Genomic DNA, 57671 nt, shown 5'->3' with positions numbered 1-57671 from the left:
CGCCGCTTTCCGCCATCAACGGCCGGAGACGATTTCTCGGTTTTCGCAGGTGAGGCGCCGGGGTGCTACATCTGGCTTGGCAACGGTCCGGCGGTCGACGGCGCGCTCCATCACAACACCGGCTATGATTTCAACGATGACGCCATTGCCACAGGGGCGGCCTACTGGAGCGCGCTGGTGGAAGGCGAGCTGGCGGCCGATCAGCCGGGCTGACCGGAGAGAACGGGGCTTTCCATGAGGCGGCCGGCGCCGATGTCGGCAATGCCCCGATCAGTCTGGTGGGGGCCGGCGTTGCAGGCAAGCGTTGCGCCGAAACAGGCCTTGAAGACGCGCAAGGGCGGCGCCCAGTCGGCAATTGCGTCCACCGCCGTGCGGATCGCGCGGAACCCTTCGGCCACACCGGCGAGCGGCTGGTCGGAGACGAGACCGCACAAGGGAAGCGGCAGCACCGCCGTCACCTTGCCATCTGATGCGACAGCCATGCCGCCGCCGGCGGCAATCACCGCGTTGGCGGCGGCGGCAAGGTCCGCGGCACTCCCGCCAAAAATCGTAAGGTTGTGGCTGTCGTGGGAGACGGTGGTGGCGAACGCGCCGCGCCATGTGCCCCAGCCTTCCAGAAAGCCGACGCGGGGGCGGCCATCTGCCCGTCCATGGCGGTGAACGACGGCAATCAGTGCCGTTCCCGCAGGCGGAACGATGCAGCCGTCCACCACGTCCGCATCAAGCTTGCCCCATTGCGTGAAGCGCGGCTGGGCGATGGTGGCGATCCGCGCCCGGTCGCCATCGGCCTTCACCTCGAAATCGGCGGGGGTGAACGGAGCAAGCTTCATTGTGTCCAGAAGCGGCGCCGGATCGTGCTCCGGCAACGCGGCGGTGATGCGGCCGTCTGCTGCGACGGGCACGCCGTCCGCCAGCACGTGCGCAGCGCTGAACGCCTCCAGGTCGCGGAAGACCGCAATGTCGGCGCGGCGGCCGGGCGCGATGAGGCCGAGATCAGGGCGGTTGATGGCAACGGCCGCATTGTAGGTGGCAGCACGCAGCGCCCATTCGGCCCGCATGCCGTGGCGCGTCAGATGACGCAGCACGTTGTCGAGCCCACCGTGCGCGGCCAGATCGTCCGGAAAGGTATCGTCGGTGCACAGGGTCAGCGTCGGCGGGAGGTGGCCAAGGGCGATCAGAGCCTGCGCAAACTCGGCCAGCAGGTGCGGATGCGAGCCGCGCAGTTCGATAGTGAGGCCCGCCGTCAGCTTTTCCAGGAGATCGTCGGCAGAGGTCAGCTCGTGGTCGGAGCTGATGCCGGCGGCCATGAAGGCGTTGAGATCGGCGCCGGTGAGGCCGCGCGCATGGCCGCGCACCAGCTTGCCGGACGCCAGCGCCGCATTGACGATGGCGGTCATGCGCGGGTCCCCGTCGATCACCGGGCGCATGGTCATCACCTCGGCAAGGCCGGCGATCTCCGGCCACGCCAGAAGCTCGGCGATTGTGGCGGCGTCAAAATCCGCGCCGGCGCATTCGAGGCCCGGCGCGGAAGGGACGCACGACGGGGCAAGGGTGAGGAAGCGCAGCGGCAGGTTCTTTGCAGCCTCCACCGCCCACCGCACGCCCGCAACGCCGCACACGTTGCCGAACTCGTGCGGGTCCCACACCGCGGTGGTCACGCCGCGGGGCAGGACAGCCCCGGCATAGGCTGCGGGAGTCACCATCGAGCTTTCCACATGCATGTGCGTGTCGATGAGGCCGGGCGACACGAAGTGGCGTGCTGCGTCGATGGTCCGGTGCGCGTCCTGCCTTGTGCCGCGCGGGTGAACGCTGGCGATGAGCGGGCCGACGAGGCCGACGTCGGCGTCCCTATGCGCGCCGGTCACCATGTCGATCAATGTGCCGCCCGCAATGAGGATATCGAACGGCGCATCGCCGCGTGCAGCCTTTACCGCGCGGGCGCGCAGGTCAGGCGCGTCGAGGTCGCTGGCGGGGCGGGGCGGGGTCATCGGGCGGCAGCTTCGAGGGCGGCGAGCACCAGCGCGCGGGCGGCCGGAGCGTCGATGGCGGTGGCAACTTCGGCGTTGGCGTTCGCGGGGGTGCGCCGGTCCACCACGGTGCGGCCGCGGGTGTGGGTGCCGGCAAGCTCCATTGCAATGTGCGCCGGCGTGAAGGTGACGAGATCCGGCCGCACCACGGCAATGGCGGCAGCGGCATCGTAAAGGGCCATCTCGTGCCGGCCGCGGGAGATGGCAATGTCGATGAAGGCGCCGAACATGCCCGCCAGCGCCTCCGCGTTGGGGCCGCCGGCGCCGAGCACCGGCGCCACGTCGGCGGGGGTGGCGGTGACCTGTCGGCAAAGGTCGAGGTCGACCATTTTGAGGGGGAGGCGGTGACCGAGGACGATGGCAACGGCCTCCGGGTCGGCGAACGCATTGAACTCGGCCGAGGCGGTGTGGTTGCCTGCGGTGACGCCGCCGCCCATCCACACCAGCGATGTGATGCGCGCGGCAAGGTCCGGCCGTGCCAGCGCCAGCGCGGCGATGTTGGTGAGCGGCCCCAGCGCCAGAACCGTGTGCGGCCCCGGGCCGGAGAGCCAGTCACAAAGCGCGGAAAACGCATCGCCGGTGGGGTGCGGACCGGGCGGCAGCGGCGGCCCGCTGGACAAGATGCCGCTGTCGCCAAGCACCCGCTGTGCGGTTTCGGCCGTGCCGAGCACCGAGGCCGCACGGCCGATATAGACCGGAGCGCCAAGCCCGAAGGCGGCCACGGCGCTGGCGGCGTTCTCGGCCACATGGTCGATGGTGCTGTTGCCGAACACCAGCGAGATGCCGTCCACCGGCGTTCCGGTGTGCGCCACGATGAGGAGCGCCAGCAGGTCGTCGAACCCGGCGTCGGTGTCGATCCACAGGTCCATCAGGTGCGCGCCAGGGGAGCCGCGCGGTCGACCGGCAGGTCGAAGGCGACGGTGGCGCCGGGCGCGTGGGCCGGCAGCGCGGCATCGGCCTCGGCCTTGATGGTGCCGAGCGGCGAGGCGATGAGATATTCGCGGCTGCGGCCTGCGAACGAACCGCCCATCACCTGCCCCTCGAACGGGCCTTCGCCGAGCGTCACCATGCCCGGACGCCAGGCAAGGCCCGCAGCGCCCGGCGGCACGGGGCCGGATACCGGCACGGCGCCCGCATCGGTGACGAGCTCGCCATCGCGCACCGCAAACACGTTCTCGAAGCCCACAAAGTCGGCGACGAAGGCGGAGGCGGGGCGGTTGTAGAGGTCTTCGGGCGTGCCGATCTGCTCGATGGCGCCATTCAGCATCACGATGATCCGGTCCGCCAGCGCCAGCGCCTCGGCCTGGTCGTGGGTGACGAAGATCATGGTGGTGCCGGTCTCGCGCTGGACGCGCTGGAGCTCGGTGCGCATTTCGAGGCGGAGGCGCGCGTCGAGGTTGGAGAGGGGCTCGTCGAGGAGGAGCACTTTGGGCTGCATCACCATCGCTCTGGCAAGGGCGACGCGCTGCTGCTGGCCGCCGGAGAGTTCGGCCGGGCGCCGCGCCGCGTATTCGGACAGGCCGACGGACGCAAGACCCTCGGCCACGCGGCGCTCCAGGTCAGCCGAGGGCGTGCGCTTGAGCTTGAGGCCGAACGCCACGTTCTCGAACACGTTGAGGTGCGGGAATAGGGCGTAGGACTGGAACACCAGCCCCACCGCGCGCCGGTTGGCGGCAACCCGCGTGATGTCCGCGCCATCGAGCCGGATGCGCCCGCCGGCAGGCTTCAGCAGGCCCGCGATGGCGCGCATGGTCGTGGTCTTGCCGCAGCCGGAGGGGCCAAGAAGGGTGACGAGCTCGCCATTGTCGATGGCAAGGTCGAGGTCCTTCACGGCGACCGTGTCGCCATAGGCAAGGGTGAGCTTTTCCAGCGAAAGGTACGCATCAGACATAGCGGGAGAACCCCAGAAAACGCTCGGCGAGAAAGACGATGCCAACAGACATGAACGCCAGCAGCGAGGAAAGCGCCGCGATGGACGGGTCGTAGGTGATTTCCATGTAGCCCAGCATGTCGATGGGGAGGGTGCGCACGCCGGGCCCGGTGAGGAACAGTGAGACCGGCACCTGGTTGAAGCTGGTCACGAAGCCCAGAATGAAGGCCGCGAGAATGCCGCCGCGGATGTTGGGAAGCACCACGCGGATGAAGGCCCCCACCGGCGAGCAGCCGAGCAGCACGGCCGCTTCCTCGATGTCGACGCGCAGATTGTTGAGGCTCGCCGACACCACCCGCACCGCATAGGGGAGCACCAGCGCGGTGTGCGCGAGGAACAGCGCCGGCAGCACCTCCACGCCGAGCGGCACGACGAAGTAGCGCAGCAGCGCAAGGCCGACGATCAGCCCCGGCACGATGATCGGCGAGGAGACGATGAGCCGTGCCGTCTCCGCGCCCGGCAGCTTGTAGCGCGACAGCGCATAGGCGGCCGGCACGCCGAGGATCAGCGCCAGCAGCGTGCCGAACACGGCGAGGATGATGGAGATCGCGAAACTGTCGCGAAAGCTCTCGATCTCGAAGACCTTGATGATCCAGCGCAGCGAGAACCCTTGCGGCGGGAACGCCAGCGTCTCCCCGGCGGAGAACGACGCGGCGACGATGACGATGAACGGCCCGATCAGGAACGCCAGCACCAGAGCCAGGATGATGGGGTTGGCAAGGCGCAGGTTCATCGCTTGTTTCTCGCGGTGGCAAGGCGGCGCAGGAGAAGGTTGGCGGCAAAGCTCATCACGACGAGGATCAGCGCGATGACGCTGGCCGAGATCAGGTCGTTGGCGATGGTGACACGCTGGTAGAGGAGCGTTTCCAGCATCAAGACCTTGGAGCCGCCGAGGATGGCGGGGGTGATGTAGGCCGTCAGCGAACCGGTGAAGACGAGCGTGCCGCCGATCACCAGCCCCTCGCGCGTGAGCGGCAGGATCACCTTCCAGAACACCTGGAACCAGTTGGCGCCAAGGACGCGAGCGGCCTGCACGGTGTCTTCGGGCAGGTTTTCCAGCGCGCTGATGAGGGAGATGATCATGAGCGGCAGGAAGAGTTGCAGGAGGCCGATGAAGACGGCGGTTTCGGTGAAGAGGAAGCGGATCGGCTCGTCGCTGATGCCGAGCGCCACCAGCGCCTTGTTGAAGATGCCGGTGCGGCCGAGGATCACGATCCACGCATAGGTGCGCGCAACGGGCGAGATCATCAGCGGCAAAACGACGAGGCCGACCATGCGGCCCTTGGCCGTGGGCGGCAGGCTGACGATGGCGAACGCCGCCGCATAGCCGATGATGGCAGCCGTGAGCGTGACCAGCGCGCCGAGCTTCAACGTGCGCAGAAAGACGGTGCGGTTGATGGATTTGGAGAAAAAGTCGACGTAGTTGGCGAAAAACCAGCCGTCGCCGGTCTTGAACCCCTCCGCCAGCAGGATGGCGACGGGGACGAGAAACACCGCCCCCGCGAAAACCACCGCTGGCAGGACGAGGGCGTAGCCCGCGGTGCGGTTCTGGAACATGAAAAGCCGGACGCTTGTGGGGAAACGAAATGCGCCGGGCGGATGAGGCCCGGCGCGGGTGTTACTGGCCGACCGTCTCGTTCCACTCGGCGAGCCACTCTTCGCGGTGGTCGAGTGCAACGTCGGACGGGATCAGCTTGAGGCTGTCTGCGGTTTCTGCGCCATAGGTGAGATTGGCCGCAACCTCGTCGGACACCACCACGTCCTTGTTGGCGGGGCTGTCGATCAGCGCTTCGGCAAGGGCCGTCTGGATCTCGGTGGACAGCCAGAAGTCCATGAACTCCATGGCGAGATCCTGATTTTCGCTGCCCTTGGTCATCACCATCACGTTGAGGCCGCCGGTCTGCCCTTCTTTCGGCTCGGCCCATTCAATGGGCAGGCCCATTTTCGTGAACCGCTCCCAGGCGAAGCGGCCGATGGGGGCGGCCCAGATTTCTTCCTGCTGCATCAGCGTCGCCAGCTGCGAGGAGCGGACATAGAAGGTGACGATCTCGTCCCGGTGCTCGCCGATGGCGGCGATGGGGGCCTCCAGCGTCGGCGAATCCTCGCCCATGGCAAGGCCGAGCATGTAGAGCGCCGGCGGGCCCTGGTTGGTGGTCACGTTGGGGAACGCGACGCGGCCGGCCAGGTCATCGCCCAGAAGGTCGGCCCAGCTTTCGATGCTCACCTTGTCGGAGCGGTAGGCGATGGAGGTGGCATAAAGGGTGTAGCCGACGCTCATGCCATCGCCGTTGGGGTCTTTGGCGATGTCATAGAGCTTGTCGTAATTTTCGAGGTCATCGAATTCGATGGGCGCGAGCAGGCCCTTGCGGGCGCCGGCCAGCGCATCGGCCATGGACATGACCGCCATGTCGATGACGGGCTTGTCCTGATTGGCTTCCATCTTGGCCAGCCGCTCCACGCTGTTGCCGGTCTCGACGACAATCTCGCAGCCGCATTTTGCCTCGAACGGGTCGTAGACCAGTTTCTTGAAGGCGTCCTGCGCGAAGGCATAGACGGAGATGGTGAGGGTCCGGTCCTGTGCGCTGGCTGGGGCAATGCCGATGATTGCGGCAATGCACGAGGCCAAAATCATTCTCTTCATGTCGGCCGATCCTGTTTTGATAGGGGCAACGTGTTCGGCCATGCGGCCACGATGCGGCGCACGATAGCGCGCCGTGTCCGCCGCGAAAAGGCATGGTTCGTGCCATCCCACAAGGCGCGCGAGGGTTGCCGCCGTGCAAGCTACATCCAAGCTACGGGTGTTTTGTTGTGCCTTCCTAATGGGGAGTACATTGCGATGAACCTCGATTCGCACATCGGCCGTTTCGAATCATCGTGGGATCCGTTCCGCATTCCGGAAGAGCTTTGCCCGCGTCTGACGACGCTGTTCGGCATTCTCGCGATCGTTCTCGGCGTTGCCAACCTCGTTCTCGGCTGGGGCCTTGGCATGGACGCATTCAAGCGCGGGCTGGGTGGCCTTTCGGCGATGGTGCCGTGCACGGGCATCATCCTGATCGCCGCTGCGACAGCGCTCCTTGCGGTCCCCCAATCCGCCGCGTGGGCGAAGCGTTGCGCACGGGTCTTGGCCGCCTTGGTTGCGGCAATTGCGGCGGCCAACCTTGTCGTGCGCCTTGTCCTCGACAGCCAGGGTATCGACCATTTCATCATGCCCGAGGTGATCGGGGCCGATGGGTTTTCCTATTCGACGTCGTTCAACGCGATGGTCGTCACCGGCTGCCTCCTGCTCATCCAGCAGACTGAGGAGCGCTCGATTCTTGTCTTCAACACCATCGCAACGTTCGGCCTGCTTCTGAACGGCGTGATCCTGTTCGCCTATGTCTGCGATCCGCAGTCTGTTTATCAGATCTGGTTCTTCTCTACCGCGTCGGTCTTCACGTCGGTCGGCTTTGCGGTGATCTTTCTGGCATTTCTGGTCTATCGGCCCCACACCAGCTGGGTCCGGCATTTCAGCGACAGTGGGATCGGCAGCATCGGCGCCCGCCGGCTGTTTCCGCTGGTGGTGCTGATGCCGCTTCTCATCTGTTACGGCCTTGTCAGCCTGCAGCTCAGCGGGTCGATCACCGCTACGTTCGGCTATTGCGTGGTTGCGATCGTGATGATCACGGTGGCGGGCTTTGCCATTTTCCGAAATGCAGCGCTTGAGAACGAAGACCAGCAGCGTATCAACGAATACATCGCGGAGCTGCAACGCTCCAACGAGGACAAGGGCGTCCTGATTGCCGAGGTCTACCACCGGGTCAAGAACAACCTCCAGCAGGTTGCCGCCATCATCGACTTCGAGCGCCGCGGTCTGGAAGATGAATACAGCCGCGAGCGCCTTGCCGGCATTCTTGGCCGGGTGAAAACCATTGCATTCGTGCACCAGCTGCTGATCGGCGCGGGCACACCCTCCCACGTCGACATGGAAGATTTTCTGTCCCAGGTGACAGAAGGCCTTTCAAGCGGCTTCGACCTGGAAAAGCGCGGAATCGCGCTGACGCTGGAAGCGGCGCCGGTCGAGCTTTCCATTGATGCGGCCGTGCCGGTCGGCCTCCTCGTCAACGAGCTTGTCACCAACTCCATCAAGCACGCCTTCCCTGACAAGGGCGGCGAGATTGCCGTCACCTACCGCGACGACGGCGACAGGGTTATCTTGCGGGTGACAGACAGCGGTGACGGCTACGAGGAAAAACAGCAGAACCAGGGCATCGGCAGCATGATAATCCAGGGTTTTGTCCGCCAGCTGCGCGGCCAGATGAAAGCAAGCACAGCAGACGGCTCCGACATCACTATCGAATTCAAACCGAAATTCCGCGCAAAGAAGGTCTGAACAATGGCAGATGCTGCAAACCTTTCTGTCATCATTGTGGATGACGAGTTTCTTATCGCGCGCATGATGCAATATGCCTGCGAAGACATTGGAATGAACGTGTTGTGTCTCTGCCATGGTGCGCAGGAAGCGATCGACGCGCTGACCGAGCACAAGCCAGATGTCGTGCTGCTCGACGTGCGGCTCGACGATACGCTCGATGGCGTCGACGTTGCGCAGCGGATCGTGGCGGCGCAGCTTGGCACGAAGATAATCTTCGCCACCGGTTCCACCGAACCGCAGACCACGGCGCGGATGCGCGCGGTTGGCCCGCACGCCATCCTCAACAAGCCGATTTATGGCGAGATGGTCTGTGAGGCGGTGCTCCACGGCAAGAGCAGCTATCTTGCCATGCACGAAAACACGGCAAGGCCCGGCAACGAAAGCGACATGACAATTTAAGGGGAGTGCTCAAGCGGCAGACCATCCAGCGTCCGCCTTGGTGGCGAAATTGGCATGGAGTGGTCGGAGTGGGAGGATTCGAACCTCCGACCCCCTCGTCCCGAACGAGGTGCGCTACCAGGCTGCGCTACACTCCGCCGCTTGCGTCGCGGTGATGTAACCGCTGACGCCGCGGACCACAAGGGGTTAAACGCGCTCGATCTTGAGTGGCTGCGCACCTTCCCACAGGGTTTTGGTGCCGAGGGCATAAAGGTTCTCAAGGCCGCCGGTGATCGTGAGGAAGTGATTGCCCGCCAGCTGCCCCATTTTGCAGGCAAACTGCACGCCGCTGTAGGCCAGCAGGATCTCGGTTTCGGAGATGCCGCCGGGGTAGAGGATCATGTGGCCGGGCGCGGGATAGCTGGTATGATTCTCATAACCGACGCCAAAGTCGCGCTCGCCGAGCGGCACCCACACGCCTTCGCCGGACCAGCGCACATGCACCACCTGGCTCTCGAACGGCATCGCCTTGAGAAACGCCTCGACGGTCTTGGGCGCAAGCTCGTCCTCGAGCTGGGCATCGAACGTGAACGGGCCTGCGGTGACTTTGACGGGAATGGGCATTGGGACGCTCCGGATTGGTGGGTCCGCCCCCTCTAGCGCGCTTTGCCGGCGGAGGAAATCTACGCGGGCGGGAGGCCGTGCTGCGCCGCGTGGGCGGCCAGCACGATGCCGCTGGTTGTCGCCACGTTGAGGCTGTCGAACCCCGGCGCGATGGCGATGGAGAGCGGGGTTGCAGCCGCAATCAGCGTATCCGGCAACCCCGGCCCCTCGGTGCCCAGCAGGAAGGCCGCGCGGGGGGCAAGCGCCGTCTCGTGCAGCGCGGCGGGGGCGGCGGGGGTCAGCGCGTACGGGGTGATGCCGGCGGCGGCGAGGGCGGCCAGCAGCGCCGCGACATCGGCGGTGCGCAGCGTCGGCACGATCAGCGGGGCGCCGACGCCGACGCGGATCGCCTTGCGGTAGAACGGGTTGGCGGTGGTCGCGTCGATCGCCACGGCAGAGGCGCCGAACGCGGCGGCGTTGCGGTAGATGCCGCCCACATTGTCGTGGTTGGAAAGGCCGACCAGCACCGGCAGCCGCAGCGGCCCGGCGGGGAGGGCGGCAACGTCAACGGCCGGGGGAATGCGCCCGGCCGCCAGAATGCCGCGGTGAAGGTGGTAGCCCGCAATCCGGTCCAGCACCCCTTGCGGCGCCACGTAGAGCGGTGCGTTGCCGCGGGATGCCAGCACCGGCAGCCGGGGCACGCGGCCTTCCTCGATGAGGATCGCATCGGTGACGAGCGCCGAGTTGAGGAGGACGGTGAGCACCGTCGCCCCTTCCGCGATGAACACACCGTCGCGGCCGATCCTGTCGCGCTCCTGCAGCGCGGTGAAGACGGCGATCCGCGGGTCGTCTGCGTCGGAGATGAGGATTGGATCGAGAGGCGGCACGGGTCAGCCGCCTTCCATCTCTTCGCGCTTCATCTCCACCTCCAGCCAGCGCTCCTCGGCGGCGGCCTTCTCGGCCTCGAGCTTCGCGATGTCGGCGGTCAGCTTGTCGAACCGCTTCGGGTTCTTCGCGTAGAGCTTGGGGTCGGCGAGCTCGTTGCCGAGCTTTGCGACCTCGCGCTCGATCTCCTGCACCCGGCCCGGCAGGGTTTCGAGGTCGTGCTTTTCGCGAAAGGAGAGCTTGCCCTTGTTTTTGGACGGCTTGGCGGGTTCGGCCCTCGTCTTCTTGCTTCGGGAGCTTGGCGCGGGGCCGTCGCCCACCGGCGGCAGGCCGCGCTGGGTCACCATGTCGGAATAGCCGCCGGGGTACTCGCCCCACTGGCCGTCGCCCTCGGCCACCAGCGTGGTGGTGACGGTGCGGTCCAGAAAGTCTCGATCATGGCTGACGAGAATCAGCGTGCCGTCATAGTCGGCGATGATCTCGGCGAGGAGATCCAGCGTTTCGAGGTCGAGGTCGTTGGTGGGCTCATCCAGCACCAGAACGTTGGCCGGCATCGCGAAGGCACGGCCGAGGAGCACGCGCGCCCGCTCGCCGCCCGACAGCGCACCCACGGGGGTGTTGAACTGCTCGGGCGAGAACAGGAAGTCCTTGAGGTAGCCCGCAACGTGCTTGGTTGAATTGCCGATTGTGATCTGGTCACCGCCGGACGGGCTGATTGCCTGGCGCAGCGGCATTTCGGGGTCGAGGCCCTCGCGGGTCTGGTCGATGTAGTTGGCCTCGATGTCGGTGCCGAACTTGATCGAGCCCGAATCAGGCGCCAGACGGCCCAGCAGCAGGTTGACCAGCGTCGTCTTGCCGGCGCCGTTGGGGCCGACGAGGCCGATCTTGTCGCCGCGCATCACCGTCATCGAGAGGTCCGCGACAATGGGCCGGCCGTCATAGGCCTTGGCGATGTTCTTGGCCACGAACAGGCGCTGGCCGGAGCGGGTGGCGCCGGTGAGGCTCATGTCGGCAAGCCCGGTGGCCTGGCGCTGGTCGCGCCGCTCCTGCCGCAGCGACTGGAGCTTCCTGAGCCGCCCCATGTTGCGCTTGCGCCGGGCGGTGACGCCGTAGCGCACCCAGTCCTGCTCGGCTGCAATCTTCTTGTCGAGCTTGCGGCGCTCCTCGTCCTCGGCGTTGAGGATCTCGTCGCGCCAGTCCTCGAACTCGGTGAACCCCTTGTCCATGCGGTGGGTCTGGCCGCGGTCCAGCCACACGGTGGCAGTGGAAAGCTCCTCCAGAAAGCGCCTGTCGTGGCTGATGAGGACGAGCGCCTTGCGCCGCTCGCGCAAGGTCGCCTCCAGCCAGGCGATGGCCGCAATGTCGAGGTGGTTGGTGGGCTCGTCGAGGAGCAGCACGTCGGGGTCTGGCGCAAGGGCGTGGGCGAGCGCGGCGCGCCTCTTCTCGCCGCCGGACATGGGGGCGGGCGAGGCGTCCGGGTCGAGCTTCAGTGCCTCCAGCGCCATGATGCCGGCATAGGGGTCGTCCCCCTCGGCAAGGCCGGTGGCGACATATTCTCCGACCGTGGCAAACGCGGAAAGGTCCGGCTCCTGCGCCAGATAGCGGATCGTCGCATCCGGCGAGGCGAATCGATCGCCCGAATCAGCGTCGATCAGCCCTGCTGCAATTTTCAGGAGGGTGGATTTGCCCGAGCCGTTGCGGCCGACCAGCGCGATCCTGTCGCCGGCGGAGACCATGAGGGTCGCCTCCGACAGGAGCGGCGTGCCGCCGAAGGTGAGGGCGATGTCTTGGAGCGTGAGTAGGGGAGGTCTGGCCATGATCCGGCAAGTGGTGTGAACGGGAAGAAATGGAAGGACATTAGTCTGCGGTTAACCACGCCCGTTCACCTTTGTCCCATCGGGCAAGGGAAAACGAACATGGCGATTCATTGCGTCTTTATCAGCTCCACGACCAGAGACGGCTCTTCCATCGATGCGACGCTCCGTCAGCGCTTCTCGGAGGTCTACCGCGTGGGCGTCGAGTTCTGGCTGGTGGATACCGCGCACGATGCGGACTACGTGGCAACCTCCATGCGGTCGATCATTTCGGGCCGGGACAAGCTTTTCGTTGCCGCAATGACCCGTGACTTCGTTCCGGTCCTGTCGGCTGCGGCGCAGTTGTGGCTGACCGCGCCGAACCGGTCATGGCGTCTCCACGGTGATGGGTGCGGGCAGGGCGAGACCACCGATTCTCCCTTCCGCGCGGCGGCTTGAGACTTTGACTCTCGGATAATTCCTCTTGCAGGGGTGAAAAGAACCGGGGCATATCCGGTCTTCGGCCAGCCTTCAGAGCTGGCACCCAAATATTTGTCTGGGAGGACCACTATGGCTTCGATCACCACCTTCAAGCGGACGGCTGCCGCGTTCCTGATTGCAGGGACCACGGCCGTTGCAGGCCCTGCCATGGCGCAGGACGTTACGCTCCGCGTAACGCTTCAGCTGCCGCTGAAGGCGCACCTCGGGCAGAACATCGTTCTGTTCAAGGAAGAGGTGGAAAAACTCTCTGACGGCGAGATCGCCGTCGAGATCTACGACTCCGCCCAGCTTTACAAAGACAGCGAAGTGCCCGAGGCAGTCGGCTCCGGCCAGATCGAGATGGGCGTTGCCTCGCTCACCCGCTACGTGGGCGAGATCCCCGCGGTGGACGTTTTTTATCTGCCCTTCGTGTTCAACACCGAAGAAAAGGTCCGCGCCGCTGTCGCACCTGACAGCCCGGTCCGCCGCCTGATCGACGAGGCCATTGCGGAAACCGGCTCCAAGGTGCTGTGGTGGCAGGCCTATGGCTCGGTCGTGCTCCTGTCCAACGGCGAGCCGCTGGCAACGCCGGACCTGATGAAGGGCAAGAAGGCCCGCGTGTTCGGCAAGACGCTGGGCCAGTGGGTGCAGACCGTCGGCGGCGTGCCGACGCTGATTTCCGGCTCCGAGCAGTTCCTCGCCTACCAGCGCGGCACGGTCGATATCGGCATGACCGGCATCTCCGGCGTCCAGAGCCGCTCGCTCTGGGACGTGATGGACACTGTCACCAAGGTGGACGTGGCCGACATCGAGTTCATCGTCGTGATCAACCAGAATTTCTGGGAAGGCCTCACCGAACAGCAGCAGCTGTGGATCAACGAGGCGGCCGTGCGCGCCGAGGACGACGTGCGCAACCGGATGTCCGAGATCGAAGCCAAGGCCTATGCCGACTCGGTTGAAAACGGCATGACCGTTTACGAACTGTCCGACAGCGATCTCGAAGCCTGGAAGACCGCGTCTCAGCCCGTCATCGACGAATGGCTGAAGGGCGCCGGCGACCTCGGCCAGCAGGTGTACGACGCCGCGACGCAGAACTAGCGCCGCCATGCTCGGACTTCTGGGGCGGTTCACCACCGCCCTTTCCCTCCTTGCCGCATGGCTCCTGTTCGCAACAGGGGCCATGCTCACCTATGAGGTGGTGGCGCGCTATTTCTTCAACGCGCCCACCATCTGGGCAGAGGAGCTTTCGCGCCTGTGCATGATCTGGGCTGTCTTCATCGGCAGCGCCGGCTTGCTGTACGGGCGCGACCATATCCGCGTCACCGTGCTGGTGGATCAGTTCCCCGTCATCGTGCAGCGGATCTGCGAGGTGGTCAGCCTCGTCTTCGTTGCGGTGATCTCGGGCTTCGTGGCCTGGTTCGGCGCACCCGCTGCAATTAACAGCTTCGAGGTGGGCCGCACCACCGGCTCCATGCTCGACATGCCGTCATGGTGGATGCAGGCAGCCGTGCCCATCGGCTTCGCGCTGCTTTGCGTGCAGGCGCTGGCGCTGGCGGTTGCGGTCATCGCAGGGGCCGAGCGGCCCGCGGCACCGGTCTCCCATGAGGCCTGAGGTCGTCGTGGCGCGCCTTCGTTTCGTCCGCCCTCTTCAAACCACAGGGGTCTGACGTGGACACCGTTCTCATTCTGGCCAGTCTGTTCGGCCTGCTGCTTCTGGGCGTTCCCGTGGCCTTCGCCCTTGGCGGGCTCGGGGTGATCCTGCTCGCCATCGGGGGCTTCTCGCCGCTGATGGCGCCGGCGGGCCTCCTGTCGGCCATGGACAGCTTCGTTCTCATTGCGGTGCCGCTGTTCCTCCTCATGGCCAACGTCATGCTGAAGGGCGGGGTGGGCAAGGACCTGTTTGCCGCGGTGCAGGCCTTCGTCGGCCACTGGCCGGGCGGGCTTGCCGTGGCCACCATCATTTCGTGCGGCGTGTTCGCGGCAATTTCCGGGTCCTCTGTCGCCACTGCCGCCACCATCGGCACCGTGGCGATCCCCGAGATGACCTCGCGCGGCTACCCGAAGAGCTTCACCTACGGCGTGCTTGCCGCGGGCGGGACCCTGGGCATCCTCATCCCGCCATCGCTGATCATGATCATCTACGGCGTGATCACCGAGGAATCGGTGCTGGCCCTGTTCATGGCCGGTGTCGGGCCCGGCCTTCTGATGATCGGCTTCTTCATCGCGTTTTCGATCTTCTACGCCCGGCGGCTGCCCGAATTGGAGAAGATCCCGCGGGCCGGGTGGGGCGAACGCTGGACCACGGGCGTGCGCGCCCTGCCGACCATCGCGCTGGCGCTCACCGTCATCACCGGCATCTACCGCGGCTGGTATACGCCCACCGAGGCTGCGGCCATCGGCTTTGCCGGCGCGCTGTTCGTGACCGTTGTCGTCCTGCGCACGCTGACGTGGAAGGGCCTCACCGAAGCGGTGGTCGATTCGATGCGCACCACGGTGGTGATCTTGCTCATCGTCGCGGGCGCCAAGGTGTTCGGCAAGGCGATCGCGCTCTACCGCATCCCGCAGGACGTTTCGGTGTTCATCTCCACCAACATCGACACCGCGGGGCTGTTCATCCTTGTGGTGGCCATCGTGCTTCTCATCATGGGCCTCTTCATGGAGGCGCTGTCGATGCTCCTCATCATGGTGCCGGTGCTGGCAGGCTCGCTCACCGTGCTGGGGATCGACCCCATCTGGTTCGGCATCTTCTTCGTCATCATGGTGGAGTGTGCGCTGATCACCCCGCCGGTGGGGCTCAACCTTTATGTGATCCAGGCGGTCAGCGGCGGCTCGCTCACCGAGATCTCCAAGGGCGTGCTGCCGTTCCTCGCTCTGATGCTGCTCACCGCGCTGGTGATCTCGCTGCTGCCGCAGATCGTCCTCTGGCTGCCGTTCAACCTCTGACCGGCGGCCGCGCGGCAATTGCCGCAATGAGCGCCTTAAGTGGCATGCCGTCCTTTGCGCCAAGGGTGCGCGCGGCCTGATTGGCCGCGCTGATGACGCCCCGGTCGTAGGTGGATTGACCAACGCCGATTTCGGCACTCCGGCAATCCACCGTCACCGCCGCAATGCCGCGCTCCTGCAAGACCGGAAGGCGGGAGACGCCCGCCCTGTCGCAGCCGATCCCGGCGTCGTTGTAGGCAAACAGCGCTGCGTCTGCCCGGCCTGCGGTGGCCGGATTGCCGCCCACAAGTCCGCCGTGCGACGCGGTGACCACCAGCGCCCCCCGGTCGCGCGCAAAATCCACCAGCGAAGCGCTGTCGATGATGGTGAGCCGCCAGCCGCCAAGATCGTGCTCGATCCGGTGCTCCTCGTCCACCACGGGCGTGCCGGTCGGCTCCGGCGCGCCGGCCAGAAGGCCGGCCGCTTCCACCGCGCCGATGCCGGCCACAATGCCAAGGCCTGCCGCAATGGCGTTGGCAGCGGAGACCACGCCGCGCCTGCCACAATCGGCAGCGTCGCCAATCCGGCAGCTGTCGTGGCCGACGGCGGCAGCGGCCATGCCGTGGGTCTGGCACACGCCAAGCCCGGCAATGCCGGCATTGTTGAGGCCGACCCCCGCGTCGTTGAGAAGGATGCCGCGCACCCCGGCAGATGCGGCCAGAAGCCCGGCATAGACGCCGCCATGGGAGCCGCAGATGACGACCTTTCCGCGAGCGGCGCTGAGCTTTGTTGCGGTATCGGCAAGCACGTATCCGTCCATCTGATCTCCTTGGGCGCTGGCTTGACGGGGGGTTGCCGCCCGGTAGCCTGTCCGGCCCGCAAACCGCAACAAGGTCCGCTGCCGACCATGCGCCCGAACATAGATGCCGACCGTCTTCGCGAACACTACCGCCTGATGCTGCGCATTCGCGCCTTCGAAGAGTGCGCCATCGAAGGGGCGGTGGAAAAGCGTGTTCTCGGCGCGATCCACCCCTCCATCGGACAGGAAGCGGTGGCGGCGGGCGTGGTGTCCAACCTCCGGCGGGACGACCGGCTCTTGTCCACCCACCGCGGCCACGGCCACACGCTGGCCAAGGGCGCCGACCCGCGCGCGATGATGTGCGAGCTGTTCGGACGCGCCGGCGGCTCCTGCGGCGGCAAGGGCGGCTCCATGCATATCGCAGATTTTTCGGTGGGAATGCTGGGCGCCAACGGCGTCGTGTCGGCCAACATCACCATTGCCGCCGGCGCAGCGCACGCCATCAAGCTTGCCGGTGACGACCGGATCGTCGCCTGCCTGTTCGGCGATGGCGCCATCAACCGCGGGCCGTTTCTGGAAGGGCTGAACTGGGCGCAGGTCTTCCAGCTCCCCGTCCTGTTCGTGTGCGAGGACAATGGCTGGGCCGCGACAACGCGCACGTCCACCATGACCGGCGGGGACGGTGCCGCCGCCCGCGCAAGGTCCATCGGCCTTCCCGCCGAAACGGTGAACGGCAACGATGTCGGCGCCGTGGAAGAAGTTTCGCGCGCTGCCATCGCCCGTGTCCGTGCAGGGGAGGGGCCGATGCTCATTCACGCCATCACCTTCCGCCACACGGGCCACACCTCCGCCGACCCCGGCGCCTACCGTCCTGCCGAGGAGGTCGCCCGGCGGATTGCCGAGGAAGATCCCGTCGCCGCCACCAGGGAGGCGCTCCGCCTTGCTGGGGTCGATCCCGCCGCGCTGGACGCCGACCTTGCAGCCGCCCGTGCCGAAATGGGCGGGCACGCCGCCTTTGCGGCAGCCCAGCCCTATCCGGATGCCGATGGCGCCTTCGACGATGTGCAGGACACCGGCTCCCCCCGCGAAATGGCCTACTGATGACAATCACCACCTACATCGAAGCGGGGCGCCAGGCAGTCCGCGTTGCCATGCAGGCCGACCCGTCGGTCTGGTGCCTTGGCGAGGATCTTGGCCGCGGCGGCGTGTTCGGCCAGTACAAGGGGCTGGTGGACGAGTTCGGCGCTGCCCGCATCTGCGATGCGCCCATCTCGGAAGCGGCGATCATGGGCGTTGCCGTGGGTGCGGCCATGACCGGCACGCGCCCCGTCGTGGAAATGCGCTTTTCCGATTTCGCGCTCTGCGCCATCGACGAGCTGGTCAACCAGGCGGCCAAGGCGCGCTTCATGTTCGGCGGGCAGTCCAAGGTGCCGATCACGGTGCGCGAGCCGATGGGCATGTGGCGCTCGTCGGCCGCCCAGCACTCCCAGTCGCTGGAGGCCTGGTATACGCACATTCCGGGGCTGGTGGTGGTGTGTCCCTCCACCCCGCAGGACAATTTCGGCCTGCTTCTCTCGGCCATCCGGTGCGATGATCCGGTGGTCTACCTGGAACACAAGGGTCTGTGGCCGCTGGAAGGCGAGGTCGACATCGACGCTGCGCCTCTCCCCATCGGCAAGGCGGCGATCCGCCGGGAGGGGGCGGACCTGACGCTGGTGTCATGGTCGGCTTGCGTCCACGAAGCACTGGCCGCCGCCACCCTTCTGGCGGACGAGGGGGTTGATGCCGAGGTGATCGACCTGCGTTCGCTCTGGCCGTGGGACAGGGACGCGGTGTTTGCCTCGGTGAAAAAGACCGGCCGCCTGCTGGTGGCCCACGAGGCGGTGCAGGTGGGCGGCTTCGGCGCCGAAATTGCGGCGAGCGTTGCAGAGAACCTGCCGCTGCGTGCGCCGATTGCCCGCGTCGGTGCTCCGCGCGCACCGATATCCTACGCGCCCACAATGGAAAACGCAGTGCGCGTGACCGCTGCGCACATTGCCGAGCGTGCGCGCAAAATGGTGGCACAAGCGGCCTGACGGCAAGAAATCCCGCGCGGCGTTTTGCACGCTCCTGCACTATGCTTTAGACAAAACCGTAAGCCCGGAAACAAAAAGCGGGCGCTTGAGGGAGGACTTCCGTTGCTGAAGAAAACGTTGGCGGCTGCGGCCGCGATCACCATGCTTTCGGGCGCCGCGCAGGCCGAAACACTCATCATGCAGTCGATCTATGCCGGAACGTTGCCGCTGCTGGGCGACACCGGGCGCGAGCTGGGCGAGCGCGTCTCGCGGCTCACCGGCGGCGACCTCGAGATCGAGTTCAACGATCCGGGCGCCATCGTCGCGTCCAACGAGATCTGGGACGCTGTGTCCACCGGCGCGGTGGATGCGGGCTGGTACTCGCCGGGCTTTGCGCAAGGCATCATTCCGGCCGCCGGCCTCTTCACGGCAGTTCCTTTCGGACCGGACGTGCGCGAGTACACCGCGTGGTGGTATTTCGGCGGCGGCGAGGAAGAGTGGAACAAGATCGGCGAGCGCTTCGACATCCATTCGGAGCTGTGCGCCGTGCTGGTGCCGGAAGCTTCGGGCTGGTTCCGCGAGCCGATCGAGAGCGTTGAGGACCTGCAGGGCCTGAAGATGCGCATCTTCGGCCTCGGCGCCCGCGTCCTTCAGAAACTCGGCGTGCAGGCACAGTCGCTGCCGCCCGCAGACACGATGACGGCGCTGCGGCTCGGCACCATCGATTCGGCGGAAATCTCGTTCCCCGCCATCGACCTGAACCTTGAAATGAACACCTACGCCAACAATTACTACTTCCCCGGCTGGCATCAGCAGACCTCACTGATCACCTTCATCGTCAACAAGGCGGTGTGGGATGGCCTCAGCGACCAGAAGCGCGCGGTGATCGAGGAAGTGTGTGCAGCCAACGTCACGCGGACGATGGCGCGCGGCGAGTCGATGCAGCTGGAGCCCATGGCCAAGCTCAAGGACGCCGGCGTGAACTTCCAGACCTGGAGCCCCGAGATGCTGGACGCCTTCCGCGGCGCCTGGGACGAGGTGGCCGTCGAAATGAGCGCCGAGGACGAAGAGTTCGCCCGCGTTTGGAAGAATTTCCAGGATTTCCGCGAGAACTACAAGGAATGGGGTAACCTCGGTTACCTGCAGTAAATTTCCTTTGCGGGGCTGGCTCGGCGCCAGCCCCGCGATCCTTGTTCGGCATCCATCAGCCGCAATTGCCAGTACACCCATGAAAATCATCGACCCGTGCCCGAGTGCATTGCCCGACAGCGGCGGTCAGCGGCAATGACCAACGCACTTCGCCTCGCTGCGTTGCTTGCCTGGCCGTGCCGCATCTTTGCCGTGTTCTGCGGTATCCTCCTGTTTGTCCTGACGGGGGTCATCGTCTACGACGTGATCGGCCGGCGCTTCTTCGCCACCGGGTCGTTTTTTCTGCAGGAGCTGGAGTGGCATCTCCACGGGGCTATCGCCGTGCTCGCCTTCGGCTATGCCTACATCAAGAATGCCCATGTGCGGATCGACGTTCTGGCGCTCAGGCTCAGCAACCGCATGCGGCTGCGCATCGAGGTCGCGGCCATCGTCCTGTTTCTCGTCCCCTGCATGATCTTCATTGCCATCTACGGCTACGAATTCGCCGAACGCGCTTTTGTGCGCAGCGAAGGTTCTCTCGGCGGCATTGGCGTGCCCCACCGCTGGATCATCAAGTCCGCTGTGCCGCTCTCGGCGGTGCTCACGCTCTTTGGCGGCATCTCGGTGGCGCTGCGCGCCATCGTCGCGCTGCGCCGGCCCGACCTTCTGGCCGACCCGTTCGCCGACCCGGCGCCTGACGCCGACATGCAGCCCTATGCTTGAACTCCTGATTGATATCCTGCCGGGCCTCATGTTCCTGGCGCTCGTCGTGTGCCTGTTTTCCGGCGCGCCCGTCGCGGTGATGCTGATGGGGGTTTCGCTGGTGTTCGGCACCATTGCCATCCTCCTTGGCGAAATGCGGCTGGTGCAGGCAACCCTCATCCCCAACCGCATTTTCGGCGGCACCATCGAAAATCCGGTGCTGGTGGCAGCGCCGATGTTCATCTTCATGGGCCTCATCATGGAGCGGACCCGCATTGCGGAGGATCTGCTCGTCACCCTCCAGCGGCTCATGCGCGTGGTGCCGGGGGGGCTCGGCCTCGCGGTGGTGCTGATGGGGACCATCCTGGCCGCGGCCACCGGCATCATCGGTGCCTCGGTGGTGATGCTGACCGTGCTGGCGCTCCCCACCATGGTCGGCAGCGGCTACCGGCCTTCGCTGGCGGCGGGCACCGTGGCCGCGTCCGGCACGCTCGGCATTCTCATCCCGCCATCCATCATGCTGGTTTTCATGGGGGATCTCCTGTCGGTCTCCATCGGGCGGCTGTTCGTGGCGGCCTTGATGCCAGGGCTGGTGCTCTCGCTCCTTTATGTGGCGTATATCGTTCTTTACAGCTGGCTCCGGCCCTCGATTGCGCCGCGGGCGCCCCGCACCGCGGCAACGCAGGAAGACCGCAAGGGCCTGTGGCTCGACACGCTGGTGGCGCTGATCGTCCCCTTTGCGCTGATCGTCATCGTTCTCGGGTCCATTCTGGGCGGCTTTGCAACGCCGACCGAGGCCGCCGGCATCGGCGCTGCCGGCGCGCTCCTTCTGGGTCTCCTGCGCGGGCGCCTTTCGCTGAGCGCACTGGCGGACAGCGCGGACGGGACCATCCGCACCGTCGCCATGCTGTTCTTCATCTTCGTCGGCGCGACGGCGTTTTCCTACATTTTCCGCATGATCGGCGGCGACGCGTTTCTGGTGGAAACGGCCCAGTCCCTCAACCTTGGCGACTGGGGTCTGCTGTTTGCGATGATGGGGATGATCTTCGTCATGGGCTTCTTCTTCGACTGGATCGAGATCACGCTCATCGTCCTGCCGATCTTCGCGCCCATCGTCGCCCTGATGGATCTTGGCGACCATGTTGCAAGCCAGAACCTCGTCTACTGGTTCGCCGTGCTGGTTGCGATCAACCTGCAAACCTCGTTTCTGACGCCGCCATTCGGCTTCGCGCTGTTTTACCTGAAGGGGGCGGCGGGAACGCTGGTGTCCATGGAAGATGTCTACAAGGGGATCATCCCGTTCGTGCTCCTTCAGCTCTCGGTGCTGGCCCTCGCCATTGCATTTCCTGATCTGATCCTGTGGCTTCCCACGGCGCTGTCGCAATGAGCGGACGGGTCGAAGGCAAGGTTGCCATCGTCTTTGGCGCGGGCTCCATCGGCCCGGGCTGGGGCAACGGCAAGGCCGCCGCCGTTCTCTACGCCCGCGAGGGGGCAAAGGTGCTGTGCGTCGACGTTAACGGCGACGCGGCGGAGGAGACCGCCGCCATCATCCGCGGCGAAGGCGGCATCGCGCGCGCCGAAACCGCAGACGTGACCGACGGCGAGAGCGGCCCCCGCGCGCTTGCCCGCTGCGGCGCCATCTATGACGGGCTCGACATTGTCCACTACAATGTGGGGATCAGCAGCCCCGGCGGCATCGAGGACACCACGGACGAGGACTGGGCACGGGTTTTCGCAGTCAACCTTGGCGGGGCGTTCAGCGTGTCCCGTGCCGCGATCCCCTACATGCGCAAGACGGGCGGGGCGTTCGTGTTCATCTCGTCGATCGCCTCCGTTGCGGCCGGCGGCTATGCCTATGCGGCCTACGAGGCGTCCAAGGCTGCACTCAACCGGATGTCGCAAACCATTGCGGTGGCACATGCCGCCGAGGGCATCCGCTCCAACGTGGTGATGCCGGGCCTGATTGACACGCCGCACGTGACGCACATGATTGCAGGCAAGATGACGGATGCCGACGACATCGGTGCCCGCCGCGCCAAAGCCCCGCCCATGCGCCGCCAAGGATCGGCCTGGGATGTTGCGGAAGCTTCGGTTTTCCTTGCCTCCGACGCGGCCGGCTACATCACCGGTGTCGCCCTTCCCGTCGATGGCGGCCTCACACTCACGGTTCCCCCAGCATGATTTCAAGCCAGTTGCCCGCGACCCACGCCAAGCGCGTTCCCCGTACCGTTCTCGTCACGGGTGGTGCGGGGGCTCTGGGGTTTGCCATTGCGCAGCGGCTCGGCACCGACCGGACGGTGGCGTTGGTGGACATTGGCGACAACGTCGCCGAGCGGGCTGCCGCACTGCCCGATGCTATCGGCCTGTCGTGCGACCTTGCAGACAGCGCGTCCCTCAACACCGCCTACCGCGAGGTGGTGCGCCAGCTCGGTCCGGTGGGCGTGGTTGTTCATGCGGCCGGGGCAGCCCGCGTCGACCCGTTTCTGGATTGCGACCGCGCCAACTTCGAGGAAGCGCTTGCCATCAACGTGACCGCGGCGTTCGAGATCTTCCGCCTGGCCGGGATCGATCTGGTCGCTGATGGCAGTGCGGGGCGGTTCATCTCCATCGCCTCGGTCTCGGGCGCGCGCGCCGGGTTCGGGCGGACCGCCTATGGCACCTCCAAGGCGGCGCTGATCCACCTCATGGGCCAGATCTCGCTGGAGCTGGGGCCGTACGGGATCACCGCCAACGCGGTGGCGCCGGGGCCGGTGGACACGGCGTTCAGCCGTGCCAACCACACCGCCGAGCAGCGCGCCGACTATCAGCGCACCATTCCGCTGGCGCGCTTTGGCGAGGCTGAAGAAGTCGCCCATGCAACGGCTTTCCTCGCCGAGGATCAGGCCGGCTACATCACCGGCCAGACGCTGTTTGTGGACGGCGGCTACATGTCGGCCGGGATGGGCGTCACCATTGCACAGAGCGCGGCTGCCATCCGCCGCGGAACCCCTGCGGAGACCCGCCATGACGAATGAGATGACCGGCGGCGAAGCCCTTGCGCGGATGCTCCTCGCCGCAAACGCCGGCCCCATGTTCGGCATGGGGGGCTTTCAGCTTCTGCCGTTCTACGATGCGGCGCGGCGCCTGGGGCTCGACCATCATCTGATCAACGACGAGCGCTGTGCGGTCTTCATCGCAGATGCCTACGCCAAGGTGTCGGGCCGGGTCGGCCTTGCAGACGCGACACTGGGGCCGGGGGCGACCAACCTTGTCACGGGGCTGGTGGAAGCGCTGAACGCCGGTTCGCCGCTGGTGGTCATCATCGGCGATGCCAACCGCGATCATGCTGGCAAGAACATGACGCAGGAGACCGACCAGGCCGCAATCCTGCGGCCCGCCTGCAAGGCCTTCCTGACGGTGAACACCGTTGCCCGCATTCCGGAGATGATGCGCCGCGCCTTCGAGATCGCCACATCCGGCCGCCCCGGCCCGGTGGTGGTGAACGTGGCCGAAGACGTGTCCCACGGCACCCACGGGTTCGAGGATGACGCGTTCTTCGTCGATGCAGCGTTCCAGGCAGCGCCCGCGCTGCGGTGCCGGCCCGCGCGCGATGCGGTGGCCGAGGCGGCACGCCGGCTGGCGGCGGCGAAGCGGCCCATCATTCTGGCCGGCGGGGGCGTCCACATTTCGGGCGCGGCCCGGACACTGACGCGCTTTGCCGAGGCCAACGGCATTCCCGTTGCCCACACCCTCACCGGCAAGGGGGCAATCGCCTGCACGCATCCGCTTTCCGTCGGCCTTTTCGGAAGGTACGACCGGATTGCCAATGCGCTGATCGAAGCCTCCGATGCGATTTTGGTGGTGGGCTGCAAGCTCGGCGAAATTGCCACCAAGCGCTACACCGTGCCGCCCCCCGGCGCGCCTGTCATCCACCTCGACAGTGTCGCCGAGGAAATGGGCCGGACGCTGAACCCCGACGTCCGCCTGTGGGGCGATGCCAGGGCGGGCCTCGAAGACCTTGAAGACGCGCTGGCCTCCAGCGCCGGCACGAGTGCATCGGGCCGCGCGGCGTACCACAGCGAGATTGCCGCCAAGATGGACGCGTGGCGCGAACAGGCCGCCCCGCGCTACACGTCGGACGAGGTGCCCATCGCCATGGGCCGGCTTCTGCACGAAGTGCGGCAGGCCCTGCCGGATGACGGCATTCTTGTGGCGGACGGCGGTTTTGCGGCGCACTGGGGCGGGCTTTTGTTCGACACGCGTGAGCCGGGCCGGACCTTTGTGCCGGACCGCGGCTTTGCATCCATCGGCTACGGCCTGCCCGGCGCGATGGGCGCCAAGCTGGCAGCGCCGTCGCGCAAGGTTGTGGCGCTGACCGGAGACGGAGGCTTCAACATGACGCTGGGCGAGCTGGAGACCGCAGTGCGGGCCAACCTCGCCGTCACCATCATTGTGGTGAACAATGCCGCGTCTGGCTACGTGAAGGCGCTTCAGCACCTGATGTACGGCGAAGGCAACTACCAGTCCTCCGACCTCAACGACACCAACTACGCGGCGGCCGCCACGGCGCTGGGTGCAAAGGGCATCCGCGTCGAAGCGCCGGACGACCTTGCGGCGGCGCTCGGCAAAGCCTTTGCCCACGAAGGCGGCCCCACGGTGCTCGACGTTGTGGTGACGCGCGATGCGGCCAAGATGCTGCCCGCCGCCGACAGCCGCGCGGTAAAAGTGAAGAAGGGCGACCGGGTCGCCTGACCCTTGCGCCGTGGTTCGGACGGCGCTGCGCACCGGCTTATTACTTGAAAGACGAGGGATTTCCTCCCTCGTGCTCCCTCCCGTTCGCCACGTGGCAGGGGTTCAGGGCAGATGGCCGCTTCGCGTCCTTCTTTCCTGAACCCCTGATGCGAGCGTGTGCCGGGCTCGGGCCGCGTCAAGGGTGAAGGCTTCGCCCGCCTTCGGCGCCCTTGACCCGGCCCGATCCCTTGACCCTTGCCGCAGCCTTAGAGCGAGTGGATCTTCTGTCTGCCGATGAGGTGGAGCTGCGGGCGCAACGGCTTTGGCCAGAGGCCGGCAAAGGCAGCATCGGTGTGTGGCAGGCCGCCGGTGAGGACGCCGAACGCTGGCATGACCATGCGTCGCGCACAGCCGATGAAGGCGCGGCGCTTGATGCGGCGGTTCCTGAGGATCACCACCCCGGCCGGGTGCAGATGGCCGGCCACCTCCATGCCATCGACCGGGCCTTCGGTCGGGATGTGGCGGAAGGTGATTCCGGCAATCGTCGCGCTCTCGGCTGCCGTGCCGCCGAAGGATGCGGCAGAAGCATGGTCGTGGTTGCCGGTGATCCAGACGGTTTCGATCTGCTGGCACAGGTCCGCCAGCCAGTTGCGGTGGGTGGGCGACAGGCGCTCGGGGCCGTAGGGGTCGTGAAAGCTGTCGCCCAGCGAGATCAGGCGGCGCGGGCGGTGATGGGCGATGGCATCTGCCAGGCGGGCAAGGGTGAGCCCCGTGTCGTAGGGCGGGAGCATCTGGCCGCTGCGCGCGTAGGACGACCCGGTCTCGAGGTGAAGGTCCGACACGACGAGCGTTTCCTCGGCCGCCCAGTAGAGCGCGCCGGAAGTGTCGAGCGTGGCCTCCATGCCCGCAAGCCTCGCAGGCGCGGTCGGGGGCCGCTCGTCTGCCTTGACGGGGCCGGGCTTTTTCGGGCCGGGGAGGGAGAAGGCCGCCATGGCCGCCATGCCGTACCCGGTGTGGCAGGAACTCAACGCATCGCCTCCGCAACCAGCTCGTCCGCCGCTTCTGCCAGCAGCGATTCACTGGCCTCACCATGGACGATCTCACGTCCGATTTCGAGCATGATGGGGACGGCAAGCGGGGATATCCGCTCAAGCCGCTGGTGCACGATGTCGCGCTTGACGCGGGCAAGCATCGCGCCGAGGCGGCGGATGTCGAGAAGGCCTGTGGCCGCATCCGCCCAGGTGGCGCGCAGAAGAATGTGGTCGGCCTCGTGAGAGCGCAACACATCGTAAATCAGGTCGGTCGAGACGGTGACCTGCCGGCCGGTCTTTTCCGTGCCGGGGTGGCGGCGCTCGATCAGCTGCGCAATTTCGGCGCAGGCCCGGAAGGTGCGCTTCATCAGGACCGACTGGGCAAGCCATTCGTCGAGATCGTCGCCGAGGAGATCCTCGGAAAAGAGGTCGCCCATGGCGGGGCCGCGGCCGGAGAAGGCGGCGGAATAATCCTCAAGGCCCCAGATGGCCAGCGCATAGTCCGACGCGACGAAGCCGATGGGCTTGAGGCGCATCCGTTCCAGCCGCCGGGTGAGGAGCATCCCCAGCGTCTGGTGGGCAAGGCGCCCCTCGAACGGGTAGGCGACAATGTAATGCCGTTTGCCGCGGGGAAAGGTCTCGATCAGAAGCTCGTCCCGCCGCGGCAGGTGCGAGCGGACGCCCTGCAGGTCGACCCATTCGCGCACCTGATCGGGCAGGTCCGCGCGGCGCTCCGGCTCGGCGAGCATCCCGCGCACGACACTGGCAAGGTAGGTGGTGAGGGGAAATTTGGACCCGCCATAATAGGGGATCTTAGGCTCGTTCATCTGTGACTTGGTGACCAGCGCCTCGCTGTCGCGCACCCCTTCCAGCCGCAGGCACTGGCCGGCGAACAGGAACGTGTCGCCCGGCGCCAGCTGGTTGACGAAATATTCCTCGATCTGCCCCAGCATCCGGCCGCCGCGCCCCAGCCGTCCGCCCCGCTTGGAGACGAGCCGCACCGAAAGGTTGGGAATTTCGACGATGGTGCCGACGTTGAGGCGGTATTGCTGCGCAATCTTCGGGTTGGCAACGCGCCAGAGGCCGTCCTTGCGGCGGCGGATCTTGGCGTAGCGCTCATAGGCGCGCAGCGCGTAGCCGCCTGTGGCGACGAAATCCACCACGCGCTCGAAGGTCTCCCAGTCGAGCGTGCGGTAGGGGTAGGCCGAGCACAGTTCATCGTAAAGGGCAAGGGCATCGAACGGGGCGGCGACGGCGGCACCCAGAACGTGCTGGGCAAGAACGTCGAGGCTGCCCTCGCGCACGGGCGGCGTGTCCTGATGGCCGAGATATGACGCGTCCAGCGCAGCCTGGCATTCCAGCACCTCGAACCGGTTGGAGGGGACGAGGATGGCTTTGGACGGCTCGTCCATCCGGTGGTTGGCGCGGCCGATGCGCTGGGCAAGGCGCGAAGCCCCCTTGGGGGCGCCGACATTGACGACCAGATCCACATCGCCCCAGTCGATCCCGAGGTCCAGCGTTGAGGTGCAGACCACGGCGCGCAGGCGGTTTTCCGCCATGGCGGCCTCTACCTTGCGCCGCTGGCCGCGGTCCAGCGAGCCGTGGTGGAGGGCGATCGGCAGCGTATCTTCGTTGATCCGCCAAAGCTCGTGGAACAACAGCTCCGCCTGGCTGCGGGTGTTGACGAAAACCAGCGTGGTGCGGTGCGCCTTGATGAGGGCCAGAATGTCGGGAAGCGCGTAGCGGGTCATGTGGCCCGACCACGGGACCCGCGCCTCGGATTTCAGGATCGACACGTCGGGCTTGGCGCCGCCGTCCACCACAATCAGCTCGGCAAGCGGGGTCTCGCCGGGACGCTGGGCGACCAGCCAGCCGCGCAGATCATCCGGATGGGCAACGGTTGCGGAAAGGCCGACGGTCCGCAGGCCTGGTGCATGCTGGCGCAGCCGCGCCAGACCCAGCGCCAAAAGGTCGCCTCGCTTGGAGGTGACGAGGGAATGCAGCTCGTCGACGATCACCACCTTCAGCTGGGAAAAGAAGCGCGCGGCGTCCGGCTGGCTGATGAGGAGAGCCACCTGCTCGGCGGTGGTGAGAAGGATGTCGGGCGGGTTTTCGCGTTGCCGCTTCCGGCGGTTCTGCGGCGTGTCCCCCGTGCGCGTTTCCACGGTGATGGGAAGGTTCATCTCCGAAATCGGCATTTCGAGGTTGCGGGCAATATCCACCGCAAGCGCCTTGAGGGGCGAGATGTAAAGGGTGTGCGGCCCTTCGCGAACCGGGCTGTTGCGGGCCGGGTTGCTGGCGGCAAGCTCCAGAAGGCTGGGCAGGAAACCGGCCAGAGTCTTTCCCGCGCCGGTGGGCGCAATCAGCAGCGCGGACAGACCGGCCTCGGCTTTGTCCAGAAGGTCCAGCTGATGGGGACGGGGTGCCCAGCCGCGCCCGGCAAACCACCCGGCGAAAGGCTCGGGCAGCGAATGGGCACTGGTGGTGTCGGGCGAAGGCACGGCCTTTTGCATGGGCGAGAACATAGCGGCGACTGGCCCCGGCGTGTAGCCGCGTGTTTGCGGATCCGGCGCGACGTCTCGCCCCCCATGACACGCCGATGAATTTTTAGTGGATTGGGTGCAGGCGGTCGACAATGGGTCGCCCGGAGCCATAGAGTCGCCCCATCGCCAGCTTTGGCAACAAAACGGGGTCGACTGCAAATATGTCTCGCTTCTTCACGATCGTGCTTGCACTCGTCACCGTGGCCTCATTGGCTGCGGCCGTTTACTTCTTCCAGGAACGCGAAGCGCTTCGGGACCAGGTGGCGACCCTGACGCTGGATGCTGACGATCAGGTTGCCCAGCTCACTTCCCAGATCGACGAGCTGAAGGGCGAAGCGGGCTCGCTGGATGCAATCAAGGCGGAGGTTGGCACTATCACCGCCGCGCGCGATCAGCTGAGCGCCGATATTGAAGCGGCAACCGCCGAGCTTGAAACGTTGAAGCAGGGGATCGAGGACGCGTCTGCGGCTCTTGATGCGCGGCAGGACGAGCACGGGGCGATCACCTCGGAAATTGCCTCGCTGCAGGCTGATGCACAGGCCGCATCCGGTGCGCTGAAGTCCACCCGCGATGCGCTGGCCGAGGCCGAGACGGCGCTGGAGACCGCCGATGCCGACCGCGCCGAGCTGGTGCGCGTGCAGGCGGAAACGCGCGCAGCAAAGGACGCGCTGGCCGCGCTCAAGACCGAAAATGAAGCGCTGAGCGAAGCCAGGGCGACGGCCGAGGCGGATGTGGCCGCCGCCCGGACGGCGGTTGCGGGCCTGGAGGAGGAGCGGGCGACCGCACAGGCTGCATTTGCCGCTGCGCAGAAGGATGCAGCGGAGAAGACCGCCGCGGTGGCAGCGCTGGAAGACCAGACCGCGAAGCTTACCGCCGAGTTGGCCGACCTCACCGACCAGCGGAAGGCAGCGCGCGCGACGCTCGATGCAACGGCGACCCAGCAGAACGAGGCGGAAGCTGCCGTCGAAAAGGCGCAGGCGGAGGCAGAGGCGGTCAACAGCGAACTGGCGGAGACGAAAGCGCAGCTGGAAGCGCTGAACCGTGAGCACGACAGCGTGAAGGCGGAACTTGAGCAGGCGCGCACACGGGTGAGCGAAGCGCGCGAGACGCTGGCAACCGAGCGTCAGACGCTGGAGACGACGCTTGCGGCGCTTGCCGAGGAGCAGAAATCGACTGAAGCGCGGTTGGCGGAACTCCAGGCAGAGTCCGCCGCGCTCGACAAGGCGCTGGCGCAGCGCAAGGACGAGCTGGCGGACGTCAGCACCGCGCGCGATGAGGCCCAAGCGGACCAGCGCGCCGCAGAAGAGGCCGTGGCCACACTGACGGCCCGGCAGGAGACGCTGGAAGCCGACGCGGCGAAGGCCGATGCGATGCGCGCAGACGTCGAGGAGCTGGACGCGCAGATTGTCGCGCTGACGGCCGAACGCGACGCGCTGGATGCCGAGGTGATGGGCATCAAAACGGAAGCTGCGCTGTTGGCGAGCGATGCCGAGGTCGCTCGGACCGCGCGCGCTGCTAACATTGCCGACGCAAAGGCCGAACGCGCTGAAGCCGAAGCAAAGATTGCAGAGCTCGAGGAGCAGCGGACAACGCTGGAGGCCGATGTTGCCGCGATTGAGGCCGAGCGTGCCGACGCCCGGCAGGATGTGGCGCGGGTTGGCGCGGAAATGAACGATGTTCGCCGCCAGCTCTCCAACCTCGAAAGCGAGCTTGGCGGACGGCGCGCGACGCTGGAAAACGAGATCAAGGACCTGCGGCGCGACGCAGAACTCTGGACCCGTCAGCGCGACGCACTGGTGGCGCAGATTGACGCCATGCGCAGCGCACCGGCGAACGCTGCCAGCGCACCGGCCGAGGCGCCCGCAGAAGCCGAAACGCCCGCGGCGGAAGCAGCCAAACCGGCCGCGGAAGCCGAGACGCCCGCAGCGGAAGCGGCAGAACCGGCAGCGGAAGCCGACACGCCCGCACCGGAAGCAGCCGAACCGGCCGCGGAAGCCGAAACGCCCGCAGCGGAAGCGGCAGAACCGGCAGCGGAAGCCGAAACGCCCGCACCGGAAGCGGCCGAACCGGCTGCGGAAGCCGAGACGCCCGCGCCGGAAGCAGCAGAACCGGCGGCGGAAGCCGAAACGCCCGCACCGGAAGCCGCCGAACCGGCAACGGCGCAATAAAGCCAGGCCGGACCATGCGGGAGGGCGGCCGACCCGTTTCTCCCGCATCCCGGCGCTTGTCCCCTTCGCTTTCGCGCGCAGCGCGCTAAAATCGGCGGGATGCAGGGGTTTGCGCATCTACTCGACAGGCTGAGCTACGAGCCGCGCCGCAACGGCAAGCTGGCGCTGATGGAAGCCTATTTCCGGCAAACGCCGGACCCCGAACGCGGCTACGCGCTGGCCGCTCTGACCGATGCGCTCAATTTCCAGCACGCCAAGCCCGGCCTCATCCGCGCGCTCATTGCCGAACGGACCGACCCGGTCCTCTTCGCCCTGTCGCGCGATTATGTGGGCGACCTGTCCGAAACCGTAGCGCTAATGTGGCCGAACCGTGCCCCGGCCGAAGCGGCGCCGGGCACCCCTGGCCACAACAACCCGCCGGCCGGGCCGCAACTGTCGGACGTCATCACCACGCTGGAGAGCACCGGCAAGGCGGGCCTTGCCGGGCAGTTGGCCGCCTGGCTGGACGATCTGGATGAGATCGGCCGCTGGGCGCTCCTCAAGCTCATCACCGGGGCGCTGCGGGTCGGCGTCAGCGCGCGGCTTGCGAAAACCGCCGTTGCCCGCCTTGCCCCGGTGGATGCCAACGCCGTCGAAGAGGTGTGGCACGGCTTGTCGCCGCCTTATGGCCCGCTGTTTGCGTGGCTGGAGGGGCGGGCGGAGGCGCCGGAGAGCGACGATCCCGCCCCCTTCCGCACCCCCATGCTCGCCAGCCCCACAGACCTTGAGCAGCTGGAAAAAAGCGAAGACCCGGCCGCCTTCGTGGCGGAGTGGAAATGGGACGGCATCCGCATCCAGATATCCGCCGGACACGACAAGCAGGGCCGCCATGTGGTCCGGCTGTTCTCCCGCTCCGGCGAAGATATTTCCGCCAGCTTTCCCGATGTCTGCGACGCGGTCGAATTCGACGGGGCGGTGGACGGGGAGCTGCTCATCGTCAAGGGCGGGCTGGTGCAGCCGTTCAACGTGCTCCAGCAGCGCCTGAACCGTCGCACGGTGAGCGCGAAAATGCTGCGCGACTACCCGGCCCAGGTCCGCCTCTACGACATCCTGTCCGAAAACGGCGAGGACCTTCGTCCGCTCCCCTTCGAGACGCGGCGGGCGCGGCTCGAAGCCTTCGCCGCGCGTGAAAACGCGATGTTCGATCTGTCCGCCACCTTCCCGTTCGGCACGTGGGCCGACGTTGCTGCGGCGCGGCAGGACCCGGCGTCGGCAGGGGCGGGGGAAGACGCGGCCGCGGTGGAAGGCGTGATGCTCAAGCGCCGCGACAGCGCCTATGTGCCCGGCCGCCCGAAGGGGCCGTGGTACAAGTGGAAACGCGACCCGTTCGTGATCGACGCGGTGATGATGTACGCCCAGCGCGGTTCGGGAAAGCGCTCGTCGTTCTATTCGGACTACACGTTCGGCGTTTGGGACGCGGAAGGCGCGCTGGTGCCGGTCGGCAAGGCGTATTTCGGGTTCACCGATGCCGAGCTGAAGGAAATCGACAAGTTCGTGCGCAACCACACGGTCGCGCGCTTTGGCCCGGTGCGCGAGGTGACGCACGAGCGGGACACCGGGCTGGTGCTTGAGGTGGCGTTCGAGGGCCTCCAGCGCTCCACCCGCCACAAGTCCGGCGTTGCGATGCGCTTTCCGCGCGTCTCGCGGCTTCGCTGGGACAAGGCGCCCCATGAGGCCGACGAGCTTGCCACCCTCAAGCAGCTTTTGCGCGTCGACACCAAGCCGAAGAAGCCGCCGAAGCCGGAAAATCTGAGCTTCGATTTTTGACAGCAATCACCACACCTTGCGTTGACGGCAGCGGTGCGGCGCACGACGCTGCGCCTCGCAACCGAAGGGGAACGGCGATGGGATATTTCCGCATGATTGCCGCCGGGCTGATCGGCCTCGCGGCGGCCGCGCCCGCGCTGGCGGACTGCGGCGGCGCGGACGATCCGTGCGTGATGGAAGGCGGCGCCTATCATATCGCCATGCCGGCGGACGCCAGGGGGCCGGTGCCGGCGTTCATCTATTTTCACGGAGCAGGGGCGTCGGGCGCCAACATCCGCGAGATGGCGTTCGCCAAAGCCCTCAACGCGCGCGGCTATGCGGTGGTGGCGCCGAACGGGCTCAAGCGGCCAGACTCGCGCTTCGGCCCCGGCTGGTCGTTCCGTCCCGAAAGCCCCGCCCAGCGCGACGAACTGGCCTTTACCCGCGATCTGATCGCGGACGTTGCGGCAAACCACGACGTCGATCCGGACCGCATCATCCTCACCGGCTTTTCCATCGGCGGCTCTCTGGTGTGGTATCTTGCTTGCAGCGATGCGGGCGTTGCTGCCGGCTACACCCCCTATGCCGGCGGCTTCTGGCGCCCGCATCCGGCTGATTGCGACGGGCCGGTCAAGCTCCTTCACACCCATGGGTGGCGGGACCAGACCGTGCCGCTGGAAGGGCGGCCGCTGCGCTCCGGCGCAATCTATCAGGGCGACATCTTCGAGGGGCTGGCGCGGTGGCGCGAGGAGAATGGCTGCGAGTTGCTGCGGGCCGATGTGTTCGATACCGAGGGGCGGTACTGGCGGCGCAAGTGGACGCGCTGCGCGCCCGGCACCGCACTGGAACTGGCCCTGTGGCCGGGCGGCCATATTCGGCCCGACGCCGAGTGGGCGGAGATGGCGGCGGACTGGGTGGAGGCCAACGTGTTTGAAGGAGACCCGAATTGATCCGTGCCCACCACCTTCTGGCTGATGGCGAGCAGCCGGACGCCGCAACGCTTCGCGCGCGCCTCAACTTCGACCTTCGCCACCGCCGCCGGCTGACACTCACGGCCGAGGGCGGCGAAAAGGTGCTCCTCGACCTTGCACAGGCAACGCGCCTTCGGGGCGGGGACCGGATCGCCATGGACGACGGCCGCGTGCTGGTGATCGAGGCGGAGGCGGAGCCCGTGATGGACATTCACGCCGCCGACCGGTTCGCGCTTACCCGCCTGGCCTGGCACCTTGGCAACCGCCACACCCCCACCGCGCTCTTCGATGACCGCCTGCGGATCAAGCCGGACCATGTGCTGGCCGCCATGGCCGAGGGTCTCGGCGCCCGCGTGGAGTCGCTGGAAGCCCCGTTCGACCCCGAGGCCGGCGCCTACGCCGATGGTGGCGGCCATCATCATCACCACCACCACGACGACCACGATCACGATCACGGCCATCACCACCACCATGACTGACGCCTATGCCGACGAGGCGGAGCGTGTTCAGGCGCTGCTTCTGGCGTGGTTTTCGCCAGCGTTGCCCATTGGCGCGTTCAGCTATTCGCACGGGCTGGAAATGATGTGCGAAACCGGCGCGATCCGCGACCGCGCCACAGCGTTCGGTGCCATCGAGGCTGCGCTCCGCCACGGCGCCGGATGGACCGACGGCGTCTTCATCGCCCACGCCCATGCCGCGGCTTTGGCTGAAGATGAAGCCACCGTCGACAGCCTTCTGGCGCTCGCCAGGGCGCTGGCGCCCTCGCGCGAGCGGTGGGAGGAGGCGGTGCAGCAGGGGACGGCCTTCATCGCCGTCACAGAGGCGGTGTGGCCGGGGCAGACGCTCCTGACGGAAGACACGCCCATCCCGCTTGCCATTGCCGTTGGCGTGGTGGGAGCGGCCTACAATGTCCCGGTGGTGCCGCTGGTGCAGGCGCATCTTTCGGGCTTTGCCGCCAACCTCGTTTCCGCTGCCGTCCGCCTCGTCCCGCTGGGGCAGACCGACGGGCAGCGGTTGACGCGCGACCTCGGCCCCGTCTGCGCCGAGATTGCGCGGGAGAGCGCTGCGGCGCCGCTGTCCGATGCAGGCGGCTTCACGCCGGGGCTGGACGTGGCCTCCATGCACCACGAAGATCAGCATGTGCGCCTGTTCCGCTCCTGATCGGACGCGCGCCACGGTTGAATTCGCCTCCGAATTCTGACTTTTGATGACGGCTCGATGCGCTGGCGCCTTGCCAGCGGTACGCCGAGCCATGGCGGGAAGGATTATTGATGACGCGCACAGCACACGGGCCGCTCCGGGTCGGGATCGGCGGGCCGGTCGGCTCCGGCAAGACAATGCTGATGGAGTGCCTGTGCAAGGCCCTGCGCGACAAGATCGACATCGTCGCCATCACCAACGACATCTACACCAAGGAAGACGCGCTGATCCTGTCGCGCGCCGAAGCCTTGCCGGTGGAGCGGATCATGGGCGTGGAGACCGGCGGCTGCCCCCACACCGCCATCCGCGAGGACGCCTCCATCAACCTTGCCGCCATCAAGGAAATGCGCGGCAAGTTTCCGGGGTGCGATCTGGTGCTGGTGGAATCGGGCGGAGACAACCTTGCCGCCACCTTCTCGCCCGAGCTTGCCGACATCACCATCTATGTGATCGACGTTTCGGCCGGCGAGAAGATCCCGCGCAAGGGCGGCCCCGGCATCACGCGGTCCGATCTCCTCCTCATCAACAAGACCGACCTTGCCCCCTTCGTCGGTGCCTCGCTCGACGTGATGCGCACCGATGCCACCCGAATGCGCGGCGAACGCCCGTTCCTGATGACGAACCTCAAGGCCGGCGACGGTGTCGCGGAGATTGTGGCGTTCCTGCGCGACACCGGCGGCCTCGAAATCTGATGCCTCGATGAGCCAGGATCGGGACGCACTGCTTTCGGAACGCATCCTGGATTCGATGCGGGACGGTGTCGTCGCGATCGACCTCACCGGGCGCATCATCACCTTCAACGAGGCGGCCGGGCGAATTCTCGGCAAGGCGCCAGACGATGTTCTGGGGCAGGCGTTCGCCGAGGAATTCCTGCTGGAAGAGCGGTTCGACGACTTCAACGAGCTTGTGCTGCGCGCTGTCTACGAGCACGAGGTCGTGCACAGCACCGACATCGTGCTCGCCGCAGCGGACGAGTCCGGCGAGCCGGTGGACCTGCGGGTTTCGTCCAGCTTTCTCACCCACCTCGACCCGGACGGGACCACGCAGCGTTTCGGCGTGGTCGTCGTCTTCTCCGACACCACCGAGCAGCGCAAGCGGCGCAAGCTGAAGCGCCTGTTCGGCGAATACGTGGACCCGCGCATCGTCGACGAGATCCTGTCCCGCGGGGACGAGGCCCGGAGCCGGCGCGGCGACATGACGATCTCGTTCATCGACATGCGCGATTATACCGGCTGGTCAGAGCGCCTCGAAGCCGAGCGCCTGACCGACCTTCTCAACCGATTCCTGACCGCCGTGACGCGGCCCATCGGCGAGGCGGGCGGCATCACCGACAAGTTCATCGGCGATGCGGCGATGGCCTGCTGGGGGCCGCCCTTCACCAACACCGACACGCAGGCCGCCGACGCCTGCCGCGCCGCCCTCGGGCAGCTTGCCGCGGTGGACGCCCTGCGCGCCGAAGTGGTGGCCGAGGGGCTGGAGAATGGCGAGCGTCTCGACGCTGTGGTCGGCGTTGCCACGGGCGACGTCCTGTCCGGCGACATCGGCCCGCCCGAAAGCCGCAACTACACCGTCATCGGCAACGCGGTGAACCTTGCCGCCCGGATCCAGGATCTGGCCAAGGTTTATGGCGTGCGCGTTGTCGTCTCCGAGGATACGCAGGCCCGCGCTTCGGATGTATTCTCCTTCCGCGAGCTGGACCGGATCACCGTGCGCGGCTCGCACCGGCCGGTGCGCATCTTCACCATCCTCGGCCCGGCCGGCACTGTTGCGGCCGAAACGCTGGCCCACGCGCAGCGATACGAGGCGCTGGTGGAAATGATGCGCGCTGCAGAATTTGCCACGGCGCGCGACGGGTTCGTGGCGCTGCTGGCCGACAAGCCGGACGATGGCCCGTCGAAGCTGATGCTGGCACGCGCCACGGCCTACGCGGTCACCCCGCCACCAGCGGGATGGGACGGGGTGTTCCACAACGGGTCGCCGCTCGCAAAAGGCTAGGCGGCGGGCGGAGCGCCGTCGTAGCGCAGCGCGAAGCATGTCACGTCGTCAAACTGGTCGGCGCCGTCCTCGAAGGCCAGCACATCGGCGCGCACGTCGGCGCAAAGGGCCGCCGGCGTTTCGGCGGCGTGCGCCACGATGAACGCTTCCAGCTTGTCCGTGCCGTATTCGGTGCCATCGCGGGAGAACGCCTCCGTCACACCGTCGGTGTAGGCAAAGAATGTGGAGCCCGGCGCAAGGACGATACTATCATCCTTGTAGGCAATGTCCTCCACCACCGCGAGGGCGGGGCCGCTGGCGCGCGGCAGCGTGACCAGCCCGCCGGCAGCCAGCACATAGGGCGGGTTGTGGCCCGCATTGGCGAACGCGAACTCGCCGGTATCGAGATGCAGGACGCCGTGGAAGAGGGTGACGAACATCATCTGTTCGTTGTCCGCCGCCAGAAAGCTGTTCACCTCGCCAACGGTTGCCGCCGGGGAGGGAGAGGTCAGCGCCGTTGCCCGGATCAGCGTGCGCGTGATCGCCATGAACATCGCGGCCGGGACGCCCTTGCCCGACACGTCGGCAATCACCATGCCGAGCCGGTTCTCGTCGATCATGAAGATATCGAAGAAGTCGCCGCCCACTTCCTTGGCGCTCTCCATCAACCCGAAGACATCGAACGAGGGGTGCGGCGGCAGCGGCTTGGGCAGGAAGCTCGTCTGCAACTCGCGCGCAATGTCGAGCTCCTGCTCGAGAGCGGCGAGGCGCGCGCGCGTGACGATGGCGGCCTTCAGCTCGGTGATCAGCTCGGTCAGCCGGGTCTGCTGGTCGGCAATGCGGGTCGACATGCGCTGGAGAAGGGTGGCGAGCGTGGCAAGCTCGGTGTTGGCCGGCGCGACGCCGGCCTTGCCGTCGGGCAGGACTTCGGCAAGGTCGGAGAGGATTTCCGCGCGGCCCTCGTCGTCCAGAAGCTCGGCAAGGCGCTGAAGTTCGCGGCGGATGACCCGCTCCTGTCGCCGGCGCTGGCGGGCAATGCCCTCATCTTGCTCGTTGAGGCGCTGGGCATTGCGGCGGAACACGGCGACGGCTTCGCCGATCCGCGCGATCTCGCCGGTGCCTTCCGACTCGAGCGGGCGCGACAGGTCGCCTTTCGACAGCGCATCCAGCGCGCCGACGGCGCCTTCGAGCGGCTTGAATGCGTTGCGCATCAGAAAATAGACGCCGGCCAGAATGATGAGCCCGGCGAGCGCAACGCCAATCAGCCCGAGGCGCTCCACCCGCTCACTGGCTTCGCGGCTCTCGGTGACATCGCGCAGCGCCACAAGCGTGCCGGTGGGGCGGCCGCTGATGTCGTTCAGTGTCATGGGGGTGGCGTAGTAGTCACGGGTCGCTGTGGCGATGAATTGCGGTTCGCGGGGGCGGCGCGGAAGCTGGTCGGCGGCCTCGGTCCACAGGGCAACGTCCGTTCCGGTGGCAAGCCGTCCGCGCGGGGAGAGAAGATAGGCCGGTTCGCCGATGTCGAGCGCCAGCTCTTGCAGCGTTGCCGCTGCGTCCACGGCAACGCTGAGAGCCCCGGCGAGGACCCCGCGGATGACGATGGGCCGGATCACGGCAATCATGAAGCGGTCCGGCGAATCCTGCCGCAGGCCCGCGATGATCTGCTCGCGGCCGGTGAGCGTTGCAATCTCGCGTGCATCGATGAGCGGGGCGGCGCGGAACAGGGGCGCATTGGCGCTGACGAGCTCGGCGTCGAGGTCGACCACCTGAACCGTGATGCCGCTGGTGACGGCGGGCGAATCGCCGATGACCTTGCCCACATCATCGCGCGAGAGGCTTGGTGCAAGGGTGGCAATGCGCGCCGCAAGATCCGTCGCGATGGGTTCGAGGTCTTCCATCTTGTTGGCGACCAGATTTTCCCACAGGGAGCGTTGCAGCGCGACCGCAATGGCGCCCAGCCTGTCTGCCTGATATTGGCGCTGGGAAAACCCGACAGCCAGAAGCGCAAGCCCGATCAGGACGATCGCGCAGGCAAACAGGAGTGTGACGCGCGTGCGCAGCAGCATCTAGCGCCTCCGCACGGTGGCGATGACGCCGACAAGGGCGGCCACCGCAATGGCCAGGGCGAGCGTGCTGCCAAGCGCCGGGACGAGGAATTTACCGGCTTCGAGCGCGCCGGCAAGGAGGGTGCCGGCCGCAAGGCAGGTTGCGCCGCCAAAGCCGAAAGCGCGGCTGCCGGCGCCCCGAACCGCAAGACCGAATGAAAGGCCCACCACCGCGGCAACCCCGAGCGTGGAAAGCAGCGCCGGTTCGGCGAAGAGTGCAGCTGCAAACAGCGCCACGACCAGCGCGGCGCCGCCGACGCTGAAGGCGCGCTGCGGCGGGCCGGAGAGGGCAAAGGGCAAAAACGCCGCGGCGCCCGTCACAACCGCAACGTAGCCGAGACCTGCATAATCCTCCCGCATGGCGCCTGCGGAAAAGCTGATGTCGATCCAGGTGACCACCGCAAAACTTGCCGACACAAGCCCGAGCGCCGTGGAAAGCGGAAGGCCCCAGCGCGGCCGCCGTGCTGCGCGACGGCGCGGCGGTCCGGCCGCTGCGGTGAGCGCGATGATTGCGGTGAGGACGCCGACGGTGGCGAAACTGATCCGGCGGCCCGCAGCTTCGGCCAGGAGTGCGCCAAGGGTGGGCCCCACGGCGGCCGCACCAATCAGCACAATCCCGGCCCGCCACGGGAGACGGGCGAATGCGCCTTCGGTGCAAAATGTACTGCCGACCGCAATGGCGCCGAACAGCCCGGCCGCGCACTGGAGGGCGGTGAAGATGTAGGGGTCGCGCACAATGGCGGTGACGCCGATGGCGGCGGCTGCAATCAGGAGGGAAAAGAGCGGCGTCAGCTTTGGCGCGCGTCCGCCAAGGGCGAATGCAACCGCAAGGCCGACAATGGCGCCCAGCGCATTGGCGCCGACGGCACTGCCGATGGCGAGCGGCACATGGACCGTGTCGACCCGGTCGGCGGCAAAGCTTGCAACGAGGGCGCGCGGCGTGAACAGCGCAGCCAGCGCTGCGAACGGCCACCACAGGGCATTTGCCGAGCTCAGCATCCGGCCCTTGCGCGGCCTGTCGAACGAGTAGGCGGCCAGCGGAGCGAGCGCATCGTCGATTTCGGTGCGGACCCGGCCGAACGTGTCGAGCGCGCGCACCTCGTCGGTGAGGGCGACGAGGCGGCGGTATTCGCGCCGGATGGGGGCAAGCAGCAGCCCCGCACTGCGCCCGAGCGCCAGCATCGCGCCGGCCCGCGGCGGTGTGAATTCGCCGAACGTTCCGCGGCCGACAGCGCCGGCTGCGGCACCAAGGCGCGCCTGCGGCAGGTTCAACCGCTCCAGAAGCGCGATGCGAAACAGGATGCCGGACAACAGCCCCACAAGAAGAGCCATCGCAATGGCAGAGCGCAGCAGGTGCAGTCTGGCCGTTTCGGCGATCTGCGGCGAGGGACCGGCGATGATGGTGCCCACCGCCTTGTCATCAACCATGATCTGCGCGCGCACCAGCGGCCGCGGCACCGCTGTTCGCGCAGGAACGGCGAAAAGGCGTTGCTCCTCGGCACCGAGCACGAGAACCGCGGAAACAAGGTTATCCGACCGCAGGACAGCGCTCAGATAATCATCGACGCCGCGCATCTGGGGAAGGGGAATGCCAAGGGCGACGGCCTCGGCAAAGTCCTCGGCCACGGCGCTGGCGAGGGTCTGCGCCGCTTCGGTGGAGGCCACTTCCAGACGCTGGAGGCGCGGCTGGATCATGATGGTCGCAAGCCAGAGCGTTGCCACGAGCACCACCGCGCCGACCGAGAGGGCCAGCACGAAGGCAGCCCTGTCGGCGCGGCGGGCACCGGCAAGATCCCGCTGGCCGGCCTGATGTGACGGGACTGGCTCAGACAATGGCATCGAGCCGCTGGATTTCGGTGCGGACTTGGGCCAGCACCGCATTGGTGTTTGCACAGCTTTCGACGGCGCGGAGATTGGCCTGATCGAACGCATCGCGCCGCTCCGGCGGCGGGGGCGGTGTCTTCAGGTCGATCCATGCCCTGCGGTAGGACCAGCGGATCACGACGGCCGCAATCACCAGCGCTCCCAGAGCCACGAGGATGATGGCCGGCAGCATCATCCGCACCGTGCGCGGCGCTTCGGAAAGTGGAGCGGAGAGGGCGTCGCGGTCGATGATGAGGGCGGCCCACCCTTCGACCTGACCGAAATCGTTGCTGACCGGCCGGCCCATGGTCACACTATCGAAGGCTTCGGCGCGCCAGGTCTCGTTGTGCGTGTCGTTGATGGCGATGCGCCACCGGTCCGGAATGGGTTCGCCAAGGGCGCCGCGATCGGTTGAATAAAGGGTCGTCCCGCCAACCGAGATCACGTCCGCACCGAGAATGGAGGGCGAGCGCGACATGGCACGCTCCAGCGCGGCGGAGGCCTGGTTCACCTCGCCCAGCGCCAGGCCGAGGTGGAGATTGCGTTCGATGGCCTCGTCGGCGCGCGATAAAATGAAATCGAACTGGGCGGCCGCAAGCTGCGCGGCAGACCGTTCCATCGTCCGCGTTGCCACGAGCGTGTAGGCGATGACGCCCAGAACGGCGATGAGAACCGTTGAAGTTAAGACGGAAAAACGACCCATGATGTTTCTCTAGCACCCGGGGGAGAGCCCGTCAGGTGCGTAACTTCGGTTCCACCCATCACGCCGTGACGACGTTGACAAGATCGGGGGTGGCGAGCAAGCCTGCACGCGAAGACGCCGTGCGACCGTCGTGTGCATTCCTGTCCCGCCGTGGCCTTGCACCGCCGACGAAAGCTTCCGGCAGACCGGACCACACGCCGCCAAGCCGAAAAGGGGTGATCGTGCGCGCACTCGCCCTGGCAATTCTTGCCTCGCTCCTGCCGCTTCTGGCGGTGACGTTGCTGCTCGGCGCTTACCTCAATTATGCCAGCGTGCGCGCCGCTTATGTCGAGCTGACGGGGGAGCGGTTCGAGACCGTCAGCCGGCGGATCGCCAACGAAGCCCACACCGCACTGATGCTGGGGTTGCCGCTTGCCGGACAGGTCGGTCTGGAGCGCACGATGGAGCGTGAAATGTCCGCCGATCCGGCCATCGGCGCGTTGCGGGTTGCAGCGCTCGATGGCCGGGTGCTGTTCGAGAGCGGGACCGTTGCCGGCGAAGGCTTCGAGGACAGCAATGAAACCCTGCGCAGCGCGATCATCATTTCCGCCTTTGGCACCGTGGAGGGGCAGGTGATGGCCATTGCCGACCCTCAGCGGGTGTATGCCGCGCTTGCGCCGCTGGCGCCGCGGGTGATCAGCACCGCGCTCATTGCCGGCCTTGCCGGGGCGCTGGTGCTCATCGTGCTGGTCTCGCTCGGGGTGCGGGGCGCGGTCAGCCGCCTCCTCGGCCCCGAAACGGCCGAAGGCCGCGTCCCGCCCGAAACCGCAGCCATCCTTGCCGATATTGCCCGTGAACAGGACGCCATTGCCGCCCAGATGGCGCGCCCGCCTGGCCATGAGGCACGCGCCACATGAACCGCCGCACCGATGCTGCCGTCCTTGCCATCGTTCTGGCGACACTCATTGCCGGGCTGGCGCTGATCTCCTGGCAGACCGTCGAAGGCGCACGCGCGCTTCTGGTGCCTGCTCTGGATCGCAAGGCGGAAAGCGTTGCCAGCTCCATCGCCAGCCTTTCGTCCGAAGCCGTGGGCTACGGCATTCCGGTGGACCGCTTCGTGGGCGCAAACGCCGTGCTGCAGAATGCGCTGGACGAGAACGCCCAGTTCGCGGCGGCTGCGCTGGAGGACGAGAACGGCAATATCGTGGCCAGCGTCCAGCGCAGCCGGTTCGCAAATACCGACGCTGCAGACGAATGGCGCCGGGTTCATGCACCTGTCGTCGGGCCTGACGGCGAGCCCGCCGGACGGGTGGAGATTGCCGTGCCGGTGGATGTGGCGCAGACGCTGGTGCGCGATTTGTGGGTCGACGGTCTGGTGCTGCTGGTGGTTGCGGTGCTGGTGGCGCTGGAACTGACGGCCTTTGCGTTTGCGCTGCCATCGGCGCAGCGGTTTCGCGGCCTCAGCCTGCGGCTGGATGCGGTGAGGCAAGGCAATCTGCGCCTGCTGCCGCCGGTGGGCGGCAGTGGACCCATCGCCGCCGAGATCGATGCGATCGACCACCGCGTCAACAAGTTGCGCGCGCGCCATGCGCGCCTGGCTCTCCAGGCGGCGGAGGCGGGGGATGCAGCGTCCACCGCCCGGCTTGAAGCCTTTGCGGCCGCCCACAACATCGGCAAAGGCTCAGAGCCCGCGCCGGTTTCGCTGGTTGCCATCCGCGCCCCGGTGTTCCTGTTCTTCTTTGCCGAGGAAATGACCCGGCCATTTTTGCCGCACTACATTGCCAGTGTGGCGCATGGCGCCAGCGGTACCGCCACCCAGCTCGTGATTGCGGCGCCCATGGTGATCTTCATGGCCATCGTGGCCCTGTCCCAGCCCTGGCTGAACGGGGTCACCGAGCGCTTTGGCAGGGCGCGCGCGCTGCGGGCAGGCGCGCTGGTGGCAGCGCTCGGTTTTGCCGGTACGGCGTTCGCCACCACAATGACGGAGCTGATCGGCTTTCGCGCCGTCACCGCCATCGGCTTTGCCGCGGTGTTCGTGGCAGCGCAGGGGTTCATTGTGGACCGGACGGATTCGCGGCAGCGGGCGCGCGGCATCGGCCTCTTCGTTTCGGCCATCATGGCGGCGATGCTGTGCGGGCCGCCCATTGGCGGCATCGTGTCCGATCGGCTGGGCGAGAACACCACCTTCCTCGTCAGCGCCGCCATGGCGCTTGCCGCCTATGCGTGCGCCTACGTGGCGCTGCCAGCCACCGCCGGGCAGAATGCGGTCCGCGGACGGGCGGTGCGCCTGTCCGATCTTGCCACGGTCCTGAAACGCCCGCTGATGGCGACGCTTCTGGTGGGCTGCGCGCTCCCGGCCAAGATGCTCCTGATTGGCGTGTGCTTTTATTATCTGCCGCTGGCGCTGCAGGGGCAGTTCGAGGATTCGGCCATCGGCCGGGTGCTGATGCTCTACGGGCTCGCCATGCTGATTGTGGTGCCCACCATCTCGGCGTTCAGCGACAATGCGCGAAATCGGACGCCTTTTGTGGTCGGCGGCGCTCTGGCGGCGGCCAGCGCCGTGGGGCATCTTTACCTGTGGCCGGCGCCGTGGGGCGCCGCTGCCATGGTCGCGCAGATCGGCATTGCACAAGGCATCTCGACGACGCCGCAGTCGGCGCTGGTGGGTGAAATCGGCCGCCGCATCATTCCGGACCTTTCGGAGGGCGGGGTCTACGGTGTGTTCCGTCTGGTGGAGAGGCTTGGCACAGCGCTCGGGCCTTTGTTTGTGGGCGCATTGTGGACCATGTGGTCCGCCGAAGTGGCGCTTGTGGCAACGGCCGTTATCGTGGCAGGCGGCGGGCTCGTGTTCGGGCTGACGGCGTGGCTCGCCGGACGGTCCGGCACCTCGGTTGAAGTGGGGGAGATGACATGATTGGCGTATCGCGCCGGACCGTGCTTGGCGGCCTTGCGGCCCTCTCCGCACCGCGGATCGCGAGAGCCAGAGACCCGTTCAGGATCTTTCAGATCACATACCGCGGCGAAACCGATGTGGAACGCGGTTTCCGCGACTATCTGGAGCAACGCGGCATCGACGTGGAAATCACCCACCGCTCTGCCGAGCTGGACCCTTCGCGGGTGCCGGACATTCTGAAGGAAGTCCGTGAGGCAAAGCCGGACCTTGTCTACACATGGGGAACACCGGTCACGCTGGCGACCTTCGGCAAGGACGATGACCCCGACCCCGCGCGCTATATCACCGACATTCCGGGCGTCTTCACCATGGTATCGACACCGGTGAAGGCGGGCGTCGTGCCGAGCCGCGCCTCTTCCGGGCGCAACATCACCGGCACCTCTCACGTGGTGCCGGCCGCGCCGCAGCTCCGCGCGATGGACGCCTACCGCCCGTTCAAGCGGCTGGGCGTGCTCTATACGCCCACCGAGCAGAACTCGAACGCAATTGTCGCGGACCTGCGCAGCATCGAGGGCGAGATGGGCTTCACTTTGCTGGAGCGCACGTTTGCGTTGGGTGCCGACGGCAAACCGGATGCGTCGACCGCCCCCGCTCTGGTGGCAGAGTTGGCTGCCGAAGGCGCCGAGTGGCTCTATTATCTGCCGGACACGTTCCTGTCGCAGAACATCGAGCAGGTGGCCCCGGCTGCGACGGCGCTCGGGCTGCCCGGCTTTTCGGCGGTGGAGCTGCTGCAGCGGTCAGCCCTCATCAGCCTCGTCTGCCGCTATTATTCGCTGGGGCAGCTCACCGCCTACAAGGCCGAGCAGATTCTGGTGACCGGCACGGCGCCGGCTGAAATTCCCATCGAGACGCTGGAGCGGTTCGCGCTCATCATCAACATGCCGCTGGCGCGCGAGATGGAACTCTACCCGCCGCTGGGCATGTTGAGCTACGCGAACGTCCTCACATGACCCTGGCCGCCGCCTCCACGCTGGACGAGGTCCGCCTGACGCGCGGGGATGTCGACGAGGTGTACCGCCTGTACCTCAGCGCCCTGTCGCGCCTGCCCAATCCGGCAGCGGTGCGGCCCGACGAGCCGGCATTCTTCGACGAGATTTTCGCAGTCGGCGGCGGGATCGTCGGCTTTCGCGACGGGCCGCAGCTCATCGCCTACGGTGTTCTGCGGCCGGTGCTGGACAGTGAGCACGACCGGACCGGCCTTGCCAGTGTGGTTCCGGCCGAGGCGCCGCTGATGGTGCTCGACGGTTCCGCGGTGGCACCGGCCTACTGGAGGCGCGGGCTGCAACGCGCGATCATCGACACGCGGATTGCAGAGGCCGCCCGCCTTGGCGCCAGCCACGTGATTGCCAAGGCCTCGCCCGGCAACATCCCGTCCATGCGCAACCTGTTGAAGTGCGGCTTTGCAACGGTTGCGCTGGTGCGCAAACCCTATGGCTGGCGCTATGTGAACCACCGCCCGGTGGCCGCGCCCGTTCGCCCGGCAGCAGACTGCCAGTGGATGGAAGCGGGACGGATCGACGAGGCGCAGGACCGGTTTCAGGCCGGGGAGGCGGCCTTTGCGTGCCGGGCACAGGACGATGGCATCGGCCAGCTCAAATTCGGCCCGTTGCGCGGCGGCGCCGCCTGAGGCGGCAGGAAAGCACAGTCCGCGTCAGGCGGTGGCGGCCACCGCTGCTGCACGGTCGTCTGTGACCGTGAAGAGGTTGAGAAAGCCGGAAATCTCGAAGACTTCCCGGATGGCCGGCTGGAGGTTCGCCAGCACCAGCTTGCCGCCGGCCGTGCGCACCCGCTTGCCGGCCAGAAGCACAACCCGCAGGCCCGCGCTGGAAATGTAGGCGAGATCGGCAAAGTCGAAGACCATGCGTGTGGAGCCGGCGGCAATGGCAGCGAGCACCGCCTCCTCGAATGTTTTCGATGTCTGCGAGTCGATCCGTCCGGCTGGGATGAAGACGGCAACGCCGTCCACCGTTTCGGTCTTGAGTGTCAGCTCGCTCACGTTAACTCCTTGAGGCCGATCGTGAAGGTCAGCACGTTGTGCCCGTCGGCATAGGTGTAGCCCAGAGTCTCGGTCATTTCGCGTACAAGATGGATGCCGAGCCCGCCGATCTCGCGCTCCTCCACACTGGCGCTGACATCGACCGGGGGCCGGGTCAGCGGATCGAACGGGGCAGCGTTGTCGCGCACAGTGCCCTTGAGGGCGTCGCCGTCGCGCTGGACCGTGATGTCGACCGTGGCGCCGCCGGGTCCCGCGCCGTGGTTGATGATGTTGGTGACGATCTCTTCCAGCACCAGATCGAGCGTGAAGGCCGACTTCATCGGCAGCGCCTGGTCTTCGGCAAACGCTTCGACCGCGGCAGCAAGCAGGCCGGGATCGTCAGAGCTTGCGAGGGTCAACGTGAAAGCCTGGCTCACACCACTCGTCCTTGCTTGCCCAGCCGCGGCGACTGACCGGCCATGGCTTTCGTGTAGCCGGATCCCATTGAAGCACGTTACGAAGCCGGTGCGCTTTGGCAAACTCCTAAGATTACCGTCCGAACTCGTCAATTGCGTTGGGGCACCGCCGGCACCATGCGCCCCGCAACAAGAGGCAGAACGCCCCGATGGCAAAACCCCGCAACCTGCTCTTTCTCTTTTCCGACCAGCACACACCGGCTGTCACCGGCTGCTATGGCGACAAGGTGGTCGATACCCCGCACATCGACCGGCTTGCAGCCGAAGGCGTGCGCTTCACCAACGCCTACTGCCCTTCGCCAGTGTGCGTCCCAAGCCGGATGAGCATGCTGACCGGCCGCTTTCCCCACCGGCAGGAGTGCTGGACCAACGACGATATCTTGCGCTCGGACCTCCCCACATGGCTCCACGCGATGGGCGCGGCCGGGGCGCGGCCGGTGCTGATCGGCCGGATGCATGCGCTGGGGCCGGACCAGCTGCACGGCTATGCGGAGCGCCATGTGGGCGACCACAGCCCCAACTGGCCGGGCACGTCGCGCCATTCGCTCGGCGTACTGGCCGGCACCAACGATCCGCAGCCCGAAGCGGTGGCCAAAAGCGGCCCCGGCCATGGCGCCTACCAGGCCAAGGACGAAGACGTGACCGAAGCCGCGGTCAAATGGCTGCGCGAGGAGGCGCCGCGGCATGCTGCCAGCGGGACCCCGTTTGCGCTCACTGTCGGCCTGATGCTGCCCCACCCGCCCTACGTTGTGGACCGGGCCGCCTTCGAGGCCTACGCGGACCGTGTGCCGCCGCCGAACCTTGGCCCCGAGGCCGCAGACCACCCGTTCCACACCTGGTGGCGCGGGAACCGCGGCATCGACGATGTGCCGGCCGATGCCGTGGCGCGGGCGCGCGCTGCATATTGGGGCCTTGTGGCGCGGATGGACGAGATGATCGGCCGCGTGCTCGCCGCGCTAGGCGAGGCGGGGCTGATGGATGACACGCTGATCGTTTACGCCTCCGACCATGGCGACCATGTGGGCGAGCGCGACCTGTGGTGGAAGCACACGTTCTACGAGGAATCGGTGAAGGTCCCGCTGGTGATGCGGTTGCCGGGCGTCCTGCCTGCGGGCGCGGTGCGGGACCAGGTGGTCAACCTCACCGACCTCAGCCAGACCATGATCGAGGCGATGGGCGGCGCGCCACTGCCCCACGCCGATGGCCGCAGCTTCTGGGCTCTGGCGCAGGATGCCGCCGCACCGTGGCAGAGCGAAACCTTCTCCGAATACTGCACCGACGCCGTGCCGGCCTGGACCGGCGGCCGCGCCGTGCAGCAGCGGATGATCCGTTCGGGCGACCACAAGCTCATCATCTACGACAATGCGCCCGACCAGCTGTTCGACCTTGCCGCAGACCCCCTGGAAACCCGCAATCTGGCAGCGGACCCGGCCCACCAGACCGTGCGCAATGCGCTGCGCGCCCGCCTCACCGAAGGCTGGAACGCTGGCGAGATTGCCGCGCGGATGGCCGAACGCCGGATCGAGAAAGACCGGCTCGGGGCATGGGCGCGCGCCATCCAGCCGGAGAGCACCCAAGTCTGGTCCTTCGATCCCGCCATCAACCGGCTCGACGACCCTGATGGCAGCGGATGAGGGGCACGGGCCGGATGAGCGGGCCACGGCAACAAGCCGCCTTATTTTACAAGGCGAACATTGAAGGTGTTTCCTCTCACGGACCGATCCGACATGGATCTTCAGGGGCTGCGCAAGATCATCACGATCTGTTCTCGATCGGTCTATTTTCAATGCGTTGCCGGTACTGCGCCTTTACGAAGAATTTTAGCAGAACTCTGCAAACAAGCGCGCGCTGCCAACGTCCGGCAACAAGAACCAGATGCAGCAAAGGCCATTGCGCAACCGCGATGACGTTCCTTGAGGCGCTGACGTTGGGTGGTGGCCGTCTGCGCTCCAGAAGCCGATGAATCCCGCCACAGACGGCGCGGCAATAGATGAAGACGACATCGGCGCCGCCTTCAATCCCAAAGCGCGATGTCAGGGCACACGCGCCGCGCCCGTCAGGCGAGGGCTTCGGCGATGGCGCGGGCAAGTTCCTCGCGCTGGAACGGCTTGCGGAGCATGGTGAGGCGGTCGTTGATGACCGCCTCCGCGTCTGCATTGCCGCTCATCATCACCACGGGTAGATCGGGCCTCGTTTCGAAGAGGTCCCGTGCGAGGGCGAGGCCGTTGCGCGGGCCGGGCAGCACGACGTCGGAGAGGACGAGGTCGACGTCGAACGCTGCGAGCACCTCCTCCACCTCGGCGACGTCGCCGGTATCGATCGTCATGTAACCAAGCCTCTGCAGCGCCTCGACCAGCACCACCCGCACCTCCGCCTGATCCTCGACCACGAGGATCGTCGCGTCGCGCACAGCGGTGTCTGGCGTTTCCTCGTCCGTGGGGGTGGTGGGCGGCACGGCCACCATGTCGGTCGACTGCCGGAAATAGAGGTTGATCGTCGTGCCTTCGCCCAGCGCGCTGGAAAGCGTGACCGCACCGCCGGTCTGCTGCATGAAGCCGTAGACCATGCTCAGCCCGAGGCCGCTGCCCGAACCGCTGTGCTTGGTGGTGAAGAACGGCTCCAACACGCGCGATTGCAGCTCCGGCGGAATACCCTCGCCGGTATCGATGATGCTGAGGCAGACGTAGCTGCCGGGCTCCAGCTGCTGCGGCGCCTCGCCGTCCCCGAATGTGACGAGCGCGGCCCTGATCGTCAGGGTCCCGCCGTCAGGCATCGCATCGCGCGCATTGACGGTGAGGTTCAGGAGGGCGGCTTCCACCTGCGAGGCGTCGGTGTTTACCGCCAGCTTCATTTCGGGGGCGTCGACCTCAATACGCACGGCCTCGCCTGCTGCGCGGCGGAGGAGGTCGGTGATGCCGCGCACCAGCGTGACGAGGTCAAGCGTGGCGCGGGAGAGGGGCTGGCGGCGCGCAAACGTCAGCAGACGGCGCGTCAGCTGAGCGCCGCTTTCAACCGCCTTGGCCGCCGCCTTCACCCGGCGCCGTGCGACCGGATCATTGTCCACCGACACATCCAGAAGCTCGAGATTGCCCTGGACGACGCACAACAGATTGTTGAAGTCGTGTGCGAGGCCCCCGGTGAGCTGACCGACCGATTCCATCCGCTGCATGTGCATGAGGTCACGCTCCGCGCGACGCCGCTCGGTAACGTCGGTGAGAACGCCGATCACCCGGTTGCAGCTGCCCTCGTCCTCCCATTCGATCAGCTCCGAGAGCTCGATCTCGAGAACCTGGCCGTCGGAACGGACGAATTCGTACTCGCCGTGCAGGGTCTGTGTACCACCGCCGGGCGGGCTCGCGTGGGCGCGGTTGGCAAGGGCGCGCTCGCGGGATCCGGTGGTCATGAAATCGGTGAACGGGCGGAACAGAGCCTCCGCACGCGTGTAGCCGAGCTTGTCGCACCAGTAGTCGCTGACGTGTTCGAGCGCGCCTTCGAGGTCGGTCGATTGCAGCATCATCGGCGTGCGGCTGAACATCTGGCGGTGCTGGTACTCGCTTTCGCGCAAGGCAAGCTGGGCCTCCACCAGTTCGGTCACGTCGCTGGTGACAACGCAGACGAGCTGCTCGCCGGTGGTGGCGTCGGCGAAGGGGACGCGGGTCGTGCTGACCCAGCCGCTTGCGCCCTCCGTCATGTCGTCCGGTCCCGGCGCGGCGGAAACCATTGTGCCCTGGGCGATGACGCGCAGGTCGCTGCGCCACTCGCGCTGCGCAAGGTCCGGGCGGATCGCCTCGAGGTTGATCCCCTCAACATCGGCGATGCCCCGGCCCAGTGCGTCGGCCGCCGCGCGGTTGCAGCGCAGGATCTCGTTGCGCGTGTTCTTGACCATGATGCGTGAAGGCACGCTGTTGAGGATCAGCCGCAACTCCTGCTCGTGCTGCTTGAGCGCTGCCTCGTTGCGCCGAACGTCGGTGATGTCGCGCGCCTCGGCGAGGACGTTGACGAGTGCGCCTGTCTCGTCACAAACCGGCACCAGCGCGCAATTGACAGGCACGCGGCGGCTGGCGGCGCCGAAGAGCTCGACCTCATAGCGATGGGAAACGCCGCCGCGCGCAAGACGGAATGCGGCGGCAACGTGCCGCGACAGGCCCGGATCGCGCGCAAAACCCGGCAGATCCCAGAGGCGGCAGCCGATGACCTCGTCGCGCGAAAGGCCGCTCATGCGCAGCGCCGCGTTGTTGATCTCCAAAACGTTGCCATCCGGGGACAGCAGTGCGCAGAATTGAAACGTGTTGTTGAAGATCGCGAGGTAGCGCGCATGCGCCTCACGCAGCAGCCTGAGCGATTCGACCGACTGCGTAACGTCGCGCTCGGAGACCACAGCCCCGATGCAGGCGCCGTTGGCGTCCTCCATCGGCAACGCCGTGGAGAGGATTTGTCGCGCCGCCCGGCCTGGAACGCGGATCTCGAGCCGCTCGTCGACGACCCGCTCCCCGTCGAGGGCCCGAAACAGGGGCGATTTGCGCTGTGGGACGCGCTCCGTCGCGCCAATGCCGTAAAGGTTCAGCGCTTCGGCGGGCAGCGATGCTTTTTGCGCCTGCTCCTCGTCGAGGTCGTGCATCTCGCGCAGCCGTCGGTTGCGGAAGAGAACGTGACCGCGCGCATCGCACGCGGACATCCCTTCGTCGACGGATTCCAGAACGGCACGAAGGAAGTGCTGATTTTCCGCCAGCATCGCTTCGGCCGTGACGCGGGGGCTGATGTCATCGCACCAGGAGAGGATGCCGCCGATCGCGCCGTCTTTGTTGAGCCATGGATCGAGATGGCGGCGGATGAATTTCTGCACGCCGCCGGTCCGGCGAATGCTGTCGCGCTCGACCACGATCGGCTGGCCCGAGAGGCACCGCCTTTGCTGGTCGCTCCATTCTGGCGGAAGGTCGGGCATGACGTCATAGAGCGAGCGGCCAAGGATCTTCTCTCCCGTCAGGCCAAACAGCGTCCGGTAGGACGTCGAGACCGCGAGGAAGCGCATCCCGGTGTCGAACATGGCAATCGCAGCCGGAGCCGCCTTGAGGAATTCCTGAAAGAGGACGCCGGCGCTTTCCACTTCCGCGGTGGTCGCAAGCGTGGGGGCCGCGGCCTGCTCCTCGAGAATGCCTGCGGCCAGACAAACGACATCTTCAAGGTCGTCCGCCGCGATGGCGTCGACCGCAGCATCGGACGAGACGCGGAGCACGAGCTGGCCGAGCTGCTCGCCGACGCTCCCCAAGATCGGCGCGGTGACCTCTCTGAGCGCTTCGCCGGCGGCGGGGCGCCGGTCCGCCGTGAGGTCGCCGGCCGCCGCAAGTGCGCGGGCGGGATCCGACGTGTGTGGCGGAAGGATCATTGCGGCCGATGCGCCGAACCTGCCGCGGATGACACGGGTCAGACGGTCGAGCGCACCGGCCTCCCGTGACAGTGACGGCGGCAAGCTGCCGGTCCGCGCGACAGGTTCGAAAATGATGTTTCCGGCCACAACAACCTCGACAGCCTGTGGTCATGCAATGACGAAAATCTTGCTTTTAGATAATAAACAAAGAGTCTTCGAGCGCACTGTAAAGTATATCATCTGTCGGGGCGACCTGCGGCATCGCCGCAGCTCAACCTTGAAGGCGGCCAGCGCAAACGCCGGCCGCCCTCGAAAACCTCCCGCGGGGATCAGGGCCTCGCGCGGGAATTGATGCGCAGATCAGAGGCCAAGATCGAGGTCGATGATCGGCAGGTCGACGCCGAGGTTGAGCGCGAGGTCTACCAGCGTGACGTCGTTAAGCGTGACCGTCGCGCCAAGGCTGTCGATGATCTCGAGGTTTGCGCCGACTTCGAGTGATGCGCCGAGGATGTCGAGCCCGGTATCGAGCCCGACGGCGAGGCCGAAGTCGACAGAATCCTCGGCCGCGTTGAAGTCTGTCACCGTCGCGCCGTCCTCGAAAACGAACGTGTCGCTGCCGTCGCCGCCGGTCAGCTCGTCCATGCCACCGCCGCCGTCCAGCGTGTCGTCGCCGTTGCCGCCGTCGAGGGAATCGTTACCGGCGCCGCCGTCGAGAGTGTCGCCGCCGTTGCCGCCGGAGAGCTCATCGTCGCCATCACCGCCGTTGAGCATGTCGGACCCGCCGCTGCCACCGAGCGTATCGTTGTCGGCCCCGCCGTTCAGCTCGTCCCGGCCGCCACCGCCGAAGAGCTCGTCTGCCCCCGCGCCGCCGTCAAGAGTGTCGTTGCCGTCCTGGCCAAGCATCCGGTCGTCTCCGGTACCGCCGTCCATCCGGTCATTCCCGATGCCGCCGCGCATCTTATCATTGCCGCCTTCGCCGAACAGGCGGTCGTTGCCGTCCTCGCCGAGGATAGTGTCTTCACCGTCGCCGCCGCGGATGAAGTCGATCCCGGTTCCGCCGAACATTCTGTCGTTGCCAGCCTCACCGAAGATGCGGTCGTTTCCGGCGTCGCCGCGGATGATGTCGTTGTTCAAACCACCGTGGATGAAATCGATCCCGTCACCGCCTTCGATGAAATCGTTGCCGTTGTCGCCGAAGATCCGGTCGTCGCCGGCGTCGCCGAACATGCGGTCGCCTCCATTGCCGCCGAACATCACGTCGTTGCCGATGCCGCCGTCAATGGTGTCGAGACCTGCGTCGCCCTGCAGGCGATCGTCGCCGGCATCACCGAAGATACGGTCGTCGCCATCACCGCCTGAGGCAATGTCGTTGCCTTCTCCGCCTCGGGCGATGTCGGCGCCGTCCTCGGCGACAAGCCGGTCATTGCCGTCACCGCCGCGCAGCACGTCATCACCGAGACCACCGTTCAGGACGTCGTCACCGCTGTCACCGCGCACGGTGTCGGACCCTTCGCCGCCGAGGATGCGATCGTTGCCGCCGTTACCGACGAGCGTATCGTCGCCGTCGAGACCCTTGAGAGTGTCCGCAGCGTCGGTGCCGAAGACCCTGTCATTCATGTTAGTGCCGATGAAGTCGTCCATGGTTTTACTCCAGGTTTGTGCTGGAGAAACAGTTAGGGACGGGCCGAGGCAGTCTCTATGCAAATGAAATAGCAAAATTTCCAATGAAGGCTGCTATTATTTAGGTAATGCTCGAGTTGTTATTTTTGTAATATTGCGCTCTGCATTTTCCGTAGGTGGAATCGTCGCGGCCGAGATCAGGCGCGGGTCGCATCGCGCCGGTTTCCTTGCGTTTCGAGGCCGAGGCCGCTCACGACGCTGCAAAAAGACAATGTCACACGCCAAACGGGTATTTCACTTTTTTACATTCTGAGATTTAATAGGGCGATCAAGTAAGGCTCAGAAGATGACAGCAGCGACGGATTTTGGAGCAGCCCCTGTACCCCCGGCGCAAGGCCTGAGCGACGAGGCCGGAACGCTTGAGGCACCGAAAATATCCGATCAGTGGATCGCGCTCGTGGTCGACGATGACGAGGGGGTTCGCGAGCTCGTCACCGACGTCCTGCAGATGGAGGGTTATGCGGTTCGGACCGCCTCGAACCTCGCCGATGCGCGCAGGGCGTTGTCGCGCGAGGAAATTGTCATCTGCATCGTCGACCTCAACCTCACCAGCGAGAATGGCATCGATCTCGTCAAGGAGCTGAGCGGCAGCCAGCGGACGGCCGTCATCATCCTGTCCGGCCGCGGCGACGTGTTCGACGTTGTGATCGGCATCGAGATCGGCGCGGACGACTACATCTCCAAGCCCTTTCACACCCGGGAGCTGTCCGCCCGCGTCAAGCGCGCCGGCGCGCGGATAATGCAGCTACGCGAACAGGTCCACCCGGTCGCCGCCGACGGGCCGGTCGCGTTCGGCGAATTCTCGATCGATCCGCGGCGCTATTCGGTCACCCACACATCAGGACAGAATGTCGCACTCTCAAAACCTGAAATCCGATTGCTTGCGGCGCTCGTAACTAACAGCGGAAACGTATTAAGCCGAGACACTCTGCATCACATGGTGATCGGCCCCGGAGAGCGTAACCCGATGGATCGGCGGATCGACATCTATGTGTCGAGCATCCGCAAGAAGCTCGCTTCGTTCTGCAACGGAGCCGAGGTGATCCGGACGGTGCATCGCGTGGGGTACATCATCGACTGAGCAGACGTCGCTCGGCCGATGACAGGGTCTGAACTCGTGACGAAAAAGAACGACGCAGCCGCACTCATCCTCATCGACTCCCCTGCCGTACGGCAGGTTGTCGCCAAAGCAGCGCAGGACGCGGGGTACGCCGTCCATATCGTCGAGACCCGATCTGAAGCCTTCGACGCGATCCGCGGCGAGAAGCCTGCCTTGATGATTACCGGGCTGAGGATGATTGACGGCACCGGCGTCCTGCACGAGATCGGCATCGCAAGCCCCGGCACGGCGCTGGTGATGCTGATCGAGGAGGACCAGGCGGCGGCGGACATCGAAAGTCTTGCTATGGCGGCGGGGGTCGGCACGGCGGTTGCCGTCCATCGGCCGATCCGGATGCGCGACCTTTCGGAGGCGATCGAGCGGGCGCGCCCCTCCAGCGCGGCGGCGTCCCGGAGCGACGACACGAAGGCGCTGGAGATCGCAATCGCCGCGGCAGGGATCGACGTCGATTTTCTGCCGCGCGTGGTGTGGCAGGGGAGCGGCGATCCCATTGTCGTCGGCTGCGAGGCGAATGCGTCGTGGCAGTCCGCGGATCGGGGCCGGGTCGATCATAACGCCTTGATGTGCCTTGCCCGACAAGGCGGGCTGTCGGACCCGCTGATGCGGATCATCGTGCGTGCGGTCGGACGCCACGCCCGCCATCTGGAGGCCGCTGGCAAAGAGACGCTCCCCGCCGTCGTCGCGCTCAGTCCCGCCATCGTCCATGACGCGAAGGCCGCAGCCTCGATTGCTGCGATGCTGCGCGAAGAGGGTCTGGCGCCCTCGCAGCTCATCGTCAAGATTTCCGAGCCCGCAGCGACGGCGGACCCCGTCGCGCTCGGCACGTTCCTGGAAATGATGACGATGCGTGGCATCGCCGTGTCGCTCAGCAATTTCGGTTCCAGCATGGTCTGCGTGCCCGAACTCGCCCGTGCCGGGTTTGCTGAGGTCGTACTCGACGCCACGCTCGTCGCTTCGCTGAAGGGTGGCGACCGGGCTCGGAACGTCGTCCGCGCCCTCGTCGCGATGGCCAGTGCGCTCGGCTTCGATGTCTGTGCGGACGGGGTCGACTGCGCCGCCAGCGCGCGTTTTCTCGCCGCGCTCGGCTGCCGCGTCCAGCAAGGGCGCCACTTCCACGAGGGACTGGCGCTCAGATGCGCAGGGCACGCCCATCCGGTGGCCGCTGCCGGCGAGGCGGAGGCGGGCGCGCGCGGCGTGACGGCGAAGGTGGTCGGCGCGTTCGGACGGCGCGTGCCCGCCGCAGTGTCAGGCGGCCACGGGCTCCAATTTGCCAGCGCCTGAGCGCAGCGGCCCGGTATCTCAGCCGGAGATGAGGCAGATGACGGCCCTGTTCACCAGATCACCGGTCCAGACCCTGAACCAGGCTGTGAGTCATCCAAGCAATTTGAGTTAATTGGTGTCCCCGGCAGGATTCGAACCTGCGACCCCCAGATTAGGAATCTGATGCTCTATCCTGCTGAGCTACGAGGACCTGACCATGGTTATGGCGATGGTGGGGCGGGGTCGCAAGGCGCGCGGGGGCGGAAATTTGCGGGCAGTCAGCGCTTGCTGCGGATCTCGGTGACGCCCTGGCGGGCTAACTCGTCGGCCCGCTCGTTCATGGGGTGGCCGGCGTGACCCTTGACCCACTTCCAGTCGATATCATGACGCCCGGCCTGCGCGTCCAGCGCCTGCCACAGATCCACGTTCTTCACCGGCTGCTTTGAGGCCGTCATCCATTTCTTGCGCTTCCAGCCGGCGAGCCACTCGGTGATGCCTTTGCGCAGATACTGGCTGTCCGTGTAGACCGTCACTTCGGAGGGGCGCTTGAGAGCCTCCAGGGCGCGCAGCGCTGCGGTCAGCTCCATGCGGTTGTTGGTCGTGTCCTTCTCGCCGCCGAACAGCTCCTTGCTGTGCTCGCCGAACGTCAAAATAGCGCCCCAGCCGCCGGGGCCGGGATTCCCGCTGCACGCACCGTCGGTGTAGATCACGATGTCGCGGTCGTCGCTCACAGGGAAATTCCGTATTCGGATGCCCGCGTCACCTGCCGGTGGAAGCGCAGCCGGTTCACGTAATCCACCGGGTCCTTCGGGGTCACCAAGGCGCCTTCGGGCACGCGCAGCCAGTCGTGCAGGCGTGTCAGCAGGAAGCGGAGCGCAGCGCCGCGCGCAAGGATCGGCATGGCCTCCACCTCGGCATCCGACAGGGGCCGCACGGCGGCATAGGCGCTGGTCATCGCCTGCGACTTGGTGACGTTGAACGACCCGTCCTCCTCGAAGCACCAGGCGTTGAGGCAGATGGCGAGATCGTAGGCGAGAATGTCGTTGCAGGCGAAATAGAAGTCGATCAGGCCGGACAGCTTCTTCTGGACGAAGAACACGTTGTCGGGAAAGAGGTCGGCGTGGATGATCCCGGTGGGGAGGGTGGTCGGCCAGGCGGCCGCGAGGCATTCGAGTTCATCGCTCACCATGGCCGTGAGCCCCGGAAGGACGGTGTCGGCGGTTTCGCGAGACTGGGCAAACAAAGGCGCCCAGGCCGCCATGCCAAGGCCGTTCCGGCGGGTCATGCCGAAGTCGGCGGTGGCGGCGTGGAACGCGGCGAGACCGCGGCCGAGTTCGGCGCACTGCAAAGGGCCGGGGCGCCGGGCGGCCACCCCGTCCAGAAAGGTGATCATGGCGGCTGCGCGGCCGCAAAGCTGCGAGATGACGCCGCCGTCACGGCGGTGGACCGGGCGGGGCACGGCAAGGCCCTTGTCGGCAGCATGTTCCATCAGGTGCAGGAAGAAAGGCAGCTCGTCCCGATCCACCCGCTGCTCGTACAGCGTGAGGATGAACGTGCCTTGTTCGGTGCGAAGGAGGTAATTCGTGTTTTCGACCCCTTCCGCAATGCCCTTGACCGAGAGCATGTCGCCCACGTCGTAAAGGGTCAGGAAGGCGGCAAGCGCCTCGTCGTCGACGTGAGTATAGACGGCCATGATCG

General features: G+C 66.6%; 50 protein-coding genes and 2 tRNA genes (1 of these 52 only partly in view). 29 read left to right on the top strand and 23 right to left on the bottom strand.

What is annotated here, in order from left to right:
* On the top strand, positions 1-213 hold the end of the coding sequence (locus tag RDV64_RS01055) for a M20 aminoacylase family protein (protein ID WP_309197440.1). Its footprint begins 972 nt before the window's first position; only the last 213 of its 1185 coding nucleotides appear in the window; its start codon lies off the left edge, out of view; its stop codon occupies positions 211-213.
* On the opposite strand, the gene RDV64_RS01050 is transcribed toward RDV64_RS01055, so the two are convergent.
* The 6 genes from RDV64_RS01050 to RDV64_RS01025 form a co-directional block, all read right to left on the bottom strand.
* Complete coding sequence (locus RDV64_RS01050; RefSeq protein ID WP_309197439.1) at positions 201-1988, bottom strand: adenine deaminase C-terminal domain-containing protein; 1788 nt, start codon at positions 1986-1988, stop codon at positions 201-203. The two genes, RDV64_RS01055 and RDV64_RS01050, sit on opposite strands and share 13 nt — an antisense overlap.
* Complete coding sequence (locus tag RDV64_RS01045) at positions 1985-2896, bottom strand: nucleoside hydrolase (protein WP_309197438.1); 912 nt, start codon at positions 2894-2896, stop codon at positions 1985-1987. Before RDV64_RS01045 ends, RDV64_RS01050 begins: the two co-directional genes overlap by 4 nt.
* Entirely contained in the window at positions 2896-3918 is a 1023-nt protein-coding gene (locus RDV64_RS01040) for an ABC transporter ATP-binding protein (protein WP_309197437.1), read from the bottom strand. Before RDV64_RS01040 ends, RDV64_RS01045 begins: the two co-directional genes overlap by 1 nt.
* A complete protein-coding gene (locus tag RDV64_RS01035; RefSeq protein ID WP_309197436.1) occupies positions 3911-4690 on the bottom strand; it encodes an ABC transporter permease in 780 nt (259 codons plus the stop codon). The genes RDV64_RS01040 and RDV64_RS01035 overlap by 8 nt, the downstream gene beginning before the upstream one ends.
* Positions 4687-5514 (bottom strand): ABC transporter permease, encoded by an 828-nt coding sequence (locus RDV64_RS01030; protein ID WP_309197435.1) that lies wholly within the window; start codon positions 5512-5514, stop codon positions 4687-4689. Before RDV64_RS01030 ends, RDV64_RS01035 begins: the two co-directional genes overlap by 4 nt.
* A gap of 61 nt (positions 5515-5575) precedes the next feature.
* Positions 5576-6598, bottom strand: coding sequence for a polyamine ABC transporter substrate-binding protein (locus RDV64_RS01025; RefSeq protein ID WP_309197434.1), 1023 nt, complete (start codon positions 6596-6598; stop codon positions 5576-5578).
* A 195-nt stretch (positions 6599-6793) separates the two neighbouring features.
* On the opposite strand from RDV64_RS01025, the gene RDV64_RS01020 reads away from it, so the two are divergent.
* Both RDV64_RS01020 and RDV64_RS01015 read left to right on the top strand, forming a co-directional pair.
* Positions 6794-8326: a sensor histidine kinase gene (locus tag RDV64_RS01020; protein WP_309197433.1), complete on the top strand. Its 1533-nt coding sequence runs from the start codon at positions 6794-6796 to the stop codon at positions 8324-8326.
* A gap of 3 nt (positions 8327-8329) precedes the next feature.
* Complete coding sequence (locus RDV64_RS01015) at positions 8330-8767, top strand: response regulator (RefSeq protein WP_309197432.1); 438 nt, start codon at positions 8330-8332, stop codon at positions 8765-8767.
* 60 nt (positions 8768-8827) lie between these two features.
* On the opposite strand, the gene RDV64_RS01010 is transcribed toward RDV64_RS01015, so the two are convergent.
* The 4 genes from RDV64_RS01010 to RDV64_RS00995 all read right to left on the bottom strand — a co-directional run bounded on the left by RDV64_RS01010 (position 8828) and on the right by RDV64_RS00995 (position 12051).
* Positions 8828-8904: transfer RNA gene (locus tag RDV64_RS01010), tRNA-Pro, on the bottom strand.
* 49 nt (positions 8905-8953) lie between these two features.
* Complete coding sequence (locus RDV64_RS01005) at positions 8954-9370, bottom strand: DUF3830 family protein (protein ID WP_309197431.1); 417 nt, start codon at positions 9368-9370, stop codon at positions 8954-8956.
* 59 nt (positions 9371-9429) lie between these two features.
* Positions 9430-10236: a TrmH family RNA methyltransferase gene (locus RDV64_RS01000; RefSeq protein WP_309197430.1), complete on the bottom strand. Its 807-nt coding sequence runs from the start codon at positions 10234-10236 to the stop codon at positions 9430-9432.
* Between the two features lie 3 nt (positions 10237-10239).
* Entirely contained in the window at positions 10240-12051 is a 1812-nt protein-coding gene (locus RDV64_RS00995; protein WP_309197429.1) for an ATP-binding cassette domain-containing protein, read from the bottom strand.
* A gap of 99 nt (positions 12052-12150) precedes the next feature.
* Between RDV64_RS00995 and RDV64_RS00990 the strand changes: the two genes are divergently transcribed.
* The 4 genes from RDV64_RS00990 (at position 12151) to RDV64_RS00975 (ending at position 15450) form a co-directional block, all read left to right on the top strand.
* The gene (locus RDV64_RS00990) at positions 12151-12486 is read left to right on the top strand and encodes a hypothetical protein (RefSeq protein ID WP_309197428.1); all 336 of its coding nucleotides are present in this window, start codon (positions 12151-12153) and stop codon (positions 12484-12486) included.
* Between the two features lie 111 nt (positions 12487-12597).
* Complete coding sequence (gene dctP, locus RDV64_RS00985; RefSeq protein ID WP_309197427.1) at positions 12598-13605, top strand: TRAP transporter substrate-binding protein DctP; 1008 nt, start codon at positions 12598-12600, stop codon at positions 13603-13605.
* A gap of 7 nt (positions 13606-13612) precedes the next feature.
* Entirely contained in the window at positions 13613-14119 is a 507-nt protein-coding gene (locus RDV64_RS00980; protein ID WP_309197426.1) for a TRAP transporter small permease, read from the top strand.
* Positions 14120-14175: 56 nt separating this feature from the next.
* Positions 14176-15450: a TRAP transporter large permease gene (locus tag RDV64_RS00975; protein ID WP_309197425.1), complete on the top strand. Its 1275-nt coding sequence runs from the start codon at positions 14176-14178 to the stop codon at positions 15448-15450.
* On the opposite strand, the gene RDV64_RS00970 is transcribed toward RDV64_RS00975, so the two are convergent.
* Positions 15440-16249, bottom strand: coding sequence for a hypothetical protein (locus tag RDV64_RS00970; RefSeq protein ID WP_309197424.1), 810 nt, complete (start codon positions 16247-16249; stop codon positions 15440-15442). The two genes, RDV64_RS00975 and RDV64_RS00970, sit on opposite strands and share 11 nt — an antisense overlap.
* 87 nt (positions 16250-16336) lie before the next feature.
* Here RDV64_RS00970 and RDV64_RS00965 point away from each other — a divergent pair, with 87 nt between their 5' ends.
* The 8 genes from RDV64_RS00965 to RDV64_RS00930 all read left to right on the top strand — a co-directional run bounded on the left by RDV64_RS00965 (position 16337) and on the right by RDV64_RS00930 (position 24843).
* Positions 16337-17329: a thiamine pyrophosphate-dependent dehydrogenase E1 component subunit alpha gene (locus RDV64_RS00965; RefSeq protein WP_309197423.1), complete on the top strand. Its 993-nt coding sequence runs from the start codon at positions 16337-16339 to the stop codon at positions 17327-17329.
* Positions 17329-18303 carry an alpha-ketoacid dehydrogenase subunit beta gene (locus RDV64_RS00960; RefSeq protein WP_309197422.1) on the top strand — a complete coding sequence of 325 codons (975 nt, stop codon included), beginning with the start codon at positions 17329-17331 and terminating at the stop codon, positions 18301-18303. Before RDV64_RS00965 ends, RDV64_RS00960 begins: the two co-directional genes overlap by 1 nt.
* A 102-nt stretch (positions 18304-18405) precedes the next feature.
* On the top strand, positions 18406-19431 hold the full coding sequence (locus tag RDV64_RS00955; protein ID WP_309197421.1) for a TRAP transporter substrate-binding protein: 1026 nt from the start codon (positions 18406-18408) through the stop codon (positions 19429-19431).
* 135 nt (positions 19432-19566) lie between these two features.
* A complete protein-coding gene (locus RDV64_RS00950; RefSeq protein ID WP_309197420.1) occupies positions 19567-20133 on the top strand; it encodes a TRAP transporter small permease subunit in 567 nt (188 codons plus the stop codon).
* Positions 20126-21499, top strand: coding sequence for a TRAP transporter large permease subunit (locus tag RDV64_RS00945; RefSeq protein ID WP_309197419.1), 1374 nt, complete (start codon positions 20126-20128; stop codon positions 21497-21499). Before RDV64_RS00950 ends, RDV64_RS00945 begins: the two co-directional genes overlap by 8 nt.
* Entirely contained in the window at positions 21496-22293 is a 798-nt protein-coding gene (locus RDV64_RS00940) for an SDR family oxidoreductase (protein ID WP_309197418.1), read from the top strand. The genes RDV64_RS00945 and RDV64_RS00940 overlap by 4 nt, the downstream gene beginning before the upstream one ends.
* Entirely contained in the window at positions 22290-23126 is an 837-nt protein-coding gene (locus tag RDV64_RS00935; RefSeq protein ID WP_309197417.1) for an SDR family NAD(P)-dependent oxidoreductase, read from the top strand. The genes RDV64_RS00940 and RDV64_RS00935 overlap by 4 nt, the downstream gene beginning before the upstream one ends.
* Entirely contained in the window at positions 23116-24843 is a 1728-nt protein-coding gene (locus RDV64_RS00930) for a thiamine pyrophosphate-binding protein (protein WP_309197416.1), read from the top strand. The genes RDV64_RS00935 and RDV64_RS00930 overlap by 11 nt, the downstream gene beginning before the upstream one ends.
* A gap of 245 nt (positions 24844-25088) precedes the next feature.
* Here RDV64_RS00930 and pdeM read toward each other — a convergent pair whose 3' ends face one another.
* Together pdeM and RDV64_RS00920 are read right to left on the bottom strand one after the other, a co-directional pair.
* Complete coding sequence (gene pdeM / locus RDV64_RS00925; protein WP_309197415.1) at positions 25089-25850, bottom strand: ligase-associated DNA damage response endonuclease PdeM; 762 nt, start codon at positions 25848-25850, stop codon at positions 25089-25091.
* Positions 25847-28378: a ligase-associated DNA damage response DEXH box helicase gene (locus tag RDV64_RS00920; protein ID WP_309197414.1), complete on the bottom strand. Its 2532-nt coding sequence runs from the start codon at positions 28376-28378 to the stop codon at positions 25847-25849. Before RDV64_RS00920 ends, pdeM begins: the two co-directional genes overlap by 4 nt.
* Before the next feature lie 179 nt (positions 28379-28557).
* Between RDV64_RS00920 and RDV64_RS00915 the strand changes: the two genes are divergently transcribed.
* From RDV64_RS00915 to RDV64_RS00885, 7 genes are all read left to right on the top strand, one after another.
* Complete coding sequence (locus tag RDV64_RS00915) at positions 28558-30564, top strand: hypothetical protein (RefSeq protein WP_309197413.1); 2007 nt, start codon at positions 28558-28560, stop codon at positions 30562-30564.
* A 99-nt stretch (positions 30565-30663) separates the two neighbouring features.
* On the top strand, positions 30664-32370 hold the full coding sequence (locus RDV64_RS00910; RefSeq protein ID WP_309197412.1) for a cisplatin damage response ATP-dependent DNA ligase: 1707 nt from the start codon (positions 30664-30666) through the stop codon (positions 32368-32370).
* A 77-nt stretch (positions 32371-32447) separates the two neighbouring features.
* A complete protein-coding gene (locus RDV64_RS00905) occupies positions 32448-33299 on the top strand; it encodes an alpha/beta fold hydrolase (protein ID WP_309197411.1) in 852 nt (283 codons plus the stop codon).
* Complete coding sequence (locus tag RDV64_RS00900; protein WP_309197410.1) at positions 33296-33799, top strand: urease accessory protein UreE; 504 nt, start codon at positions 33296-33298, stop codon at positions 33797-33799. Before RDV64_RS00905 ends, RDV64_RS00900 begins: the two co-directional genes overlap by 4 nt.
* The gene (locus RDV64_RS00895) at positions 33723-34481 is read left to right on the top strand and encodes an urease accessory UreF family protein (protein WP_309197409.1); all 759 of its coding nucleotides are present in this window, start codon (positions 33723-33725) and stop codon (positions 34479-34481) included. Before RDV64_RS00900 ends, RDV64_RS00895 begins: the two co-directional genes overlap by 77 nt.
* Positions 34482-34591: 110 nt before the next feature.
* Positions 34592-35212: an urease accessory protein UreG gene (ureG, locus tag RDV64_RS00890; protein ID WP_309197408.1), complete on the top strand. Its 621-nt coding sequence runs from the start codon at positions 34592-34594 to the stop codon at positions 35210-35212.
* Positions 35213-35219: 7 nt separating this feature from the next.
* A complete protein-coding gene (locus RDV64_RS00885) occupies positions 35220-36515 on the top strand; it encodes an adenylate/guanylate cyclase domain-containing protein (protein WP_309197407.1) in 1296 nt (431 codons plus the stop codon).
* Here RDV64_RS00885 and RDV64_RS00880 read toward each other — a convergent pair.
* The 3 genes from RDV64_RS00880 to RDV64_RS00870 are packed head-to-tail and all read right to left on the bottom strand — an operon-like array spanning position 36512 to position 41165.
* Positions 36512-38560 carry a SpoIIE family protein phosphatase gene (locus tag RDV64_RS00880; RefSeq protein ID WP_309197406.1) on the bottom strand — a complete coding sequence of 683 codons (2049 nt, stop codon included), beginning with the start codon at positions 38558-38560 and terminating at the stop codon, positions 36512-36514. The genes RDV64_RS00885 and RDV64_RS00880 overlap by 4 nt on opposite strands.
* Complete coding sequence (locus tag RDV64_RS00875) at positions 38561-40432, bottom strand: hypothetical protein (protein ID WP_309197405.1); 1872 nt, start codon at positions 40430-40432, stop codon at positions 38561-38563.
* A complete protein-coding gene (locus RDV64_RS00870) occupies positions 40425-41165 on the bottom strand; it encodes a hypothetical protein (protein ID WP_309197404.1) in 741 nt (246 codons plus the stop codon). The genes RDV64_RS00875 and RDV64_RS00870 overlap by 8 nt, the downstream gene beginning before the upstream one ends.
* A 221-nt stretch (positions 41166-41386) precedes the next feature.
* On the opposite strand from RDV64_RS00870, the gene RDV64_RS00865 reads away from it, so the two are divergent.
* From RDV64_RS00865 to RDV64_RS00850, 4 genes are read left to right on the top strand one after another with little or no spacing between them, the layout of a single operon-like run.
* Positions 41387-42061 (top strand): hypothetical protein, encoded by a 675-nt coding sequence (locus tag RDV64_RS00865; RefSeq protein ID WP_309197403.1) that lies wholly within the window; start codon positions 41387-41389, stop codon positions 42059-42061.
* Positions 42058-44058: an MFS transporter gene (locus tag RDV64_RS00860; RefSeq protein WP_309197402.1), complete on the top strand. Its 2001-nt coding sequence runs from the start codon at positions 42058-42060 to the stop codon at positions 44056-44058. The genes RDV64_RS00865 and RDV64_RS00860 overlap by 4 nt, the downstream gene beginning before the upstream one ends.
* Entirely contained in the window at positions 44055-45047 is a 993-nt protein-coding gene (locus RDV64_RS00855) for an ABC transporter substrate-binding protein (RefSeq protein WP_309197401.1), read from the top strand. Before RDV64_RS00860 ends, RDV64_RS00855 begins: the two co-directional genes overlap by 4 nt.
* Positions 45044-45724 (top strand): GNAT family N-acetyltransferase, encoded by a 681-nt coding sequence (locus tag RDV64_RS00850; protein WP_309197400.1) that lies wholly within the window; start codon positions 45044-45046, stop codon positions 45722-45724. Before RDV64_RS00855 ends, RDV64_RS00850 begins: the two co-directional genes overlap by 4 nt.
* A 24-nt stretch (positions 45725-45748) precedes the next feature.
* On the opposite strand, the gene RDV64_RS00845 is transcribed toward RDV64_RS00850, so the two are convergent.
* Both RDV64_RS00845 and RDV64_RS00840 read right to left on the bottom strand, forming a co-directional pair.
* Positions 45749-46093, bottom strand: a complete 345-nt coding sequence (locus tag RDV64_RS00845; protein WP_309197399.1) for an STAS domain-containing protein — start codon at positions 46091-46093, stop codon at positions 45749-45751.
* Positions 46090-46509, bottom strand: coding sequence for an ATP-binding protein (locus tag RDV64_RS00840; RefSeq protein ID WP_309197398.1), 420 nt, complete (start codon positions 46507-46509; stop codon positions 46090-46092). The genes RDV64_RS00845 and RDV64_RS00840 overlap by 4 nt, the downstream gene beginning before the upstream one ends.
* A 188-nt stretch (positions 46510-46697) precedes the next feature.
* Here RDV64_RS00840 and RDV64_RS00835 point away from each other — a divergent pair, with 188 nt between their 5' ends.
* Complete coding sequence (locus tag RDV64_RS00835) at positions 46698-48182, top strand: sulfatase-like hydrolase/transferase (RefSeq protein ID WP_309197397.1); 1485 nt, start codon at positions 46698-46700, stop codon at positions 48180-48182.
* A gap of 422 nt (positions 48183-48604) precedes the next feature.
* On the opposite strand, the gene RDV64_RS00830 is transcribed toward RDV64_RS00835, so the two are convergent.
* Complete coding sequence (locus RDV64_RS00830; RefSeq protein ID WP_309197396.1) at positions 48605-52060, bottom strand: PAS domain S-box protein; 3456 nt, start codon at positions 52058-52060, stop codon at positions 48605-48607.
* Between the two features lie 213 nt (positions 52061-52273).
* Positions 52274-53554 (bottom strand): calcium-binding protein, encoded by a 1281-nt coding sequence (locus tag RDV64_RS00825; RefSeq protein ID WP_309197395.1) that lies wholly within the window; start codon positions 53552-53554, stop codon positions 52274-52276.
* A gap of 325 nt (positions 53555-53879) precedes the next feature.
* Between RDV64_RS00825 and RDV64_RS00820 the strand changes: the two genes are divergently transcribed.
* A complete protein-coding gene (locus RDV64_RS00820) occupies positions 53880-54674 on the top strand; it encodes a response regulator transcription factor (protein ID WP_309197394.1) in 795 nt (264 codons plus the stop codon).
* 18 nt (positions 54675-54692) lie between these two features.
* Entirely contained in the window at positions 54693-55994 is a 1302-nt protein-coding gene (locus RDV64_RS00815; RefSeq protein WP_309197393.1) for an EAL domain-containing protein, read from the top strand.
* A gap of 113 nt (positions 55995-56107) precedes the next feature.
* Here RDV64_RS00815 and RDV64_RS00810 read toward each other — a convergent pair.
* The 3 genes from RDV64_RS00810 to RDV64_RS00800 form a co-directional block, all read right to left on the bottom strand.
* A tRNA-Arg gene (locus tag RDV64_RS00810) sits at positions 56108-56184 on the bottom strand.
* Positions 56185-56251: 67 nt separating this feature from the next.
* Positions 56252-56704: a ribonuclease HI gene (gene rnhA / locus RDV64_RS00805; RefSeq protein WP_309197392.1), complete on the bottom strand. Its 453-nt coding sequence runs from the start codon at positions 56702-56704 to the stop codon at positions 56252-56254.
* A complete protein-coding gene (locus tag RDV64_RS00800; protein WP_309197391.1) occupies positions 56701-57666 on the bottom strand; it encodes a homoserine kinase in 966 nt (321 codons plus the stop codon). Before RDV64_RS00800 ends, rnhA begins: the two co-directional genes overlap by 4 nt.
* Positions 57667-57671 lie beyond the last annotated feature (5 nt).

Origin of the sequence: Acuticoccus sp. MNP-M23 (genome assembly GCF_031195445.1) — a bacterium.
Lineage (GTDB): Bacteria > Pseudomonadota > Alphaproteobacteria > Rhizobiales > Amorphaceae > Acuticoccus.
This window is presented reverse-complemented; position numbering and strand designations above follow the sequence as displayed.

Excerpts from the sequence above, each read along its gene's own strand:
- RDV64_RS00940 (WP_309197418.1), top strand. The coding sequence starts at position 21,496 with ATGAGCGGACGGGTCGAAGGCAAGGTTGCCATCGTCTTTGGCGCGGGC.
- RDV64_RS01030 (WP_309197435.1), bottom strand. The coding sequence starts at position 5,514 with ATGTTCCAGAACCGCACCGCGGGCTACGCCCTCGTCCTGCCAGCGGTG.
- RDV64_RS00950 (WP_309197420.1), top strand. The coding sequence starts at position 19,567 with ATGACCAACGCACTTCGCCTCGCTGCGTTGCTTGCCTGGCCGTGCCGC.
- RDV64_RS00945 (WP_309197419.1), top strand. The coding sequence starts at position 20,126 with ATGCTTGAACTCCTGATTGATATCCTGCCGGGCCTCATGTTCCTGGCG.
- RDV64_RS00870 (WP_309197404.1), bottom strand. The coding sequence starts at position 41,165 with ATGGGTCGTTTTTCCGTCTTAACTTCAACGGTTCTCATCGCCGTTCTG.
- RDV64_RS00930 (WP_309197416.1), top strand. The coding sequence starts at position 23,116 with ATGACGAATGAGATGACCGGCGGCGAAGCCCTTGCGCGGATGCTCCTC.
- RDV64_RS00910 (WP_309197412.1), top strand. The coding sequence starts at position 30,664 with ATGCAGGGGTTTGCGCATCTACTCGACAGGCTGAGCTACGAGCCGCGC.
- RDV64_RS00800 (WP_309197391.1), bottom strand. The coding sequence starts at position 57,666 with ATGGCCGTCTATACTCACGTCGACGACGAGGCGCTTGCCGCCTTCCTG.
- RDV64_RS00820 (WP_309197394.1), top strand. The coding sequence starts at position 53,880 with ATGACAGCAGCGACGGATTTTGGAGCAGCCCCTGTACCCCCGGCGCAA.
- RDV64_RS01040 (WP_309197437.1), bottom strand. The coding sequence starts at position 3,918 with ATGTCTGATGCGTACCTTTCGCTGGAAAAGCTCACCCTTGCCTATGGC.
- RDV64_RS00855 (WP_309197401.1), top strand. The coding sequence starts at position 44,055 with ATGATTGGCGTATCGCGCCGGACCGTGCTTGGCGGCCTTGCGGCCCTC.
- RDV64_RS00980 (WP_309197426.1), top strand. The coding sequence starts at position 13,613 with ATGCTCGGACTTCTGGGGCGGTTCACCACCGCCCTTTCCCTCCTTGCC.
- RDV64_RS01025 (WP_309197434.1), bottom strand. The coding sequence starts at position 6,598 with ATGAAGAGAATGATTTTGGCCTCGTGCATTGCCGCAATCATCGGCATT.
- RDV64_RS00835 (WP_309197397.1), top strand. The coding sequence starts at position 46,698 with ATGGCAAAACCCCGCAACCTGCTCTTTCTCTTTTCCGACCAGCACACA.
- RDV64_RS00965 (WP_309197423.1), top strand. The coding sequence starts at position 16,337 with ATGCGCCCGAACATAGATGCCGACCGTCTTCGCGAACACTACCGCCTG.
- RDV64_RS00935 (WP_309197417.1), top strand. The coding sequence starts at position 22,290 with ATGATTTCAAGCCAGTTGCCCGCGACCCACGCCAAGCGCGTTCCCCGT.
- RDV64_RS00915 (WP_309197413.1), top strand. The coding sequence starts at position 28,558 with ATGTCTCGCTTCTTCACGATCGTGCTTGCACTCGTCACCGTGGCCTCA.
- RDV64_RS00905 (WP_309197411.1), top strand. The coding sequence starts at position 32,448 with ATGGGATATTTCCGCATGATTGCCGCCGGGCTGATCGGCCTCGCGGCG.
- RDV64_RS01020 (WP_309197433.1), top strand. The coding sequence starts at position 6,794 with ATGAACCTCGATTCGCACATCGGCCGTTTCGAATCATCGTGGGATCCG.
- RDV64_RS00970 (WP_309197424.1), bottom strand. The coding sequence starts at position 16,249 with ATGGACGGATACGTGCTTGCCGATACCGCAACAAAGCTCAGCGCCGCT.
- RDV64_RS01045 (WP_309197438.1), bottom strand. The coding sequence starts at position 2,896 with ATGGACCTGTGGATCGACACCGACGCCGGGTTCGACGACCTGCTGGCG.
- RDV64_RS00850 (WP_309197400.1), top strand. The coding sequence starts at position 45,044 with ATGACCCTGGCCGCCGCCTCCACGCTGGACGAGGTCCGCCTGACGCGC.
- RDV64_RS00815 (WP_309197393.1), top strand. The coding sequence starts at position 54,693 with ATGACAGGGTCTGAACTCGTGACGAAAAAGAACGACGCAGCCGCACTC.
- RDV64_RS00885 (WP_309197407.1), top strand. The coding sequence starts at position 35,220 with ATGAGCCAGGATCGGGACGCACTGCTTTCGGAACGCATCCTGGATTCG.
- RDV64_RS00825 (WP_309197395.1), bottom strand. The coding sequence starts at position 53,554 with ATGGACGACTTCATCGGCACTAACATGAATGACAGGGTCTTCGGCACC.
- RDV64_RS01050 (WP_309197439.1), bottom strand. The coding sequence starts at position 1,988 with ATGACCCCGCCCCGCCCCGCCAGCGACCTCGACGCGCCTGACCTGCGC.
- RDV64_RS00860 (WP_309197402.1), top strand. The coding sequence starts at position 42,058 with ATGAACCGCCGCACCGATGCTGCCGTCCTTGCCATCGTTCTGGCGACA.
- RDV64_RS00960 (WP_309197422.1), top strand. The coding sequence starts at position 17,329 with ATGACAATCACCACCTACATCGAAGCGGGGCGCCAGGCAGTCCGCGTT.
- RDV64_RS01035 (WP_309197436.1), bottom strand. The coding sequence starts at position 4,690 with ATGAACCTGCGCCTTGCCAACCCCATCATCCTGGCTCTGGTGCTGGCG.
- RDV64_RS00920 (WP_309197414.1), bottom strand. The coding sequence starts at position 28,378 with ATGTTCTCGCCCATGCAAAAGGCCGTGCCTTCGCCCGACACCACCAGT.
- RDV64_RS00990 (WP_309197428.1), top strand. The coding sequence starts at position 12,151 with ATGGCGATTCATTGCGTCTTTATCAGCTCCACGACCAGAGACGGCTCT.
- RDV64_RS01005 (WP_309197431.1), bottom strand. The coding sequence starts at position 9,370 with ATGCCCATTCCCGTCAAAGTCACCGCAGGCCCGTTCACGTTCGATGCC.
- RDV64_RS00880 (WP_309197406.1), bottom strand. The coding sequence starts at position 38,560 with ATGCTGCTGCGCACGCGCGTCACACTCCTGTTTGCCTGCGCGATCGTC.
- RDV64_RS01015 (WP_309197432.1), top strand. The coding sequence starts at position 8,330 with ATGGCAGATGCTGCAAACCTTTCTGTCATCATTGTGGATGACGAGTTT.
- RDV64_RS00995 (WP_309197429.1), bottom strand. The coding sequence starts at position 12,051 with ATGGCCAGACCTCCCCTACTCACGCTCCAAGACATCGCCCTCACCTTC.
- dctP (WP_309197427.1), top strand. The coding sequence starts at position 12,598 with ATGGCTTCGATCACCACCTTCAAGCGGACGGCTGCCGCGTTCCTGATT.
- RDV64_RS00895 (WP_309197409.1), top strand. The coding sequence starts at position 33,723 with ATGGTGGCGGCCATCATCATCACCACCACCACGACGACCACGATCACG.
- ureG (WP_309197408.1), top strand. The coding sequence starts at position 34,592 with ATGACGCGCACAGCACACGGGCCGCTCCGGGTCGGGATCGGCGGGCCG.